Genomic DNA, 51,759 nt, shown 5'->3' with positions numbered 1-51,759 from the left:
TCTGCTCAAAACGCAGACTGGACGCCATCGCAAAAACCGTCAATCAAATCGCCAAAACCCAGAAATTACCGGCCAAGCACATCAATCAAGGGTTCTTCGATCCCTCCACCTACATGCCCGCTCCCCTTCTTGCCTGCATGCTTGCCGCCGCCATCCGTTACGACATACCGCCACGAGTGCTTCCCGCAATATGGGAAGTTGAACGAGGAGCGATCGGCCTCGTCCACCGTAACGCCAACGGCACGGATGATCTCGGACTCATGCAAATTAACACGCAATGGATCACCACAATTTCCCAGATCACACATATGCCCGCCGTGCAGACAGCAGCACGCCTCGTGTCAGACGGCTGTTTCAATATCGCTGCTTCGGCGATGATCCTACGGACCTATATGAATGAGACGCATGGTGACCTGATGCAGGCAATCGGCAATTATCATTCTCATACGCCGAGTCTGAACAATGCTTACCAGAAGCAAGTTACTCGAAAAGCTATGCAGTTATTTTCCGGAATATCTACTACGAAATAGCGTATATTAAATGAAAATTCCATAATTTCTAAAATTATTATTTTATTTATACATATTTAATATTATATTATACAATCATAATTCCCACTCACAACTATAGTATAAAAAATAAAGCTGCTCAAAATCATCAAGAAGAACCTTGATTTCCATTGAATATCATTCAAAACTTTCTTTAAACAACTTAATAGTATTTAATGCAAAAATATAACTTTTGCATTTTTGTATCCCCATATTTCCTTCAATTTTTTCATGTGCTCATTAACTTTTTTATCTGGAATATATTTGTACAAAATCGCCTCGGCTTCTGAAAGTCGACCATTAGCAACCAATACCGCAGCATAATCTTCCTGCACTTTTGACGTGGCATCTTGTGCCATTGCATATGGTTTAATGACAGAAAGTCCTGTTTTTGCATCCCCAGACAGTGCAAGAGATAGAGCCAAATTAATTTCTGGAGATATTTGCGTCGGATCTAACGAAATAGCTTTTCGATAAACCTCCTGCGCTTCGGAACATTTTCCGTTCAAATCTAATGAAATACCATAATCATTCATAACGTGCACGTCGTTAGGATAAAACGCAGTTATTTTTTCTAGAATCTTCTGCGATCTGGACGGATCTTTGTTTATGTAAATACGAGCTAATCCCACCCATGCTTCTTTCGATTCGGGACGAATAGATAACGCTTCTTTATAAAGAGAAATTGCCGCATCTTGCCGTTGCAGCATTGAATTCGCAGCAGCCTCACGCATAATTATTTCATAATTTCTCGGGTAGCGATGATATAAGTCATTCAACTCATACATCGCATTCTCCGTTGCCCCACTGGCCAACTGAGCATCAATCACGTCTAAATCTTTTTCTGAGAAGTCCTGCTGCGCAGAACATCCAGAAATCAACACAGAAATCACCATAAAAAGTATATAAAAAAACAAATCACACCACCTTATTTTTTTAAAATACTCATTACATTCACAATAGCTGGACCTGCAACAATAATAAACATACATGGTAAAAGAAAGATTATCATAGGAAATGTTAAGATGACAGAAAGCTTAGCAGCTCTTGCTTCAAAATTTGTTAGCTTTTCTTCTCGTATTTCAGAAACCAAAATCCTTAGAACCGACGCGAGAGGTGTTCCCGTTTCCAAACTTTGGGAGAGAGCAGCGCTTAGTCGTTCCAATGCCGGGATTCCTGTTCGTTTTCCCAATGCTTCAATCGCCTGCATCTGATCGGAATTAACCCTCATTTCATCAACTGTTTTACGAAATTCTTTAGCTACATTTGGATTTAAGGATTTCATTTCTGAAGAAACGCGCTCCATGCTGGGTTCCATGGCCAAACCAGACTCTGCACAGACTAAAAAAATATCCAATGCATCACCCATCCCCATTTCCACAGATCTTAAATAAATAGCGTAACGTTGATCTAAATAAATATTTGGAACAATAAAACCAAACCACAGGAATACCGCAGTAAATATCTTCTCAAAAATATAATTACTGGTTATATTTTGTGAAAATAATAAACTAAACAAAAAAAATGAAACTGAACACCCGAACTTACTACCAACTAAAATCCTTACATCAACATCATACTTATAAATATCTTTCTTTTTAATACCATAAATAATATCTTTCGGAAACAAATGGAAATTTATAATATACTCACCAATAAATAAAAACGTATTTAAAATTACACCGCTTTTTACAGAATCAGATGCAGAAACATCAACATCAAATCGATAAAAACTCAACACTCTATTCTTTATATTATTTCTTTTTTTAATATTTGCGCAAACATTATGGACAGAAATAAATATTAAAACTAAAAAAACAACAACAAAAATGTACATATTCATCTCAACAAAACCTTTATTATGATAAGCATCGAGCCAACACCAAGGAAAAATAAAATAACAGCTACCATAAATATAAATAATCCACTACCAGTATCAAAAAAAACGCTTAAATAGGATTTATCGACAAAGTAAAGCATAATCATCATAAAAATGGGCATACCCATCAAAACATAACAACTCAATCGAGCTTCCGATGCCAACGCAATCGCCTTCTTTCTGGCCATCAATTTTTTTCTAACATTTCCGGCAAAACTATCGAGCACTTCCGACAATCCACCTCCGGTACGAGATTGCAATCCAACAATTATTGAAAAAAATCTATATTCATTTACATTAGACGCTCTTGACATCCCATCCAACGATTCCGATAAGTCTTTGCCTACAGAAATACTATCCACAACAGAATCAAATAAATTTTTTGTTGGTTGAGGTGCTTGACGCGCAACAATTTCTAAACTCCTTGGCAATGAAATGCCAATTTTTAAACTTCTAGACATCATAAACACAGCATCAGGCAATTGCTCTATTAATTTAGATTTATAAATACCATATTTTCTCATTAAAAGAATCTTCAATAAAATAGAATAAATAAACAAAGAAAACAAAAAATACTTTAATGTGAAAACATATACTGCGACAAATCTCACAACAACCACTAGACCAAAAAAAGCAGCGAAAGAAATTGTAAAAAATTTTCTTATATATCCCTCCCTAAATTCGTATGCATTAAATTTTACTCCAATAATAATTTCAAATAAATTATAAATAAATTCATATTTATTAACTTTGTTAATTACCAAACTATCTTTTTCTAACTTTATATCATCACTAAAATTATTATAAATTATACTTTTAATTCTCTTTGTTTTTTTTATATTTTTATTATTATTTTTGACCACAAAAAACAAAGAGATAGCGAAAAACATCAAAGAGAAAAATGTTATCTCGATATATACAATCAAATAATTACTCATTTAACGTATTGTTCCACGCTTTATCTAACTGATATCCTACCAATGATTCATAAAAACTTGGTCTTGATTTTGATACATTATAATGACCTTGTATTTTTCCATCATATCCTTCCCCATCCATACTAAAGCTAATCACGTCATTCAATGTTACCACGTCACCTTCAATACCAGAAACATCAGTTATTTGTACTATTCTTCTTACTCCATCTCTCTGACGCTCTATCTGAACAATCAAATCGACTGCACCTACAATCTGTGTCCTAATAGCACCAGCAGAAAGTCCAAAATTTCCCATTTGTACCATATTTTCTATTCTCGTAAGAGCATCTCTGGTCGTATTAGCATGAATAGTTGACATACTTCCATCATGTCCCGTATTCATAGCTTGAAGCATATCAAATGCTTCAGCTCCACGCACCTCACCAATAATAATTCTATCAGGACGCATCCGCAAAGCATTCCTTACCAAATCTCTTTGTGTAATCTCACCATTACCTTCAATAGAAGGAGGTCGAGTTTCCAACCTAACAACATGAGGTTGCTGAAATTGTAACTCAGCGGCATCCTCTACAGTAATTATTCTTTCTCCTGGGTCTATTAAACGCGACATAGCATTCATTAGTGTTGTCTTTCCAGACCCTGTACCACCAGAAATAATAACATTTAATCGTATCCTAGATGCTATTTCAAGTAATTTCGCTACTTTTACAGAACAGCTACCATTTTCAACTAACTGTTTAAAATCTATCTTTCTTCTAGAAAATTTTCTAATTGAAAGATAAGGACCATCTAATGCTAAAGGAGGAAAAACGATATTTACTCGTGAACCATCTTCTAATCTAGCGTCAACGGTTGGGCTAGATTCATCAACTCTACGCCCAACACCAGACGCTATCCTCTGACTAACTGCAATCAAATGACGTCTATCTCTGAATTTTATTCCAGAATCCGCTAACTTTCCGTATTTTTCTATAAAATTTTTATACGGTCCATTTACCATAATATCGGTAATTTTATCATCATCAAGCAAGGGCTGAATTGGGCCCAAACCATTAATATCATTAACCAACTCATTGGCTAAAAGCTTTTGCTCTCTCGCGTTAAGCTGAACTCTTTTTTCGTTCGCTATTTCATTAACAACACGCTCAATCTCAGGGATAAGCCTCTCAGATGAAAGTTTTGAAACCGCAATAGGATCCAGTCGCTCCAAACACAAACCATGCAACTCAGTCCACTGCACAATCATTTCTTTATGTGCCGGATGTACTATGTCGCTATCAAAATGTATATCAGGCCTATTTGACGTTTTTTTTCCAAACGACGGGGAAATAGTCATGGCCGAAACCTCGCAACAATCTGATTCAAGCACGATTTAAAAAACGATTTCTCTTCTAGACCATCCGGCATCATAACAGAAGCAGCCTCTTGGGAGAGATTCCCAATAGACGACCTAAAATTACCTTTTAAACTTGCTGCTGGACATCCAGATATTTCAGATTCATTCAATATTTTAGGTGTAAACGGGATAATTACATCTGGGGGACGCCCAAAACCATCTGAAATCTCCTTAAGTGAAAGAGAGCCTGGTATGCCAAATTTATTGAGAACAATAAGAGGTCGAGACATTTTAGATTGAGACTTAATGCTTGCAACAAACCGCAAAGCATCTCGCAAAGCTGATAATGTTGGATCCATCACCAGCACATTTTGTTCGCATAACTCCAGCATTTTCCTAGAAATCTCATCATCGAGTCCAGGCATATCGATAGCTATATAATTGTATTTTTTTTTGACAACATCGATAAGGTGAAAAGGCGCTCTCTCATCTACAATCAAAGTATCAGTTAAATTAATTTGCGATCCCAAAACGTCACATCGGGCTCCTACACGCTGCGCACTACGCTCAATAAACAATTCATCAACACGCTGCGGAGCTTCGAAAGCTGTCTTTAAACCTCCATCTACACGTGTTCCAAGAAGAATAGACACTGACCCAGTATAGAGATCGCCATCGATGATTAATGTATGTCTTCTAGCTACTTCTCCCAAATACCACGCGAAATTAGAAGCAATCGTTGTTGTTCCAACACCGCCCCTCACGCCCAAAAACCCAATTACCCTTCCTCCTCGGGCAGCATGAAGCTCGAAATCACCATCCGCCAGAAACGGACCGAAAAATCGTGTTACCATCGCACGGTTAAGCGGTTTATATAAATATTCAGCTACACCCAACCCCCGTGTAAGCTGTCTATAAAAATTGGCATCCTGTCGATCACCGATTACTAGCACTTTTACATCTGGTTCAATAACATTCGCAAGTTCGCCCAGCGCAGTGAGAGGCTGATCTTCTCCAGAAACATCAATGATGAGAATTTTAGGCGTTGCCCCCTTCCTCAATTTTGAGGTGGCTACCGAACACGATTGACATGCAATTGAGTAATTTCCTGGCTGAAATTCATCCAGAATTTCACGCAAAATATTCTCACTTGCGACATCTGCCACAAAAGCTTGGACGACAACCTGTCGAGAGGATTTTGATTTGGCGCCTTCAAAACTCTGCCCTAAATCCAGCATCCGGAACTGGCTCATTGTCCAGTGCCTCCATTCGACTGGCTATTCGCCACATTTGTAACCTGCAAACGCTCAATCGTTTTTGTTTTTCCATCACGGAAACGATGTACGGCATCCGTCACCTGCTTAGCATCGTAATCCACATCATGCCTTCCATTAAAAATATCAGAAGGTGATGCTACTTGTAAAACAAGATTACGCTGATTGGAATTCGGGGAGTTCCATCGTCCCTGCATATAAGGAGGATCGATTTCCGCACATCCTCCAAAGAATAAAAGAGGGACAACTAAGAAAGTTCGCATCGACATCAGACTTATCATCCTATTCTACCATAAATCCGACATCTAATGGTTCTTTTGGGGACGACTCTCCTTGCTTCCCTGACCCTTTTCGGGAAGAAGCCACTCCACTCTGCCTCAACCGCAACACACGGTTATAATCGTCAGGCGGTGTCCAATTATCATCTGGCCGAGACAAAAGATCAGGATTTTGCACAGGGCGAACAATATATGGCGTTACTATAATAACCAATTCACTTTGATTATGCTGAAAACTATCGGATCGAAACAACGCACCAAGAATTGGAATATCTCCCAATCCTGGCAAACCCAAGCCTGCTACTGTTGCACTATCTTGAAACAACCCTGCTATAGCAAAACTCTGACCGCTCCCCAATTCTACTGTTGTATCAGCTCGGCTTACTGTGAGAGCCGGAATACTAATGCTATTATTTCCCTCACCAAACGAAACAGCACCAGTACTCGTCAACTGACTGACCTCAGGGCGCACATGCAAACTAATACGACCAGATGTCAAAACAGTCGGAACAAAAGAAAGAGCCACACCGTACTGCTTAAATTGAACCGAAACAGTGTTGCCATAAGACGAAATCGGTATCGGAAATTCGCCACCGACAAGAAAGCTTGCTGGCTCACCACTCAAAGTTGTCAGATTAGGTTCCGCCAACGTGTGAACCAACTGATCTTGTGCCAAGACATCAATGATCGTTTCAAGGGTAGTCGGATGACCTGCAACACGAAATCTAGACAAAAACGAAAAGCTGCTTTGACTCGTAGCCATTGCCGCTAGTGGATTTTTGGTGGCCACTCCAATAACTGCGCTTGTTCCCAGCGCATTCATGCTCTCCCATTCCACACCAATCTCTCGAACCAATTGCCGAGACATCTCAACAATCCGCACCTGCAAATTAACCTGCGCCGATTCCTTCATTCTCAAATGATTATAAACCGGACTATCACCGGCTTCATCACGAGCAGCTTCTTCCACTCGCGCAGCGCGCTCAGGGGTAGCCGCCATTCCTTCCAAAGTCATGCCCTTCTCACCGAAACGAGAATGCACTTTGGTTGACGCTTCCTGCTCGCTTAACCGAGTGGTGCGTGAAGCAGCATACTGCTGCGGAAGGACAGCAATGTCATATTGTCCAACAGGATGCCCCTCCTGATCCGCCGCCGAAATTGTGGTGCGACCTGGCCCTGTACCAAAAACGAATAACGTCGTGGAACTTGCCGGCCTAACCTCTGCCACTTTCGGATTTGCAGCGAATGCGCTGGCAGCTCCAGTTTTCAATTCAATTAATTTACCGGTGCCAACCTCAAGCGTAATGGCCGAGGAGACTGGCGCAGCTTGCGCTGATGACGGAACGTTACCTGCTGCGACCACCACAAAGGCTGTCGAAAGGCATAACCACCCTATCATTGCAATTAAATCAATGCGCATTACTTGAAACTTCCGCCAGACCGTTAAACACTCGAAGCGATGTCGAGGTCACAGGAACAGTAGGCTCAACTTCTTTTTTTTCCCTGAATTCGGGCTGAAAAACATCTTCATTCCAGACCGTTCCCGCGGCATCCGGATCAGACGGAAGCCGCATGAGAGAACGCAGAGTAAGGATTATCCGCCCCATTTTTTGCGCAAGAGCCAGCTTCTGAGCATCGGCTGGTGACAACTCAAGAACAGCTGTTCTTGCATTACTCTGATTAGCGGGATTCGGGCTGACGCCGCGTATCAACCGCTGATCGATAGCCACGACTCTGACATTACGCAGGATGGTTTCCGCAGCCTGGGAATGCTCACCTGCTGCGCTGTTCGCAGTATTTATTGTTGGCACCAAAAGCACATCGACATGATCACCTGGCCAGATAAGCCCTCCCACAGCATTGCCGGGATCAATCGAGATCGCGATTCCTCGCTGCCCGGGCATCAGAAGGGCCGCAAGAAAACTTCCATCCCCAGAGTGCACAACATCGTCTGTTCGGATTGCCCCCCCTTTGGGCACCGATACCCGCAGCAGAGCCCCGACCATTCTCTGACGAACGGTGGCTGACGCAGGCATCGTCCCAGGAGACATGAAGGCTTTAGGAACCGAGGCCTCACCCATCTCTTCGGCACTCAGCACTTCACCCGCGTGCAGATCCTGCTTGGCCGTGAGAATGGCTACACGAGGTTCAGGTTTGGCCAATTGGACGACAGGATGCGGAGCTTCCTTCCGCTGTGTCTGCTGGTACATAAGGTAGCCACACAGACAACTCAGAATCATGATGCAGATATAAGGCCAGTTTCTGTACATGCCGGCGAGTCTGCCTTAGAAATGATAGAGATTTATGAATGTTCCGGCGGCAATCGCCACTCCATAGGGAACGGTCTGATCTCCGATATCACCCCGCCCTGTCACTAACTTTATCCAACGCCAGGCAAGGCACGCACCTGCAACGATACTTCCGGCAACAGCGATGGAGAGAAATAACGATAGCAAGCCGGCAACCGGAACGACCGGAACCAATCCGATCATCAGCTTCACATCACCTCCACCAAAAAGATGACAGCGCCACAGGACATAAAGAACAGGAACCAGACCGACTGCGACCAGAAGACAACACAAAGCGTCTCCTCTCAGGACCGCCAGACCCAACGACATGAGAAATATGACTAGAACAGTCCAATTATAAATGGACCTTCTATAAATATCTGTAACAACCACACAAATAAGAGAAAGAGATATCAGCACAATAATGAAATTGTACAATATCTCTCTCCATTAGACTATTTAATAGGTGCAATAATCAGGTTGTACCAGGCGCGCTGCCAACCGTATCGCTAATGCTTCCGTATACAGTCTTCAGGCTGCTTCCCAGCCCCTTCGCGGCTGCCAGCACGATGACCGCCAGAACACCGGCAAGTAGCGCGTATTCAATAGCCGTCACGCCCTTGCGGTCAACGAGCAGCTCGCGCATGCGCGTGGCCATGCGCGAATTCATGGCCTTGATGAGAAGAAGATTTGTCATGTGCATCGTCCTGTCATGACGTTGAAACCAGTCCTGCCGGAACGATTGAAGAAAATGTTCGCACGCACGGCTTGGATTACGTTTCTCTCAAATTACTTAAACAGAGATTAACGCCGACATTTCAAAACCACGTCCGCACACCGAACGTCACATTCAGATCATGCACCACCTGTTGATCTCTCCGCGCCATATCCGCTGCCTGACCGAAAGTTCCTGCGTATGTCACAGCAATATAGGGCGCAAGCTTGCGGTACCATTCATAACGCAGGCGTAAGCCAGCATCAATGTCCGATGCGCCGCGCCCTACTCCACGTGCCCGATCCGCATTCGAATAGAGATTCAATTCGACCTGCGGCTGAAGAATCAATCGATTCGTCAGAAAAATATCGTAAGATCCTTCAATACGTCCCGCTGCTCCACGATCACTGAAATAGGCCGTGGCCGACAGTTCGAAGAAATAAAGAGCCAGCCCCTGTACGCCCACCGCACCCCACGCTCGCGTCGGCCCATGGTCAATGTCCAGACGCACTCCTGTCTGAAAATCGAAATACCTTGAGATGGCGCGATCATAGAGGGCCTCGTGGTCTCCTCCACCAAATTGGCCCCGAGTACTCACCGTGCCTTCGGATTTGATCCACAGCTTGTCGTAATCCGTCCCGTACCAAGCCTGTCCGTCATAACGGAACTCTCCGCCGCGGCCGCTATAACGTGCCTCAAACTGCTCAAGAATGGCATGGAGATAGAGCCTGCGATCCATCGTGGGCATGATGCCGTTCACATAACGCACCGACGTTACAGGAACCGTCGAAACTGTGCTGACATGCTGCGCATGCGCCGCCACAACACCCTGCAAGAGCACTACCGCAACTCCTATGGGATATCTCATGACACCACCACAGTGCGGAACATGCCCGTATCCATGTGGTAAAGCAGATGGCAATGAAACGCCCACAGACCCGGAGTATCGGCCGACACCAAATAGCTCAGGCGCTCGCCCGGCTTGACCGTGATGGTGTGCTTGTAAGGACGATACTCTCCCTGCCCGTTTTCCAGTTCACTCCACAGCCCATGTAGATGAATGGGATGCTCCATCATCGTGTCGTTGATGAGCACCAGCCGAAGCCTCTCTCCCAGCATCATCCGTATCGGCTCGGCTTCGGAAAATTTCTTGCCGTCAAACCCCCAGATGAAACGCTCCATATTGCCGGTCAGATGGAGCGTCATCTCACGCGAGGGCGGACGGCGATCTTCGCCCAGCCGCACAGAACGCAAATCGGCATAGGTCAGCACCCGCCGCCCGTTGTGCTCCAGTCCTGCTCCCGGTTCCGCCAATCGATTGATCGACGTCACGGCAATGCTCTGCACTTCCACACCGGGATGAAGAGGAACAGGAGGCTCCTTTTTCAATGGCGCCGCTGCGACAGATGCGGGCTTCTCGTCGCTCATATCCATGTCTCCCATGTCGTCATCCGACATATTCATGGGAGCCGATTTTTCGTGCGGACTTTTATGTTCCGGCATCTTCATGCCGGGCATCTCCCCCCTCTCTGAGGACGCATGGCCGCCGGACGGCATGTCCATGCCCGCCATTCCGCCATGCCCATCGCCAGCCATGCCCATATCCGTCATGGTGCGCAAAGGGCGCGGATCCATCGGTGGAACAGGCCCCAACACGCCATCCCTCACCGCCAACGTGCCGCGCGCAAATCCCGTGCGATCCTCCGACTGCACGAAGACAGTGTACGGCCCCTCCTCCCTTGGATGGACAATCACATCGTATGTCTCGGCGGGTGAGATACGGAACTCATCCACACTCACCGGCTCCACATCGTTTCCGTCTGCACCGACCACCTGCATGGTCAGTCCCGGAATACGCACGTCGAACAACGTCATCGAAGCTGCATTGATGAAACGCAGCCGTATCCGTTCCCCGGGCGCAAACAGCCCCGTCCATCCCGTCCCCGGGGGCTGACCGTTCATGAGATAGGTGTAGATGATCCCCGACACATCCGAGATGTCGGTGGGGGCCATGTTCATGCCTCCCCATGTCAGACGATCGCGAATGGTCGCCCCAAGTCCGTCCCTGCGCGCATCCTGTACAAACGTGCCCACCGTACGCTGACGGAAATTGTAATAGTCGCTGTCGAATTTGAGATTGGAGACGATGTCCATCGGATCGGCATCGGTCCAGTCCGACAGGAGCACCACATAATCCCTGTCCACCCGATGGCGCGACGCCTCCGCCGGATCGATGACCAGCGCCCCCACCATCCCCATCTGTTCCTGACCGCCGGAATGGCTGTGATACCAGTAGGTTCCGCTCTGACGGACGGGAAAGCGATAGGTGAATGTCTCACCCGGCTTGATGCCGCCGAAGCTCAGTCCCGGAACCCCATCCATATCGGCCGGCAGACGGATGCCGTGCCAATGCAGGGATGTGTCCTCACGCAGCCGATTGGTGACATGGATCTGCACCTCATCCCCCTGCCGCCAGTGCAGGATCGGCATGGGGGTCGTGCCATTAATGCCGGTCGCCATGACCGACATTCCCCCCAAAGGAGCCGGAACACGCTCTACGGAAAGATCGAAAACCGATGCGGCCGAAGGAATGAGACCCGTTGCGGGCCGGGGCGGCTCGACCGCCTCCAAATTGCGAGGGCAGGCAAGCGCCGCCCCCAGCAGCCCCGCGCCCGTGACGAAACGACGACGGGTCAACGACGCCGTTTGGCGCTCATGAAGCGATGACATGACAGATCATCCTGGAAAATGTGTACGGCACAGACATTCATACGTCTGTCGCTAGAGGGACTTTGTCCCCGACGTCACACCAGGAATCTGGGAGGAGGAGAATCCGGCGCAGGCGTGCGTCCATCCCGCGGCACCGTATGAAAAACACCATACCGTGCGAGAGCCGCCAGACGCGGCACAATCCATTTAGGGCCGACTCTTTCCGGCAAAGGCGACAGAACACACGTCCCCGTCAGACAACAGGCCTCCGTCGCAGAATGATGCCGGACCTGTATCTTCGGGTCCGCACAGGCCGTCTGCGTCTTCCCGCACTCCGTCATGATCATGTCGTGATGGGCATGATGCATCGGTGCAGGCTGCTGCGGGACATCGTACATCGCCAGAGCGCGCACCGGAGCAAAAACGGACAGAACCAGAGCCGCCTGCACAAGCAGGCACGCCAGCATCCATCCCCCCTGTCTCCAGCGCCTGCACTGCACGCCGCTCTTCTCCCGAAGTCTTTGTCTGCAACCTTAAACGGAGAGAGACGGAACCGCCACTCTCATCTGCTTTATTGCCGCCGTGTTCCCGCTCCAATTCCAAACATCGTGTCATGCAGACGCTCAAACGCATCCTGCAGCGAGTCATGCGCGCGATGGCCCTTGCTGCCCACGACCGTGACCGTCGCTGTCATGCCCGCCGCCATCGTCACACTGTCCGGCACATGATCAATCTGCACCCGCACCGGAATACGCTGGGCAAGACGGACCCAGGTATAGACGGGATCCACCGTGGGCAGCCCTTGCACACCCGTGTTGGCATTGGGGGTCGCGATACCCCGTGTGATGCTGACCACATGGCCTGACAGCGGCTCATGAAAACCCATCAGATCGATACGCACCGGATCGCCGATATTGATGGAGCCAATCTTGGTTTCCTCGAAATAACCATCCACCCAGTACGAACTCTGATCGATCACCGTGATGTTGGTCTTGCCCGCCGTGGCAAAATCACCCACCCGCATGATGAGATTGTTAACCGGCCCGGTCACGGTGCTACGCACATGTGTACGCTCAAGATTGATCTTGGCCTGCGACAGATTGGCCAACGCCTGCGCGTATTGCGCACGCGAGACAGCCGCCGTCGCCTCATAGACCTGTTTTTCTTCGCGAGAAGCCGCGGCATCTGTCAGACGGTCGCGCCGTCCCTGCTGGGCGGCCTTGAGTTCCATGTCCGCTCGCCGTTGGTCCGCCACAGCCTGCGCCACAGCCACCGCAACCCGGAAATCGAAGGGATCAATGTCATAAAGCACATCGCCCGCATGTACGAACTGGTTGTCATGCACATGCAAAGCGAGAATCTGCCCCGTCACACGCGGCGCGATGTTGACGGTCTGCACACGGACCTGCCCGTTCCGGGTCCACGGGGCCGCCGTATAATAATCCCACAGCACAAACGCGACGATCGCGGCGATGATGAGAATAACGCCCGTCGTGGTGAACTGGAGAACGCGCCGCGCCTTTTCAAACACGTACTGTCCTCCTGTTCATGACACGTCCAACCGGCATGGCGTCTGCCTGACGTCCGGCAAAGGGTGCGTGTCGTTTCATGAACCTCGGTTCCTTTCTCCCCGCTCAGGCATCAGGCCCCGCGCGGTCCGCGTGTCAGAGCAGGATCGTGTAGACCCCGGTGAAAATGATGAGCATCCCGAATTCGGCCAGCGGCACGTCCCACAGGAACCGGTCCAACCGCGACCACGTCAGGAAAGGCTTGACGAAAAGCATGGTGATGAGCGCCAGCCCCACATGAACCAGAAACGACGACATCAGCAGGCCGCCGACATTGATGACCGGAAGAAGCTCGAACCTCACAGCGCTCTCCACTGCATCTTCGGGACGGGCAACAGGTCATAAAGCTCAATGGCGGAGCGGTTCTGCTCCAAAAGCCGGATCGCGCCCGCCATGCCGGAAACGGCGCCCAGCACCGTCGCCATCTCGCCATGTGGCAGGTTGATGGACAGTTCCAGCAGGCGGCGTCCATGAAGCGACATGCGGCTGACGGCGGAATTGACATTATAGACGATGGACGCCCGGAGCGCCGCCTCCGCTTCCGCCCTCACCTCCGGAATGGTGGCCGCACGCTCCAGATGCCGCCGGGCACGCGCGAGCGCCGCCCCCATGTCGTCCAGACTGGCCAGCCGCGCAAACACCCGATCCCGTGCCTTGTTGGCGGCAAGATAGCTGTTCCACAGGCGTACCTTGGTCAGGCGATCATAGTGACGGCTGATAAGTGCTGAACCCGCCTGCTCTCCGTGCCCCTCGAACTGGCGACGCAGATCGTGGCCAATGGCCATCGCCACGCGAAAGCGTCGCGTGCGGGCGGAAGGCGGCATGAGCAGCGTGAGCGAGATAAAGATCAATATTCCCGCGAAGAGATACTGCTCATCACGGTTGATGAAGACGACCGGATCGTAGCTCTGCTCGTTCGCCACACCCAGAATGACGAAAAAGAACACACCCGCGTTGAAGCCTACGGCCGCCGTCTTGGGGTTGAGCAGCAGCAGGCAGCCACCGAAGATCACCGGCAGCACCATCACGGAATAAAACACCATGTCCGAGCCGTGCGGCAGAATACCGAAATTCAGGATTGCGGCCGTGATGATAGCCAGCGGCAGGCCAATCAGCGCTCCCATTCCGAAGGCCCGCACATTGTAGGTCGTGGCGGCCAGTGTCAGCACAATGGCTGTCTGCGAAAGAGCGGAAAAGCTCTGGGGCAGCCCCGAAAGGATGCACAGACCCGCCGTCATCGAAAAACCGATCAACACGCGCAACCCGTTCAGCAGAGCGAGGATGATGTCCTGATGGGCCACGATGCGCATCTCGGGTGCCTGCGTGCGCGCATGGCCACCATTGTGAACGCAGTCGAGGCCGTCCTGCGTCCAGCGCCAGTAAGACAGTAGCGCCATGGTGCGCTCCACAAACCACGCCTCTTCCAGCGTAAGGCGCGTGTCATTGCCCGCCGCGTCCTTATGGGTCTCACGGGCAAGCTGCTCCAGATCCTCGACCGCCTCTTTCGGCGTATCGGCCGTGCCAGCACCGAACGCCTTACGAGCGCGTTGCACCACTTCATCGGAAATGAGTCCGCGTTCCAGCGCCATGGCAATGGCGCGGCTGCAATTGAGCATTTCCAGCATGGCCACCATGGCCGAGCGCACGCCTGTCATGCGGAGATGACCGTCCGCAATCTCCGTTCGTGCAAACGACACCTGTGAAGTCAGCGCCATGATCTGCCCGGCAATGCCCGCACAGGCCGCCGCATCCGGAACCGAATGTCCCGCCACAGCATCGCGCGCAATCCGCGCCACCATCTCCGAAACCGTGTCGAGACCCGCGCACAGACGCGCCCATGCCGTGGGAGAGCCGAACACATCATTCACCGCCGCTGTAGCCGCAATGCCGATGATAATGGCCGAGACACGATTGACGGTAACATCATAGGCCGTCTCGGGAGCGTCGATGCAGCCGATGGCGATCAGGGCGACGGTGTAGCCCGCCAGCATCGCGGCATAAGCGCGGAAATCGCGCTCGAGCGTGCCCATGATGCAGCACAGCGACAGCCACAGCGCGACGCCGCCCAGCAGCATCGCCCGATCCTGACTGAAGCAGGAGACAAGAAAGAGCGCCACAAAAGCGCCGACAAACGTTCCCGCCAGACGATACAGCGCCTTGGAGAGCATCTGTCCGCGCAAAGGCTGGGCGAGGATCATGACGGTCACCGCAGCCGATCCGGGCGAGGAAATCTGGAGCCAGAAGGCCGCGAACAAAGCGATGACCACCGCCATCCATGTCCGCATGCAGAACATGAACCAGCCCGGCGGGAAAAAACCGCCTTTGAAGCGAGGCATCCAGATCAGTTTGCGAAACGACCACCCTGCCTGTGCCGATGTGCTGTCGCCCGCTCCCACTCCGCTGCCCGATCCTGATTGTTCGCAACGCCGCTGCAGTCATATCCAATCGGCCGAAAAGCCCCGGATTTCAAATAACAAAGCGTGGCGAACCATGCAGGGAAACGACATGAGACATGCCCTGCGGACACGTCATGAAAACGTGTTCCCTCGACGAATCGGGCCTCAGAGTTCGCGCGAATAGACCCGGTGGCGCTTGCAGGGTTCCGGCACGATACGCTCGATCAGACGGCGCATCGGCAGGTTGGTCTCCAGAACCCACCCCAGTTCGATCTGGCGATAGGGCAGTTCATGCCCCCGGTTCATCAACTCGCGGATGAGTAACGCCGGCAGCAATGCCCCAAGAGCCGTGCCCGCCAGTTTGCGGCTCACACCCAGCAGGATCACGCGGGCCGAGTGAAACTCGTGGCGCAAGAGCCGCACGCCCAGTTTTCCCCAGCCAAGAAGCGATGGCGCACCACCGAGGTCACCCGCCACATCGAAGACGTTTGGCACCACAAGCGCTACACCAGCAGGTGCGCCTTCCTGCTCGACCAGCACGAAATGTTCGGCTTTCAGAATGGGGCGGATATCACGGATCATGCCTGCCATTTCTTCATGGGTGTAGGGAATGAAACCCCAGGTGTCCTGCCACGTACCGTTATAGAGAGACCGCAGAATCTCTCCATCCCGTTCGACATTGCGCGGATCGAGTTTACGAACCGACAGCGCCCCCAGCCGGCCTTCCCCCACCTGCAACGTGCGCGGAACGATATGCGCAGCTTCCGCCTCTGGCCCCATCTCCATCTGGTAGGAAAGAACGTCCATGGTCTTTCCCAGATCGGCCGCCTCCACAGCCGCCCCGAGATAGGGCGGATGCCACGGCATCATCACCATGGGCAGCGCCTGCTGCCCCTCGATCATGATGCCGTATTCTCCATTGCTGTTGAGGGTCCACGGACCCAGCATCTTCGTCATGCCACGGCTTTTCAGCCACGCCGCCGCCGTGTCGAGCAGGGGCTTCACAACCGATGGATCGACCGCATCGAGCGCACCGAAAAAGCCGGTGGTCGGCGTTAGCCCCGTCGCGGGAGAGGTTTTCTCGATCAGCCTGTCCACCTGCGCGGAGACACGCCCCACCGGTCGGCCATCGCGCATCGCCAGAAAATACTGCCCCTCGCCATGACTGTAGAATCCGGAGTGCTTCGGATCGAGCAGCGCACGCTGTTCCATGTCGAGAGGCGGCATATAGCCCGCCATCCCCGCATAAAGGCGACGCGGCAGCCGGATGAAGTCCGAAAGCTGACGAAACCCGTTCACCGGGGTAATGACAAGGCGCGCTGGCTGGGTCATGAACACTCCCTTAACAACGCGCGGCCGCGCACGCGAAACACTGACCGCTCCGGGCGGTCCGGGATGGACATACCGTTGAACGACACCGCTGCCAACGTGAACAGGAACGTATCCCGACCTCCGCCCCCTCCCCGTCATGCAGCCGGCGTTACTCCGGCCTGCGTGCTCATCACGGGAGCATCGGGGGGAATCGGACACGAACTGGCCGTGCGCTATGCCCGCCCCGGCTGCACTCTGATACTCTGGGGACGTGACAAGAGTCGGCTTCAGGCAACGGCTGCGGCCTGCGAAGCACGAGGAGCACGCACTCATCTGCGAGCACTCGATCTTTCCGATGGAGAAGCCGCAATTACCGCTTTCCGGGAGGACGACACTTCGACACCTTTTGACACAGTTATTCTTTGTGCCGGTCTGTCGGACATGAAGCGTCAGGCCGATCGTACAGAAAGGGCCGAAGACGTGCTGCGCCTCGCGCTGGTCAATTACGCAACGCCCGCCGCCCTCACCATGGCTGCCGCCGAGCGGATGCAGGCACGGAACGGCGGTGCGATCTGTCTTATCGGCTCGGTTGCGGCCTTTCATGACCTTCCCTTCGCCGCAGGCTATGGCGGCTCGAAAGCCGGTCTGGCGCGGTTCGCCAGTTCAGCGCGCATCGCCCTTGCTCCACTCGGTGTGCGCGTTACCCTTGTCGCGCCCGGCTTCGTGGACACCCCCATGAGCCAGCGAATCATCGGACCGCGCCCTTTTCTGGTCTCCCCCGCCCGCGCCGCACGCCACATCATGGCCGCCATTGCGCGCAATCAGGGGGAATGTGTCTTCCCATGGCCGTTCCGCGTTCTGCGGCTTATCGACCGCCTGACACCACGCCCCCTGCGGGACCGCATCATGGCGCGGATCGACGCCGACCAGAAACCGACCGCCTGACACGGACAATCGGAGAACAGGACCCATGCAGGAGATCATCGCCGCAGATATCGGCGGAACCCATGCCCGTTTTACCCTTGCCCGTGTCGGAAACGGCTGCGTGCATCAACTCGATACCCCCTTCACCGTCGCTGTGGCAGATCATGAGACGTTGCAGGATGCCTGGACGGCCTTCGCACGTCACATCGGAAAACCTCTGCCGCACCGGGCCTCGATTGCGCTGGCCTGCCCGGCGCGTGGCGAAGTGCTCATCATGGCCAACAATCCATGGAGCCTTGTGCGGGCCGAACTTCCGGGCCAGCTCGACATCGATCCTCCGCTCCTGCTGAACGATTTCGAAGCCGTCGCCCACGCCGTAGCCGGTCTCGACACCGATCATCTGCCACCTCTTTGCGGACCCGATCGCCCCCTCCCCATGGTGGGAACCATTCTTGTCATTGGACCGGGCACCGGTCTGGGTACAGCCGCAATCGTGCGGCAGGAAAACGGTCCGACCCTGATCTGCGGAGCGGAGGGAGGACATATTGGTTTTGCACCCTGCGACACGTTTGAAGATCGGCTGCTGGAGCGTCTGCGCGCGGTTCATGGCCGCGTTTCCGCAGAGCGGGTCATTTCAGGACCGGGAATCATTCCCATCTGCGCGCAGATTTCCGACGACATGGGTGAAACCCCACGTAGCCTCTCGGACAAGCAGATATGGACCATGGCGCTGGAAGGCCACGACCGGATCGCGGTTCATGGGATGGAACGTTTCTGTCAGGCTCTGGGCTCGTTTGCAGGCGACATGGCTCTGGCGCATGGTGCAACAGGACTGGTCGTCGCCGGAGGCTTAGGAAAACGCCTGACCAGTATCCTGCCAACCTCCGATTTCGGTGCCCGCTTCGTCGCGAAGGGCCGCTTCGAATCCATGATGCGCCGCATACCGGTGCGCATGATCGATCACCCCGAACCGGGCCTGTTCGGCGCGGCATCGGCACTTGCGGTCAAGTTGTCACAGGAAAACTGATCGGAGATTTCCGGCCTATAAAGGCCAGATTGGAGGTCCGGGCGGGAATCGAACCCACGTACGCGGATTTGCAGTCCGCTGCATCACCATTCTGCCACCGGACCTCATCCGGAGTGGGCGTCATATCGCCTGCCTTTTCTTTCAGGTCAAGCCACCGCTCGCGCAACTCTTATCGATCCACAGGTTGACGCTTTTCCTCAAGCTGCGATCCTGTCCGCCGAACCTCTCGCGTCCCTTCCGGCGATGCGGCTTCACCAGCTATGCGGACCCAGACGATGCCCCAGACCAATTCCCTCTCCGTTCCCACTTCCGCCGATTTCGCGGAGGCCCGGCAGATCATGGTCGATGACCAGATCCGCCCTGTCGAAGTGAACGATCCACGCATCGTCGCCGCCATGCGTGAACTCCCACGCGAACTCGCGGTGCCGGAAGACCAACGCCGCTTTGCCTATGCTGATCGTTCACTTCCACTGGGAAATGGCCGTTTTCTTCTCCAGCCCATGGTTCTCGCCCGACTGACGCAGATGGCTCATATCGAACCGGGAGAACGTGTGCTGATTGTAGGCGCGGGCATGGGCTATCTCGCTTCTCTGGTGGCCGCGCTGGAAGCGCAGGTCACCGCTCTGGAATCCGATCCGCTGCTTGCTGCCGCCGGCCAACTCTACACTGCCCACGCCGCTCCAGCCGTCGCGTGGCGTCAGGGCTCGCTTACAGAGGGAGCCCCCGGCGAGGCTCCGTTCGATCTTATTTTCTTTGAGGGCGCCGTCCCTGACATTCCCGCTTTCTGCGCTGCGCAACTTGCTCCGCAAGGCCGCGTAGCAGGTGTATTGCAGCCGGAAGATGGCACGTCGTCCGCTTTTCTTGCCCATCATGACAAGGAAGACGGATGGGCAATACGTCGCTTCTTTGATGCCGCAGCCCCGGTTCTACCCGCTTTTGCTCCGGCTCCCGCCTTTGTTTTTTAAGACCGGCACATGAGAGGTTTGAAACCTTCCGTTAACGTGAATGGTGGAAAAACCACAAAACGCATGGCATAAGCCCTACCGACTGTGTTCCGTGTCCTGCGGAGCCGAGCAGCGACTGAGAGAATTTCCATGAAATATTCCTGTGGTCTGGGGCTGGGGCTTGCAGCCGCGCTGTACAGCTCGACAGCGCTGGCCCAGAAATATGACGGTAGCGGCGAGCCGAGTTTCATTCCTCACACGTTGCAGGAAGCCCTCTCCGCTGCCTATCTCACAAATCCCACGCTCCAGCAGGAACGTGCCACTCTCCGCGCAACGGATGAGAATGTGCCGACTGCGCTGGCGGGCTGGCATCCGACCATTCAGGGTCAGTTCGATCCCAGTTATTATAAGGGCTACAACAACTACGAAGGTGAGACCGATCCGACCAGCGGCAAGAAAGTCGGATATAATCGCAAATACAGTACCTTCGGTTACGACGCGATGGTCTCCATCACCCAGCCGATTTACAGCGGCGGCAAGACAACGGCCAAGACACATCAGGCCGTCAATCAGGTGATGGCCGAACGCGCCAAGCTGGTCTCGACGGAACAGCAGGTGTTCATGGATGTCGTGAATGCCTATGTCGGTGTGATCGAGGACGAGCAGCTTCTCCAGCTCAACATCAACAACGAGCATGTGCTTGAGCAGCAGCTCAAAGCCACCAATGAGCGCTTCCATGTAGGCGAAATTACGCGCACGGACGTGGCACAGGCCGAAGCGGCCTATGCCAGCGCCAAGGCCACACGCCAGCAGTCAGAAGGAACGCTTCAGACCGCGCAGGCCACCTACATGCAGATTGTCGGCATGGCGCCTCCGCCCAATCTGGTGCCGCCTCAACCCTTGGTGCTTCCGGTCAAGTCCCAGACGGAAGCCGTCGCTCTGGCCGTAAAAAACAACCCTGACGTCATCAGCGCGCTTTTCACCGAAGCTTCGCAGAAAGATGCCGTCGCCGTCGCCATGGCAGCACTTATGCCGACCCTGTCCGCGACAGCGGCCTATTCCCGCGCCATCAACCAGCAGTTGAACGATCAGCAGGACGTCAACAAATACGCCACGCTGAATCTGAGCGTGCCCATCTATCAGGGTGGCTCCGAATATTCTGGCGTCCGGCAGGCGAAACAGCAGGCCATGGCCGCACGACGGGCCGTCGATGTTCAGCGTCGCACCGCAGCGCAGGCCGCTGCCTCGAACTGGCAGCGTCTGGTGTCCTATCGCGCCGCTATTGCCAGTAACCGCGCCGCCATCCAGGCGGGCATGGTCGCTCTTGACGGTGTGGAGCGACAGGCCATCGTGGGCACAAGCACCACACTGGAAGTTCTGCAGCAGCAGAGCACCCTGCTTCAGGCGCAGGTGGCGCTTGTGCAGAGCCTGAGCAACATGGTCACCGCTTCCTATAATGTGGCGTCGGCCATCGGTCGCCTCACGGCTCTCGATCTTCATCTCAATGTGCCGCTGTACAATGAGAAGGCCTACTATGAAGCCGTCAAGGACAGGCTGTGGGGCCTCAACGATTATGCACTCGATCAGCCCGGCCGCTAAAGGCATGGCATACGTGACAAGACAAAGGGGTGTTGCATGACAGAAAGCCACGGCGAGACAGGGGAAAACGGATCGGTCGAATCGGTCCTCTCGTCCATCCGTCGCATCCTGCAGGAAGGTAAAGACGCCCAGCCGATTGAAGAAACGGCAGCCGAAGCGCATCCTGAACTCCCATCGGCGCACGAGGAAGAGGACGACAGCGTTCTGGTTCTCGATTCGTCCATGCTGGCTGACGACTCCGCTCCCCATCATGTGCCGGACACGCATACGCCGACACCACAGGAAGAACCGTCTCACAGCCAGGCCCCGACTGAGCCAGCGCCTGTTGAAACACCTGCGCCAGCCGAATCGACTGGGCCCGTGGCGGTTGAGGAAACCCCATCACCAGCCGCCGAAGCACACTCCGAGCCGGAACAGGCTCCCGCAGAAGAGGCTCATGAAGAACCGATACCTGCCATGGAGTCACCTTCCGTCGAACCGGCTTCCACCCCAGAGCCCGAGCATGTGGAGCCTGTCGCGGTTGAGTCCTCTTCTGAGCCCGCTCCTGTAGAGCCGGAGCCGGAGCCAGCATCTGAAGAAGCTCACCCCATCGAATCGCATGAGGAAACCCCTCCTCCGGCCAAGGTCGAGCAGCCCACTTCTTCCGAAGAAGCGGTTGCACACCCCCCTGTCTCTCCGGCAGAACAGCCACAACACGCAACGACCACGCGATCGGAACTGATGATGAGCGAAGACAGCAATCTGCCGGACACAACGACCGAAGCCCCCGAGCCTGTTCAGATTCCTCTGGACAAACAGACCGTGGGCGCTACGGAACATTCTTTTGGCGCACTCCAGCAGATCCTGCGCCGTAAACACGCTGTTGAACACAGGGAGAGACGAGTGGCTATCACGCGCGGTGGAAACCTGACGATCGAGGATATTGTCCGTGACGAAGTCCGGGCATTCCTCAAGGAATGGCTTGACCAGCACCTGTCGAGCATTGTCCAGCAGGCAGTTCAGAAGGAAATCGAGCGTCTGAGCGACCGCTAAGGTCATCAGGAGCAACCTGCCCACCATCTCGCATGCTGGGCAGGCTGCCCCGTTCCCAGACCAGAGCCTTCAGGAAGACGCAGCGCAAACCCGCGCTGCGTCTTTCGTTTGTTCCCCACGCAGAATCATTCGGTGAAGAGACCATGCTCAGCAAGACGTTTCAGCCCCAAGAGGTCGAGACCCAGCTTTACGAAACATGGGAAAACGAAGGCCGGTTCGCTGCCGATCCGCAGTCCGGCGGCACGCCCTTCACCATCATGATTCCGCCCCCCAACGTCACCGGCACGCTCCATATGGGGCACGCGCTTACCATGACGTTGCAGGACACCCTGATCCGCTGGCGGCGGATGCAGGGGCGTGACACGCTGTGGCAGCCGGGCACCGATCATGCCGGTATCGCGACCCAGCTCGTGGTGGAACGTCAGCTTGCCGGCGAAAACACCAGCCGCAAGGAGTTGGGCCGCGAAGCTTTTCTTGAGCGCGTGTGGAAATGGAAGGCGGAGTCCGGCAACGGCATCACCCGCCAGCTCCGCCGCCTCGGCGCGTCTCTCGACTGGTCCCGCGAACGCTTCACGATGGATGATGGCCTGTCCAAAGCCGTCCGCGAAGTTTTCGTCACGCTTTACCGCGAAAAGTTGATCTACCGTGATCGACGTCTCGTAAACTGGGACCCGCATTTCCGTACCGCCATCTCGGATCTTGAGGTGGAGAACAAGGAAACGCGCGGCCATATGTGGCACATCCGCTACCCGGTGGAAGGCGAAGGCAACCTCACGCTGACTGTCGCCACGACCCGACCGGAGACCATGCTGGGCGACACGGCCGTCGCCGTGCATCCCGACGATGAGCGTTACAAGGCGCTGGTGGGGCGCAACATCATCCTGCCCCTGACCGGGCGCCGCATTCCCATCGTGGCCGATACCTATTCCGATCCCGAAAAAGGCACAGGCGCGGTCAAGATCACGCCAGCGCATGATTTCAACGACTTTGAGGTCGGCAAGCGGCACAATCTGCCCATGCTCTCCATTCTGGATGAAGCCGCCGCCGTCACGCTCGAAGAGATCGCAGACGATCTGCACACCGTCGAAGGTCTGGCCGATCCAGCCTTTGTCCGTTCCCTCGAAGGTCTGTCACGCGAGGACGCCCGCAAGGCCATCGTGGCCGAACTGGAACGCCTCGAAATCCTCGAAAAGATCGAGCCGCATACACTTCAGGTGCCGCATGCCGAGCGCGGTGGTGCCGTGGTCGAGCCGCGCCTGACCACACAGTGGTATTGCGACGCCGCCACGCTGGCCGGGCCGGCTATCGAAGCTGTGGAGAAGGGTGACGTCACCTTCGTTCCCAAGCAGTGGGAGAACACCTTCTTCGCATGGATGCGCAACATCCAGCCGTGGTGCATCTCCCGTCAGCTCTGGTGGGGGCACCGTATCCCGGCATGGTATGGCCCGGACGGCACCGTCTTCGTCGGCAAGGACGAGAATGACGTCACCGCGCAGGCCACCGCCCATTACGGCAAGGCCGTGGATCTGACACAGGACGAGGACGTGCTCGACACGTGGTTCTCCTCCGCATTGTGGCCGTTCTCCACCCTTGGATGGCCGGACAAGACACCTGAACTCGCCCGCTATTATCCGACTGACGTGCTGGTGACAGGCTTCGACATCATCTTCTTCTGGGTTGCCCGGATGATGATGATGGGCCTGCACTTCATGAAAAAGGTGCCGTTCCGCACCGTCTTCATCCACGGTCTCGTCCGTGATGAGCGCGGCCAGAAGATGTCCAAGAGCAAGGGCAACGGCATCGACCCGCTCGACCTGCTCGACAAATATGGCGCGGACGCTGCCCGCTTCACCATCTGCGCGCTGACCGGCGTGGGCCGCGACCTCAAGTTCGGGGCCAAGCGCGTGGAAGATTACCGCGCCTTCGTCACCAAACTGTGGAATGCCGCACGCTTCTGCGAAATGAACGGCGTGAAGGCCACGCCCGACTTCGATCCTTCGAAAGTGACCTCCCCTCTGGGGCGCTGGATCATCTTTGAGACCTCGAAAGCCATCGACGACGCCACTCAGGCGCTGGAGAACTTCCGCTTCGATGAGTATGCGGGGACCTGCTACCGCTTTGTGTGGAATCGTTTCTGCGACTGGTATCTCGAACTGGTCAAACCCGTCTTCTCGGGTGAAGACGCAGCCGCTGCCGCTGAGATGCGCGGTGTCACGGCATGGGTGCTGGAGACTATCCTGCGCTTGCTCCAGCCCGTCATGCCTTTCGTCACCGATACACTCTGGCACGAATTCGGCTTCGGTGCGGAAGGCACGCTGATCAACGCTGCATGGCCGAAACCCGTCTCCGTGCCCGGAGCGGAGGCCGCCATCAGCGAGATCGACTGGCTGACGCGCTTCATCTCCGAAATCCGCACCGTGCGTTCGGAAATGAACGTACCGCCCTCCCGTCTCTCGCCCGTGCTGCTCAAGGATGCGTCTCCCGTCACAGTGGAACGCGCCAAGAACTGGCAGGAGACGATCGGTCGCATGGCACGCGTGTCCGAAATCGATGCTCTGACCGGTGAAGTGCCGCGTGGATCGGCGCAGACCGTTGTGGATGAAGCCACGCTGGTGCTGCCATTGGCCGATCTGATCGACCTCGATGTGGAACGTGCGCGTCTGACGAAAGAACTGGCCAAGGCCGAAGGTGAAATCACGAAAACCGAGCGCAAACTCGGTAATCCGGACTTCATCGCCCGAGGCAAGCCGGACGTGGTGGAAGAAACGCGTGAGCGCCTTGTGACACAGCAGGGTGAACGCGACCGTCTTCAGGCCGCTCTCGCTCGGCTGTCCTGATCAACACTGCGCGGGAAGGCTGTTGTCTTCCCGCACCGGCCTTCCCATGATGCGTTCATGTCCTGAACACATTTCATCAGGGAAGGCCCCACTTATGACCTCATCCGAAACCATTGTGCTGGGCGGCGGCTGCTTCTGGTGCGTCGAAGCCGTCTATCGCAGCCTGCGCGGCGTGTTGTCAGTCCGCTCGGGCTACGCGGGCGGCACCACAGCCCGTCCCACCTATGAACAGGTCTGCTCCGGCCAGACCGGTCATGCGGAGGTCGTGGAAGTCGTCTTCGACCCGGCTGTCATAACCTGCCGCCAGATCCTTCAGGTGTTCTTCACACTGCACGATCCCACCACGCTGAACCGGCAGGGCAACGATGTGGGCACACAATATCGCTCGGTCATCTTCACGACATCGCCCGAACAGGAAAGTATCGCTGAGGCCGTGCGTGACGAGTTCACGCAGGCCGATGTCTGGGGCGCTCCACTGGTGACACAGATCGAACCGCTGCCGGTCTTCTGGCCTGCCGAAGCCAAACATGAGGACTATTACGCCCGCAATCCTGACACGGGATATTGTCAGGCCGTGGTCGGTCCGAAGGTCGCCAAGATGCGCAAACTGTTTGCCGACCTCCAGAAACCCTGACGTCTTCAGCCTTGCGCGACATCCACCCATGTCGCGCCGACCAGTTCGGCCAACCGCGCAGGCGGCAATTTCACGGATGCCGTGCGGGAACCCGCAGCGGGCCATACGTCTTCGAACTGTCTGAGCGACAGGTCACAATAAACCGGCACAGAACCGGGCAGCCCGAACGGGCAAACGCCCCCAACGGGGTGACTCGTCAATTCCAAAGCATCTTCCGCCGAGAGCATATGGGGACGCGCGCCAAACGCTTCCTTCGTCTTGCGGTTATCGAGCCGCGCATCGCCAGCCATCACCACCAGCACGCGCTCATCCCCAACACGAATGGCGAGCGTCTTGGCGATCTGCCCCTCCTGCACGCCGAGTGTTTCGGCAGCCTCCGCCACAGTGGCCGTGCTCGCTCCCTGCTCGATGATCAGCACGTCCGGCGCATGTTCGCGCAACCACGCCTCGACTGACTCGCGGCTCATCTTTCTTTTCTCCTCATATCTGCGAAATCGAGCGCGCCATGGCCTCCAGCATCCGGGCAATCGCCTCCGCTCCGGGGTCCGGCACATCCGCCAGACGCTCGCCCGGCACGTAGGACGCACGTCCCGCCCGGGCTTCGCCCATGCTGCGTGTCGCATCCGCTCCCTTGCGGGCCGCCCCCGCTGCATCTCCCAGCGAACCACCCTTTGCGAAAGCATCAAGAGCCGGAACCAGAGCGTCCACCATCGTCCGATCCCCCGGATTGGCGCCCCCGTGCCGCCGCATGGCATCCAGCCCCTCCACCAAGGCCTGCCCCCACGGCTTGTCGCTACGCCCAGCCGCCGACAGCATGATGGACAGCAGCACGCCACTGGAGCCACCCGCATGACGCGCCAGCACCGCTCCCAACGTGGTGCAGAGTTCTTTCGGCACTGCCAGCGGCAAACGCGGTAGAGCCGCGAGGATCTCCCGCGCGGCTTCGGCAAAGGTCGAACCTGCGTCACCATCGCCAATCTGCGCATCCAGCTTGTTCAGGCTGTCGGCATTGGCGATCAGCGTCTCGGCACCCACACGGATCAGCGCTTCAAGCTGCGGTTGTGAGGATGGCGGATAGGGAAATGTCTCCGGCATGGCGGGCAGCGGACGGACATCCGGTTCGGCAAAGCATGCTGTGCCCGGCCAGGCCCGCGGCTCCACAGGCGATTCCAGCGCAACCCGCAACTCGTTGGTGAGTGCCAGAAGCGTAAGTGAGAAACCGTTCATGTCCAGCGCCGTCATCATGGGGGCCGGACCGATCACCAGATCGACTTTCTGCGCCAGTGTCGTACGAGAAAATGATTCGAGCAGCAGCGTCTGCTCAATGGGAGGCACCGCTCCCAGCATGTTCAGAAGCAGGGCATATCGCGCACCACCACTGAGAGGCAGCGCGGTTTCCAGCGTATCCGCCGCCTGCTGCATCAGCACATCCGCACCCGCCACATTGATCCGACGCGCACCCGGCTCGCCATGAATGCCCAGCCCCAGTTCGCCTTCGTCATCGGCCAGTCGCGTGGTCCCGTGTGGGTCGTAGGCACAGCAATCCGTCAGTGAGAGACCGATGGAGGCCAACTGCTTTGCCGCGTCCCGTGCCTGCCGCGCCACCTCAGCCAGAGACGCGCCGCTGCGGGCCGCATGACCCGCGACCTTCTGGACAAGAACCGTTCCCGCCAGCCCACGCGGATAGCGCGCGTCCGGCAGCGCCGTGTCATCGCCCACTACAACCGTCTCAACCGCCAGACCCATGCCCCGCGCCTGCTCGGCCGCCAACGCGAAGTTCAGCCGGTCTCCAGTGTAGCTCTTGATGACAAGCAGGCAGCCCGCCTCCCCTGTAACAGCAAGGATACCGGCCAGAATCGCGTCCACACCCGGAGAGGCAAAGATCGACCCACAGACGGCAGCATCCAGCATGCCCTCGCCCACGAATCCTGCATGGGCCGGTTCATGCCCGCACCCACCACCCGACACCACGGCCACCCGGGATGGATCGCGCTCGCGTCGCAGAACCACCTTGATCTCGGGATAGCCGTCCAGACGGCACAGGTGACGCCCCATGGACGAACGCAACAATCCATCAAGGGAGTCTGTGACCACGGTCTCGCGCGTGTTGAAGAAACGTTTCAAATCGCCTGTTCCCTGTCCGTCATCGGTTCACCGTTTCGTGGGCCGCAACACTCTCCCGCGCAAGTCATGCGCTGCACAAGTTTTCGCGGGCAACCTGCCATGCCGCGCGAGATCAGGCTTGTTCCTTTCCGTCAGGAAAGGGGCGCTGTATGGTGCCCGCCCCTGCATCTCAGCGGAGACTGTTCATCCCATGGACCCGGCGGCCCCTCGCCCTGACGGCAAACCTCTCTCGTTTCAGGATCTGATCCTGACCCTTCATCGCTTCTGGTCGGCCCAAGGGTGCGCCATCCTCCAGCCCTACGATCTGGAAATCGGCGCGGGCACGCTCTCTCCGCACACCACCCTGCGCGCGCTGGGCGACACGCCGTGGAAGGCCGCCTATGTGCAGCCATCCCGCCGCCCCGCCGATGGCCGCTATGGCGAAAACCCCAATCGCCTGCAGCACTATTACCAGTATCAGGTGCTGCTGAAGCCAACGCCGGAAGAAAGCCAGCAACTCCTTCTGGAAAGCTACCGCGCAATCGGCATCGACCCCGATCTGCACGACATCCGTTTCGTGGAAGATGACTGGGAAAATCCCACCATCGGCGCATGGGGTCTTGGCTGGGAAGTCTGGTGCGACGGCATGGAGGTGACGCAGTTCACCTACTTCCAGCAGGTCGGCGGCATCCCCGTGTCTATGCCCTCCACCGAACTGACCTACGGTCTTGAGCGGCTGGCGATGTATGTGCAGGGCGTCGAGAACGTCTATGACCTTGCCTTCAATGACGCAGGCCTGACCTATGGCGACGTGTTCCTGCGCGCCGAACAGGATTACTCACGGCACAATTTCGAGCTGGCCAACACCGATATGCTGCTCCGTCACTTCACGGACGCCGAGCGTGAGTCCGTGGCTCTGGCCGAAGCCGGCGTGGCGCAGCCTGCGTATGATCAGTGTCTGAAAGCCAGCCATCTCTTCAATCTGCTGGATGCGCGTGGCGTCATCAGCGTGAGCGAGCGCGCCTCCTATATCGGCCGCGTCCGCACACTGGCCAAGCTGTGCTGCGAAACATGGCTGGCCGGCGAAACCACCGCGAAGAAGGCGAAGGGCTGATCCATGGCCGACCTGCTGATCGAACTCTTGTCCGAAGAAATCCCGGCCCGGATGCAGGAAGCCGCAGGGGAAGACCTTGCCCGCCTGCTCCTCAAGGCGCTTGCGCCGCTTGATCCGCGCGATGTGAAAACCTTCACCGGTCCCCGCCGCATCGCCCTGACCTGTGGCGTCAATGATGAAGTCCCGGCCGCCACCATTGAGGAACGCGGTCCGCGTGAAAGCGCACCGGAAAAAGCCCTCGAAGGCTTCATGCGCAAGCATGGCGCGACACGCGACGAGCTGACGCTCAAGAACGGCTTCTGGGTGCTGGAGCGCAAAACGCCTGCCATCTCGGCGACCGTGCGCATTGCCGAAATCATGCCCGCTTTGCTGCGCGGTTTTCCGTGGCCGAAATCCATGCGCTGGGGCGTGGGGAGCGCTTTCACATGGGTGCGCCCGCTGCGCCGTATTCTCTGCCTGCTTGACAGCAGCGTGGTGCCCTTCTCCCTTGCCACCGAAGAAGGCGGCGTTCCAGACAATGGACATGGGCTGGCCAGTGGCAATCTGACCGAGGGACATCGCTTCTTCCCAGCCGGCAACACCTGCGCCGAGCCGTTCGCCGTGAAGGACTTCGATACCTGGCGGGATGGCTTGCGCGAACGCCGCGTGATGATCGACGCCGCCGAGCGCCGCCAGACCATCGTGCACGGTATCGACAGCATGGCCCGCGAGGAAGGGCTGAGCATCGTCACCGATCCGGGGCTGGTGGAGGAAGTCGCGGGTCTCGTGGAATGGCCCGTTCCCATGCTGGGCCGCATTGATGAGCGGTTCATGGAACTCCCTGCGGAAGTGATGCAGGTGTCCATGCGCGTGAACCAGCGCTACTTCGCGCTGCGCAACAGCGACGGAACCGCAGCGCCGCGTTTTGCCTTCGTGGCCAATATCGACCCCACCGATGGTGGTGTTCAGGTGATCGCGGGCAATGAGCGCGTGCTCCGCGCCCGCTTCGAAGATGCCCGCCACTTCTGGGATCTCGACCGCAAGCGCACGCTGGAATCCCGCGTGGCCGATCTCGACCGCGTGATCTTCCACGCCGATCTCGGCACGCAGGGCGAGCGTGTGCGCCGCATCGTGCGGATGGCCGAAATCCTCGCCCCGATGGTCGGCGCTGATCCGACGCACGCCGCACGCGCGGCTCTTCTGGCAAAGGCCGATCTCTCCACCGGCATGGTGGGAGAGTTCCCCGAGCTTCAGGGTGTCATGGGCGGCTACTATGCCCGTCACGACCGAGAGGCTGAGGACGTCAGCATCGCCATTGCCGAGCAGTATCAGCCCAAAGGACCGTCCGACACGGTGCCAACGGCCCCCACCTCCGTGGCGCTGGCTCTGGCGGACCGCTTCGACATGCTGACGGCGTTCTTCGCCATCGGTGCAAAACCAAGCGGGTCCGGCGATCCCTATGGCCTGCGCCGCGCGGCTCTGGGCATCATCAACATCATCCGCAAAAACGGATTGCGGCTGGATCTGGTGGCTCTGTTCGTCAAAGCGTCCGAAGCATTGCCCGAGGCTCTGCGTAATGCGCCGGATCTCGACCTTCTGCCCGCCTTCATCGCTGAACGTCTGCGCGTGCAGCTTCGCAGCGAAGGCGCACGTCATGACGTGCTGGCCGCCGTGTCCGTTGGCAACACCGACAGCGACATCGTGCGCCTGCTGGCCCGCACGGATGCCTTGGCCGAGATGCTGGCGACCGAAGACGGCAAAAACCTTCTCGCCGCCACGAAGCGTGCTGCCAACATCCTTCGGATCGAGGACAAGAAAGACGGTCCGCACGAAGGTACACCCGATCCGGCACTCTACACACAGCCGGAAGAAGTGGCTCTGGCGGAAGCCCTGAACCGCGTCATTCCGCAGGTTGAGGCCGCGTTTGCTGGCGAACGCTTTGTCGATGCCATGAAAGAAGCCGCCAGCCTCCGTCCCGTGCTGGATACGTTCTTTGAGAAAGTGACGGTAAACGCAGACGACAGCGCCGTGCGCGCCAATCGTCTGAAGCTGTTGTCCGAACTGGTGCGTATGACACGCCTGATTGCCGACTTCAGCCAGATCGACGGCTGATCCACAAAAAGAGGCGCTTGCCCGACCGCAAGCGCCTCTTTTCAAAATTCACCAGAAAAAAGGCCCGGTCTCGCAAGAGAGCCGGGCCTTTTTGGTTTCTATTCGTCTTCGTGGTCGTCCAGATCACGCTGGACCTCAGGACGCTTGAGCAGCGCATCCACTTCCATTGCGTAATCCAGTGCCGTATCGGGCTGGAAATGCAGTTCTGGAGCCACCCGCAGGCGCAAAGTATGCGCCAGTTGGGTGCGCAGCCATGGCGCCACCCGCTTGAGCGCGGGAAGCAGGCTTTCCACATCCGTCCGTCCCAGACAGGCGACAAAGGCCGTCGCATGCTTGAGATCGGGAGAGATGCGCACTTCCGTCACGGTGATGGACACGCCCGCCAGTTCCGGGTCACGAAAGTCCGCGCGCGCGAATACTTCCGCCAGAACACGCCGCACTTCTTCCGCTACGCGCAACTGGCGCTGTGACGGTCCGCCTGTGGAAAGGCCGGCGAGTCGCCCCGCCGGCCCCTTTCCATCTTTCCGGTGTGAGCCGCGACTCATGCCGGGATGACTTCCATCTCGAAGCACTCGACCACGTCACCTTCTCGCAGGTCATTGTAGCCTGCGAAGGAGAGACCGCACTCATAACCGCGCGCCACTTCCTTGACGTCGTCCTTGAAGCGCTTGAGCTGGCTGAGTTCACCCTCATGAATGACCACGCCGTCACGCAGCAGACGCACGCCACAGCCACGCTTGACCACGCCTTCGGTGACGTAACAGCCCGCGACCTTGCCGACCTTCGTAATGTTGAAGACCTGCCGGATCTCGGCGTAACCGAGGAACTTCTCGCGATGCTTCGGCGCGATCTTGCCCTTGACCAGTTGCTCCACATCATCCGCCACCTGGTAGATGATTGAGTAGTAGCGGATCTCGACACCGTCACGCTGCGCCATCGCCCGGGCCTGCGCCGTGGCGCGGACATTAAAGGCGATGATGAGCCCGTCGGATGCCTTGGCAAGCTGCACATCACTTTCCGTGATCTGACCCACCGAAGCGTTGAGCACCCGAACCGCCACTTCCTCATGGGAGAGCTTCTCGACTGTCGCCTTGATCGCCTCGGCCGATCCCTGCACGTCCGCCTTGATAAGGACCGCAACCTGCTTCTGCTCACCCGCCTGAATACGGGCCAGCATCTGGTCAAGCGTGCCACGCGCGGCTGTCTGGCCGGCCGCCGTGTGCTCCTTGATCTTGCGCTGACGGAATTCCGAGATCTCGCGAGCGCGGTTCTCGTTTTCCACCACCACGAAGGACGAACCCGCCTCCGGCACTCCACCGATACCGAGCACCTCGACCGGGGTGGACGGCAGCGCCTCCGAAAGCTGACGATTGCGATCATCGACCAGTGCACGGACACGGCCCCACTCGGCGCCGGCGACAACGATGTCGCCTTTACGGAGCGTGCCCTTCTGGACCAGCACCGTGGACACAGCGCCACGACCACGATCCAGTCGGCCCTCGATAACAGCACCTTCCGCCGGACGATCGGGATTCGCCTTGAGATCCAGAATCTCGGCCTGCAGAAGAATAGCCTCTTCCAGCTTGTCGAGATTCGTCTTCTTCAGGGCGGACACTTCCACATCCTGAACATCGCCACCCATCGACTCGACCACGATTTCGTGGCTCAGAAGATCCTGACGCACACGATCCGGATTTGCTCCCGGCTTGTCGATCTTGTTGATCGCCACAATGATCGGCGCATTGGCCGCCTTGGCGTGCTTGATGGCTTCAGCCGTCTGCGGCATCACGCCGTCATCGGCCGCAACGACCAGCACCACCACGTCGGTCATGGACGCACCGCGGGCACGCATGGCCGTAAAGGCTTCATGGCCCGGTGTGTCGATGAAGGTGATCTTCGCACCAGACGCCAGCGTCACCTGATAGGCGCCGATATGCTGGGTGATGCCACCGGCCTCACCCGTTGCCACGTCCGTAGTACGCAGAGCATCGAGCAGCGAGGTCTTGCCGTGATCGACGTGACCCATGACGGTCACGACCGGCGGACGCGACCGCAGATCCTCTTCCTTGTCCTCGACACCTTCGATGCCGATTTCCACGTCGCTTTCCGCAACGCGGCGCACGCGGTGACCGAACTCCTCAACCACCAGTTCCGCCGTATCGGCGTCGATCGTCTGGGTTACGGTCGCCATCACACCCATTTTCATGAGCGCCTTGATGACCTCTCCCTGGCGGGCCGCCATACGATTGGCCAGTTCCTGAACGGTGATGCTCTCAGGCAGCACGACATCGCGCACGACACGCACCTGATCGGTCCGCAGACGCTCAAGCTCGGCCTGACGACGCTCACGTTCACGCTGACGGCGCACCGAAGCGAGAGAACGTGTCTTATCGTCATCCCCCTCAATCGCGGCCTGCACGTCAATGCGACCGGAACGACGGTTCTGATCCTTCTTCACACCGCCCGGCGTACGACGCGGCTGCGCTGGCGCGCCACGACGTGGCGGACGACGCTCTTCCTCGCCGCCTTCACGTCCACCGCGCAGACGAAGGGTTTCCCCCGCCGCAGGCGTAGCTGCGGCAGCCGGTGCCGGACGCGTCTGCACCAGCGGCTTCGTGGGCATGATCGCACGTTCCGCCAGCGGACGCAGGCGACCCGGAGGCGGTGCAAGCGTGACCGTGCCGGGAATCGGCTTATCGGACACAACCGGCCCACGCTCTTCCACCTTGGGAGCAGCTGGCTTCAGCGGGGGCTGCTCCTCGGCCTTGCGGGCACGGGCTTCCGCCTCGGCGCGCTCAGCCTCCTCGGCGGCACGACGCTCTTCCTCTTCCTTGCGACGGGCTTCTTCAGCCGCCGAAAGAATACGGATATTCTCCTGCTCGATGCGCTGCGCTTCACGCAGGGCCGCTTCCTTGCGCTGCTGCTCCAGAACGCGCTGACGAACCGCGATTTCCGCATCCGTCAATCCACGCTTGGCGCCACGCGGGCCGCGCGCCCCACCCGGCACGCCAGCCTTGGGCGCACTCGGACCCGGCCGTCGATTCTTGCGGACCTCGACCTGGACCACCTTCGAACGACCATGGCTGAAGCTCTGACGCACGGAGCCAGCATCGACCGTGTGTCCTACCTCCGAACGGCCTGCTGGCCGCAGGGACAGCCGCCCCTTACCCTGATCCTGATCGTTGCCTTCGCTCATCTATCCGCCTGTTCAACCCGATCACCGGAAAACCCCGGCGTCCGCAGGGCAGACACGTCGGTCATCCCCGCAAAACGTTTACTTTCATGCCACAGCCGCGAGGCCAGAGCCCCGGACCGCAACGCCGCATGCACACATCGCTCGCGACCGAATACTTCGCCCAGCGCCTCCGCCATCAGCGGGGAGACCACCGGGATGTCCCTTGCACCGGACAAAAGACGCCGACACTCGTCCGCGCTTCCATCCGATGCCTGCACGACTAGACCGGCTTTCCCAGCCACAATCCACTCACGCACCTTGGCATACCCACACACAACCTGTCCGGCGCGACGCGCCAGCCCCAGAGTCTCCCGCACACGGCGCAGAAGTCCGGTTTCAATCAGATGTGCCAGATCTGGAGGGATGACCACCTGTCCACGGGCAGCCCGTGCAAAGGCTCCACGTGTCCGAGCGGTTTCTAGCACATCTCGCCGTGCACTCAACCATATTCCCCGTCCGGGCAGACGCGCATCCAGATCAGGGACGACCTGCCGGTCTGGCGCTACGACAAAACGCAGCATCCTTTCCGGCCGATCGTGCTCGCGCGTCACCACGCAACGCCGCAACGGCCCCTTCTCGTCCGCCTCCTCCGCTTCTCCAACATCGGGCAAGGTCTTTCCAACCTCACCTTCGTCGGACAGGGGTGATATCAGCTGCTCATCCGGCGTCATGCTCAGGAGTTACCTCCCCGACTTCATCCGGTGCGGACTGCTCGTCCTCACCCTCGAACCAATGCGCACGGGCCGCCATGATGATTTCGTTGGCCGTTTCCTCGTCGATGGCTTCCTCACCGAGAATCTCGACCAGTTCGTCACCCGCCAGATCGGCCAGATCGTCGAGCGTTTTGACGCCCTTCTCACCCAGCGTCACCAGCATCTGGTTGGTGAAAGCCTCCAGCGCCACGATCTCATCTGTGACCCCAAGCTCTTTACGCTTGGCATCCAGCTCTTCCTCGCGACGCACGAGGAAGCCCTCGGCACGACGCTGAAGTTCCTCCACGACCGACTCGTCAAAACCTTCGATGCCCACCAGTTCATCCGGCTCGGCATAGGCCAGTTCCTCGATCGTATCGAAACCTTCTGTCACCAGAAGACCCGCGATCACATCATCGACATCCAGCGCCTCGACAAACAACGCCGTACGACGACGGAATTCTTCCTGACGACGCTCCGATTCCTCGGCTTCCGTCAGAATATCGATATCCCAGCGTGTCAGCTGGCTGGCCAGCCGCACATTCTGGCCACGACGTCCAATAGCGAGACTCAACTGCTCGTCCGGCACAACGACTTCCACGCGCCCGGCGTCCTCGTCCATGACGACCTTGGACACTTCGGCTGGCGCCAGCGCGTTGACCACGAAGGTCGCCGCCTGCGGGCTCCACGGGATGATGTCGATCTTCTCACCCTGCAATTCGGCCACAACGGCCTGCACGCGAGAACCACGCATACCCACACAGGCACCGACCGGGTCGATGGACGCATCCTTGGAAATCACGGCCATCTTGGCGCGTGAGCCGGGATCGCGAGCCACGGCCTTGATCTCAATGATGCCGTCATAGATTTCCGGCACTTCCTGCGCGAACAGCTTGGCGAGAAACGCCGGGTGCGTGCGGGAGAGGAAAATCTGCGGCCCACGCGGCTCGTCGCGCACATCATAAATATAGGCACGCACACGATCGGAATTGCGGAACGTCTCGCGGGGGATCAACTCGTCCCGACGCAGCAGCGCCTCGGCAGAACCGATCTCAACCATGAGGTTGCCGTATTCCGTGCGCTTGACCGTACCGTTGACGATCTCACCCACGCGGTCCTTGAACTCGTCATACTGACGCTTGCGCTCATATTCCCGCACACGCTGCACAATCACCTGCTTGGCCGTCTGCGCAGCGATACGCCCGAAATCGATGGGCGGCAGCGGATCGATCAGATGCTCGCCAAGCTGAATATCGGGCTTGAACTTGCGCGCGATGTGCAGCGGAATCTGTGTGTCCTCATTCTCAACCGTTTCCACGGCCTCGGTCCAGCGGGACAGCCGAACCTCACCCGTGCGCCGATCGATAGTCGCGCGGATATCCTTCTCATGACCGTATTTGGCGCGACCAGCCTTCTGGATGGCCTGTTCCATCGCTTCCAGGACTTCATCCCGGTCGATCATCTTTTCCCGCGCTACGGCATCCGCCACCAAAAGCAGCTCGGGACGTGCAACAGACGTATCCATACTCATCAGAACTCCACGACAGACCACACGCTGATATCGTGCACCAGCCAGACCCGACAGACCGGCACCCGACGCAAATTCACGCCGCACGCACAATCTGGACAAGAATATGGGGACATCGGAGCGCTTGCACTACCCCGCCCCCGATCAATGACGCCGCGAAGGAGCCTTACGGCCCTTTCCAGCAGGCTTACTCGCCACCCCGCCGTCCTCAGCAGTTCCCTCACCCTCGACCGCCTCAGCCTCAGCCTCAGGCACCATAAGCGCCCGCGTGGCTGCGATCAGTTCGTCGGTGAGAATCAGGCGCGCCTTACGCAGTTCACGGAAGGGCAGAACCACCTCCGAACCATCGTCCAGCCGAAGACGCCCGCCCTCTTCCGTAGCCCCAAGAACGATGCCCGAAAAGCGACGTCGTCCGTTCACCGGCACCATCACTTCCGCTTTCGCCAGATGACCGGCAAAACGCTCCCAGTCCTTGGGACGGGTGAGCGGACGATCGATTCCGGCGGAAGACACCTCAAGCGTCCAGTTTCCGGGAATGGGATCTTCCACGTCCAGCACCGCGCCGACTGCGTGGCTGATACGCTCACAGTCCTCAACGGTGATAAGGGAACCATCGGCACGATCGGCCATGATCTGCACCGTCGGCACCTCGCGCCCGAGAACGGCCAGACGCACCAGTTCGAATCCGAGATCCTCCAACGTGGGAGAAATCATCGCGGCGATCCTGGCTTCAAGGCCCGAAGCACTTGAGAAATCTTCGTCCAAAACAAAAAAGGCGGCCGTTATGGCCACCCCCCAAAACAAGCGGAAGATGAAAGGAATTGGTGTTTTTCTACGGCATCGTCACACCAACCGCAAGTCTGAAAAAAGACCTGCCTTTTGTAACAGATATTCACATGCTGGAAACCGATCCTCACAGTCGGCGTATCCCTCTTGCCACACGCGACGCGCCTATGTCTGATGGACAGAAGATGACAGCGTATCGCCCCGATTTGCAGCAGCAGCCCGAACCCGGCCCCGGTGGCTCTGGGCCACGTCTCGCCATGATCGCCATGGCTGGGCTGCTTGTGCTCGGCGGTGGGGCGTCGTGGCTCACCAACCATCGTGCTTCCCCCGAGACCTCTCCTGTCACACATTCAGCTTCGCAGCAGCCCATGACAGGCGGTGGCGTCTCGGCGGCAGGACAGTTTACCCTGATCTCTCCCGATAATGCCGCCCGCGCCTTGCAAAAGGCGGGCTACTCCACGGATGAACAGACGAAAATACTCGCAGGGATCAATCGCAGGGATTACCGACTGGTGGTCATGCCCATCTTTGACGCCAGTGGCGCAGGCGGGACAGTCAGCGTCCAGTCCGGCCCGATTACACGTGTCGTCACTCTCACTCCCGAACCGCAGGAGATTGTCCTGCCAATCGTCGTGAGCGGGGATGTCACGTTTACTCCTCTTTCCAACCCCGGCGTCCACGGTATTCAGGTTGGAGGGATCATGGTGTCGGGGCCGGAAGCGTTTCCCGTCATTCATCAGGACGAATCTCTTACAGTCACGGTGATCGCCCAGTGATGCGTGCTTTTTCTCTTCACCTCTCGTCCATCACATGAAGGGCCTGATTCCCACGCTCAACCGGCTCATGCCGGTGATGATGGTGATCTTTCTGATCCTCGCGAGCATTCAGGCTGCGGCCAGCTTGCATCTTTCGCTCGCGAGCGTGGATCAGTTCATGGAATGGTGTGCTCCGCTGTGGCCGGTTCTGGCCGGAGTCGGTGCGTTTTTCACATTGGCCGGGCTCCTGTTCGAGACCCGTGCCGAACGACTTGCCCGCAAGGGACTGCTGCGCAGAAGGGGATGGATGATGGACGTGCTGGCGCGACTCACGAACCGGCAGGCGCTGGAAGAAATGCTCGCCCGCGAGCAGCGCGACGCCGCCATCGACGCCGAAGAACTCGCGGCGAACCTGCGCGCGCGCGTGATCGGACAGGATCAGGTGTGTGAGGACATCTCCGCCCAACTCCGCCGTCGTCTCGCCCTGCATGTGCGCGGCAAACCCGTGGGTATCTTCCTGCTTGCCGGCCCGCCGGGCACAGGCAAGACCTATCTGGCCAAGCAACTCGCCCGGCAGCTTGAACGCCCGCTGCTGCATTTCGACATGACGCAGATGAGCAGCCCACACGCCGCGACACAGCTTTTCGGTTCCCCCAAGGGCTATGTCGGATCGGATACCTACGGCAAGCTGACCGGCGGACTGAAGGAAAAGCCCGATGCCGTGGTTCTGCTCGATGAGATCGAGAAAGCGCACCCTGACGTCTTCAAACAGTTCCTGATTGCGTGGAACGACGGTTATGTGACCGAAGCGTCCACGGGCGCGCATGTCTCCACCACGCAGGCGATCTTTATCCTGACATCCAACATCGCCACGGAAGCTCTGACCGACATCGCCGACCGACTGGCCAGTGATCCCGACCGTATGCGCGCCGAATCGGTCGAGGCGCTGCGTCAGGCTGGTTTCGCGCCCGAGGTACTCAACCGCCTCGACCGGATCTTCGTGTTCCGCCCGCTACGTGGCCTCGATATCGCGCGCGTTTCAGCGCTGGAAATCGAGGCCATGATCGAAAGCTACGGACTGACCATCGAACCGGGCGGAATCGATCCCACTATCCTTATGGATGTCATGCGCCGTCAGAACCGTCTCGGAGACGGCGCCTCCGCCCGTGACCTTGCCCGTTCGATCGAGGACATGATCAGCGAATCGCTCATCACGGCACGCCAGCAGGGCGCCAAAATGGTGCGGATTACGCATGGCGAAGACGGAATTGGCGCCGAAGTGGTGAACGAACCGCTCTCGCCCACCCGCCCTCACATGACGCCCTGATTCCACATCATGTCCGCTTTCTCGCGTCTCTGGCACCGCGCGCCGCTCTGGCGTCTTTCCTTCTTCGGCATGATCGCCTTCTCCGGCCTGACGGTGCTGTATCCACCGCACTGGCTGCTCAAACTCTACCCTCCGCTGAACAAGCTGGCGCATCACGTCGCGGCTCCGCCCGCAGACGAAACCACCGGGCCCCCTTCAGGCGACACCGGGAAAGGAGCCCCCACTGGTGGCGATTCGGTGCAGGCCGCAGCCCCTCCCATCGACGCCACGCTGACGGACATTCTCCCTTTCGCTGGCCATCAACTGCCGCTTCCCGCTGGTGTATGGCACCCGGTCCTCACCGATCAGGCCGGTCCACATGGAGAGATCAACAGCAATGTGCTGGTGCGCACCGATCGCGGTGTGGTGACAGGCGTCATCATTGCCCGCTCGACCAATGCCAGCATCTCCGCGACCGAAGCGGACAACATCGCGGCTCCCTGTCACGATGACCGCTACACCTTCCGCCGTCAGCTCGCAGCGCCACCGGGCAGCGCGCAATGCGTGGCGACAGACGTGGTGTATGTCGATCATGATGAGGTCAGTGCCGCCTCCGACGTCAACTGGGCGTTCCGCCGCCTCAAGGTGCTGGGCTTTCCCATGCCCTTCGTGCTGGCGCAGGCGCTGTGGGTCCATATGGTTCGCGCAACAGATGGCGGCATCAATTTCGAGGCTGTGTCCATTGCCCTCAGTCCTGCCGAGCCCGGCAGCGCGAAACTCAACACCACACCAGCCGACTGGACCCCTCAGGGAATCGGACAATCGCCCTTCGCCGGGCGCTTCATGAACAGTGTGAACAACTGGATTCTGAGCTGGGCGCCCGTGCTGCTTGCAGGCCATGAAGGTCGTCTGCAACCCATGGCTGACGGTCAACTGCGTCCGGGAGCCGTCGATCCAGCCTGGCACGGCTCAGCCGGGCGCATCCCGTAAAGACGCGGCTCAGTCCGCACCGACAAGTTCGGTCGAGATTTCCACCAGAAAATCCAGCACGGTGCGGGTACGCAGCGGCAGGGTCCGTGGTCCCGTATGCACGGCATAGAGCGGCATGGGAGGCACCTTCCACGCTGGCAGCACCTCGCTCAATTCACCCGAAGCCAGCAGATCGCGCACCTGAAAGCCCGGCAAGAGCCCTACACCCACTCCTGCCTGAATGGCGTGCAGAGCGGCCTCGCTGCTGTTGGCGCGAAAGACCGCACCCGGCGCCACCACGCTTTCCTCACCTTCTTTGTTGAAAAAATGCCAGTCTTGACGGCCGCCGCCATAAGCGAACACCACGCAAGGCTCTTCCGTCAGTTCCCGTGGATGTTCGAGACGGCTTTTCGGTGTGAAGTGCTTCGGAGACATCACAAGCGTGCGCTGCACAGCCCCCAGCTTGCGGGCGATCAATGAGCCTTCCGCGATCTCGCCCACGCGGATGGCCAGATCCAGACCTTCCTCCACAAGATCACCGAAACCATCCCGCATGATGACTTCGACCGACAGATCGGGATGCTGGCCCAGCAGTTCATTGATCCGGGACGTAAGCTGCAACCCGAACGCCGTGGTGACGCCCAGCCGCACAAGACCGGACACAGACGCGCGTCTGCGCCCCAGGACGGTCTCCGCCGTCTCAAGGATTTCCAGAACCTCATAGGCATGGGGAAGCAGGCTTCGCCCGTCTTCCGTCATCATCAGGCTGCGGGTCGTGCGCGCAAACAGCGTGGTGCCGTAATGCGCCTCAAGCAGCGCGATATGGCGCGAGATAGTGGGCTGGCTCGTCCCGGTTTCACGTGACACGGCGGAAAAGGAGCCGGTCGCGGCCACGCGAACGAAACTGTGCAAAGCAGCAAGGAGGTCCATCAGGTCAATCGCGCAGGAGGAAACTCACGCGATGATGACCGAGGGACGATTTATGCACAATCGGGTGAAAACGGAGGGAGCCATACCGAAATGTCATTGATCGGCAGGACTCCCTCCTTAATCTCAGTGGTGAGCGCCGCTCCGGCGTTCACTCACTGCAAGACGGCGCTCGGCCATACGGGCCAGCCGCACGAAGGGCAGACCGAGCAGCAGATAGGCACCGCCCACCATCAGACCGGTCCCGAAATAGTCGAAATAGGTCGAGGACAGCCGGACATAAGTCTGGCTAAGTTCCGTCAGAGTGATGATGCTGACCAGTGACGAGTCCTTGAGCAGCGAGATGAAGTCGTTGGTCATCACCGGCACGACCACACGGAAGGCCTGCGGCACCACGACGTAACGCAGAGCCTGCGTGTGCGTCATGTTGAGCGCCGTCGCTGCTTCCATCTGGCCACGGGCCACGGATTGCAGACCCGCGCGGTAGTTCTCGGCTTCATAAGCCGCGTAGTTCAGGCCCAGCCCGATCACACCCGCCACGAAAGGCGAGAGCCGGATGCCAAGCCCCGGCAGACCGTAGAAAATGAACAGGATCTGGATCAGAAGCGGCGTTCCACGCACGATCTCGATATAGAACGTCGCCAGCATGGCCACCCATGTCGGGCCATAACGCCGCGCCAGCGCCAGAACCAGACCGAGTCCCACTGCCAGCACCATCGCGCAGGCCGAAACGGCCAGCGTCATCACGGCACCCTTGCCGATCAGCGGCAGGAAGCTGACATAACGCTTCAGCCGGGCACGCCAGCCCTGCGTGGGCATGGTGGCTGCGATGTAGCGCTGCCATTCCGTCGGCGCGACACCCGGCTCGGAATAATCGCCCGTCCAGGCCGCCATCTCGGGTGTCCAGAGATTCCACCGCGCAAGAATACGGTGCAGCGTACCGTCCGCCACCATCGCCTTCAGCGCCGCGTCCACCTGATGCCGCAGTTCGATATTCGCACCTTTGGCAAACGCGATACCGTAGGACAGGTGCCCCACCGGCGGCCCGACGATACGGAAATCCGGATCGGCTTCTCCATAAAAGAGGGCAATGGGACCATCGATCAGGATCGCGTCGAGCCGCTTGTTGCGAAGGTCCGCGAACATGTTGGACTCTTCGTCGTAACCGCGCACGGTGATGTCGTGCCGCTCACCCATCATGCGCTCGGCCAGCGTGTCCTTCACCGTGCCGATGACATGGCCACCCAGACGCTCATAGGAATCCAGCCCGGCCTGATCGCGCCGGACAACGATGCGTTCGGACGTCATGTAATAGGGCTGGCTGAAATCGACGGCATCCATATGCTCGGGCGTCATTTCGATGCCGCAGATAACCATCTCGTAGAAATTGCGCTGAAGACCGGGAATCAACCCGTCCCAGTCGTTCTGAACGAACTGCGATTCACGGCCCAGCCTGCGGCCGATCTCCTCCATGATGTCGTATTCGAAACCGCTCATGCGATTTTCGTCCGACGGATCATGGAATGTATAAGGCACATTCGAGGTGCCGTCCGCACCCCATTTCAGGACTGTGGCGGAAGCAGGCGATGCCACCGGCTGAACCGGGGGCGACTCCGGTTCCTGCGCGAGGGCGGCCGCCCCTTGCAGGAACAGCCCCACCATCGCGAGCGCGAGGGCTCGCAACACAAGCGCCTTCATACCGAGGCTCCAAGAAAACGCCGCGTCCGGGGGTCGCGCGGATTGTCACACATCTCGTCCGGATCACCGATCTCGATGATCTGCCCACCATCCATGAACACGATGCGATCAGACGCCGCACGGGCAAAGCGCAGGTCATGGGTCACGACGATCTGCGTCATGCCTTCACGGTCCAATGCCCGCATTACCTCCAGCACCTCTTCCGCCACACGCGGATCGAGCGCTGAGGTCGGCTCGTCATAAAGCATCACGTCGGGCCGCATCGCGAGCGCGCGCGCGATGGCCGCGCGCTGCTGCTGGCCGCCCGATAACGTGGCGGGATACCGCAGGGCGGCAGCTTCAAGCCCGACCTTGGCGAGAAGCTCCCGCGCCTCCGCCTCGATCACGGCGGGCGCGACATGCTTCACCACACGAGGGGCCAACATGACGTTGTCCAGCACGGTGCGGTGCGGAAAGAGATTGAAGGATTGGAACACCATCCCGACATGCGCGCGCAGCCGGTGCGCCAGCGCCTCATCGGATGATTTCCACGGACCGCCTGCCCGCCGGATACTGTCATCGGCGATGGTGACGGTCCCCTCATCGGGGATTTCCAGAAAATTCAGGCAGCGCAGGAAGGTGGACTTCCCACAGCCCGACGGCCCAATGATGGATACGAGTTCGCCCCGCTCGACCGTAAGCGAGACATCGTCAAGCACCTTGTTCGAATCGAATGATTTGCTGATCGATTCGGCACAAAGCACCGTTTCAACGCAAAAAGCCGGCTCGGGATTACCCGAACCGGCCAATTTGCTGTCGTCAGGAGACGAAGGAGTGTCAGGCAGCTTTCAGCATCCCACGCAGAACGTAATGAAGAATGCCACCATGACGGTAATATTCCACCTCGTCCAGCGTATCGATGCGGCAGAGCAGCGGCACCTCTTCCTTTTTCCCGTCAGCACGGGTGATGACCAGCGTCACATCCATACGCGGCGTGATCTTTTCAAGACCGATGATGTCAAACACCTCATCGCCCTTGAGATCCAGCGTCTTGCGCGTCGTGCCTTCCTTGAACAGCAGCGGCAGCACGCCCATGCCCACAAGGTTGGAACGGTGGATGCGCTCGAAGCTCTCCGCGATCACCGCCTTCACGCCCAGAAGCAGGGTGCCTTTGGCCGCCCAGTCACGCGAGGAACCCATGCCGTATTCCTTGCCGCCGATGACGACGAGGGGCGTGTGCTCCTTCTTGTACTCCATGGCCACATCGTAGATGAAACCCTGCTTGCCGTCCGGATAGTGCTTGGAGAAGCCACCTTCCGTTCCGGGGCACATCTCGTTCTTGATGCGGATGTTGGCGAACGTGCCACGCACCATGATCCGGTCGTTGCCGCGACGTGAACCGTAGGAGTTGAAGTCCTTCGGCTCGACACCGTGCTCCATCAGATACTTGCCAGCCGGCGAGTCCTTCTTGATGGCGCCAGCGGGCGAGATGTGGTCGGTCGTGATGTTGTCGCCCAGCAGAGCCAGAAGACGCGCGCCCTTGATGTTGCTGGTCGTGGCCGACGGCTCGACCGGCATGTCCTTGAAGTACGGCGGGTCCTGCACGTAGGTGGACTTCGGATCCCACTTGTAGGTCTCCGACCCCGTGGCGATCTTGAGATCCTGCCACTCCTTCGTGCCTTTCGACACCGTGGCGTAGCGCTTGATGAACTCGTCACGATTGATGGAAGACCCCATCAGCGCGGCGATTTCATGGTTCGAAGGCCAGATATCCTTCAGGTAGACCGGCTTGCCGTCCTTGGACGTGCCCAGCGGCTCCTTCGTGATGTCCTTGCGCATCGTGCCAAGCAGCGAATACGCCACCACCAGCGGCGGGCTGGCGAGGTAGTTGGCGCGCACGTTCGGGGAGATACGTCCCTCGAAGTTACGGTTGCCCGAAAGCACCGACACCGCCACCAGCTTGTTGCTCTCAATGGCGTCAACGATGTTGTCGGCCAGCGGTCCCGAGTTGCCGATGCAGGTCGTGCAGCCATAACCGACCGTATTGAAGCCCAGCGCGTCGAGGTCTTCGCTCAGATTGGCGCGGTTGAGGTAGTCGGTCACCACCTGCGAACCCGGTGCCAGCGAGGTCTTCACCCATGGCTTGGGCTTCAGGCCCAGCGCACGTGCCTTGCGGGCAACGAGGCCAGCCGCGATCAGCACAGCCGGGTTGGACGTGTTGGTGCACGACGTGATCGCAGCGATCACCACGTCACCGTTGCCCAGCTCATAATTGGTGCCAGCAACCTTGACCTTCTTGTTCGCGTCATTGGCGGGCACGCCAAGGCTCGAGGTCAGCTCCTTCTCGAACGCCGAGGTGGCGTCGGTCAGCACGACGCGGTCCTGCGGACGCTTCGGGCCAGAGATGGAGGGAACGACTGTGGAGAGGTCGAGCTCCAGCGTGTCGGTGAACACCGGCTCCGGGGTTTCCGCCGTGCGGAACATGCCCTGCGCCTTGTAGTATTCCTCAACCAGCTTGATGCGATGCGCATCGCGGCCCGTCTCGTGCAGATAGTCCAGCGTTAGCTTATCGACCGGGAAGAAGCCGCAGGTTGCGCCATATTCCGGAGCCATGTTGGCGATGGTCGCGCGGTCCGCCACCGGCAGGTGGTCAAGGGCCGGGCCGAAGAACTCGACAAACTTGCCGACGACGCCCTTCTTGCGGAGCATCTGCGTGACGGTCAGCACCAGATCGGTGGCCGTGGCCCCCTCAGGCAGCTTGCCCGTCAGACGGAAACCGATGACGTCGGGGATCAGCATGGCGATCGGCTGGCCCAGCATGGCCGCTTCCGCCTCGATGCCGCCCACGCCCCAGCCCAGAACGCCCAGACCGTTGACCATGGTCGTGTGGGAGTCGGTGCCATACAGCGTATCGGGGTAGACGTATTCCTTGCCGTCCACGGCTGCCGTCCAAGCCACCTGCGCGATGTATTCCAGGTTCACCTGATGGCAGATGCCGGTGTCGGGCGGCACGACCGAGAAGTTCTCGAACGCTTCCTGACCCCAGCGCAGGAACGCATACCGCTCGCCGTTACGGTCGAACTCGATGGTGATGTTCTTCTGCAGCGCGTCCGGCGTGCCGTAGACATCCACCATCACCGAGTGATCGATGACGAGATTGACCGGCACCAGCGGGTTCACCTTCTCGGGGTTGCCCTTGAGCTGCACGATGCCATCGCGCATCGCGGCCAGATCGACCACGCCCGGAACGCCCGTGAAGTCCTGCATCAGGATGCGCGACGGCTTGAAGGGCACTTCCTTCGTGCTGCGTGCGTCCTTGAGCCAGCCGGCAATCGCCTTCGCGTCGTCAGCCGTATAGGAGCGACCGTCCTCGAAGCGCAGCACATTTTCGAGCAGCACCTTGAGGCTCACCGGCAGACGGTCCACCTTGCCGATGGTCTTCTCGGCCTCGGGGATCGAGAAGTAGTGGTAGGTTTTTCCGTCGACCTTGAGCTCACGCCCGGTCTTGAGGGAATCGTGCCCAACCGATTTCATAAAATATTCCTCCGCGACAACAGCATCCCGCTGGTTTGTCGAACCGGCAACTTCCACCACATTCGTGATGGCTGCCCTGCCCGGTTTCCCGGGCCGCCGGGTTGATCTCTGATCGGCGCTAGAACATACCGGCAGGCGGTCCGGGCACAAGGCACACCGTGACCACGAGAACGCGAGCAACCGGGAAACCGGCCCTTGCCGAGGTCACAAATAAGGGATCGACCGCCTTGCCCCCCTCTTCTGCCTCACCCATCCTTCTGGTGGAGGACCTCTCCGTCTTCCGGGGTGAACGACTCGTTCTCGACGGCGTCGACCTGACGATGGACGCAGGTGACGCCCTGTTGCTCACAGGCCCGAACGGGGCAGGCAAATCCACCCTGCTCCGTATCCTCGCCGGACTGGGACGCATGGATTCGGGCCGGATGCTATGGAAAGGCGAGGACATTCTCGCCGATCGCACCGCGCATGCGGAACACATCGCCTATCTCGGCCATCACGACGCTCTCAAGCCCGGCCTGACCCTCAAGGAAAACCTCGCTCTCTTTGCACGCGGTCGCCCAATCGACGCGGCGTTGGACGCCTTCGATCTGGACCATCTGCGCGATGTGCCCGCCCGCCTCTTCTCCGCAGGGCAGAAGCGCCGCGCCGCCCTTGCGCGCGTTCTTCTGGCCAACGCATCGCTCTGGCTGCTGGACGAGCCAAGTCTGGGGCTGGATGCACGGTCGGTGGAACGGCTGGGCACAGTGCTGCGCCACCATCGTGAACAAGGCGGCATGGTGATCGCCACCACCCACGTTCCATTGCCGTTGGAAAATTCCCGCAACCTCGCTCTTCCGGGTGCACCCGTCGAAGACGACACGCTTGTGGAACTGGCCCACACATGAACACGCGCAGTCTCTTCGTGGCCATCGTGATGCGGGATCTGCGTCTGGCCATCCGACACGGCGCGGACACGCTCGGCGCCGTGCTGTTTTTCATTCTGGCCGCCGCCCTGTTTCCTCTGGCGCTTGGTCCCTCTCCCGCCCTCCTCAGCCGCATGGGACCGGGCGTGGTGTGGGTCTGCGCCCTGCTGGCGGCTCTTCTGCCGCTGGACCGGCTGTTCGGCACGGAACTGGAAGACGGATCTCTCGACCAGCTTCTGTTGTTGGGTCTGCCACCCTCTCTCATCGCGCTGGCGAAAATGACGGCTCACTGGCTTACGACCGGCCTTCCGCTGCTGATCGCAGCCATTCCCATGGCCGTGATGCTCGGTCAGTCCAACCACACCCTGCCCGCGCTCATGGCGGGACTGGTGCCCGGCACACTCATCCTGTCACTGGTGGGCGGTATGGCGGCCTCCATCGTGCTGGGTGCACGTCGTGGAGGAGTGCTGCTGCCGTTGCTGGTGTTGCCTTTGGTCACACCAGCGTTGATCTTCGGCGCGGCCGCAGTGGAATCGGCGCGAACCGGGTTGCCGGTTGCCGCCGATCTTGAGTTGCTTCTGGCCTTTCTCGCTGGCGCCCTTCCCCTCTGCCCACTGGCGGCAGGAGCCGGACTTCGCGCCGCCGTCGAGTAAGGGCGCGGTCAGTTCTCGGCCAGCGTTTGACGGCTGGCCCGCACGCGCGTCACACGGCGACCTTCCATCTCCAGAACCTCGAACAGCCACCCGTCGAACACCACCTTGTCTCCCACAGCGGGAACACGACGCAGCAGCGCCAGAAGCAGGCCACCCAGCGTGTGATAACTCCCTTCCGCGGGGAGTGCGCCCAGATGCAGCCGATCACGCACCTCATCAGCGGAATCCGAACCTTCCAGCATCGCCACATCGCCCACCTTCACGGGCAGAAGCGTGTGGGGGCCATGCTCATGCACCTCGCCCACAATGGCGTCGAACAGATCAGACGCGGTCACGATACCTTCGAACGAGCCGTATTCATCCACCACCAGCGCAATGCCGAGCGGAATCGAACGCATACGCTCAAGCATATCCAGCGCCGAGATGGTGTCAGGCACCACCACCGGTTGCCGCAGCCCCGCCTCCACCGAGACCGGCATGCCGTCGAGAAGGCGGTCAAGCATATCGCTGGCGAGAATGACTCCCACCGGATTGTCCAGCCCCCCTTCGCACACAACCAGACGGGAGAACGTGGTGGTCCGCAGCGTGGAGATCAGTTCATCGCGAGGCGCGTGCCGCTCGACCCAGCAGATCTCGTTGCGCGGAGTCATGATCGCCCGCACAGGACGGTCCGCCAGACGCAGAAGCCGCTCGATCATGGTGCGCTCTTCATGTTCCAGCACGCCAGTCTGCGCACCTTCGAGCAGAACTGCGCGGAGTTCCTCTTCGGTCAGGGTCTGACGGTCGGTTTCCGACACGCGCAGAAGACGCAGCACAATGGCCGAGGATTTGCGCAGAACCCACACGATGGGCCGAGTCACGGTAGCCAGAAGGTCCAGCGGCACAGCCAGACGAGCGGCAATCTGCTCGGGCTGTTGGAGCGCCATCTGCTTGGGCACGAGTTCACCCAGCACCAGCATGAGAACGGTGATGCACACCACCACCACCACCATCGACACCTGCTCGGCAATGGGGCGAATGGCCGGAAACTGCTCAAGCCACGGCGTAAGAGCGGCCTCGATCTTCACGCCACCGAATGTGCCTTCGAGAATCGAGACCAGTGTCATCCCGATCTGGACGGTCGGCAGAAAGCTCTTGGGGTCATCCGCCAGCTTGAGCGCCCGCTCCGCGCCGCGCACCTTCTGCCCCACAAGTATGACAAGGCGCGGTCTCTTTACGGAAATCAGCGCAAGTTCACCCATTGCGAAAACGCCATTGAGCACAATGAGCAACAGGATAATGAAAATGGAAACGATCATGACATCCGTAAAGAACAGAGAAAGGGCAGAACCCGGAAGGTTCTGCCCTTTCTGTTAATGCAGTATGACGGTTGGCCGGAAGATGCGAAAATCAGTCGGCAGCATCCACCGGAACGGCTTCTTCCTTCGCCTGCACGGCACCACCGACAACCTTGGTGACACGGGGCGCCTTGGCGGGCTTTTTGCGGGCCGCGATGTCCTTCAACTGCTCGTCAACCTGCTCCGCATAGTTGTACTGCGCGGGACGCTGATTCACGAGAGAGATTTCCGGAGCCATCGGCTTCTCGGTTTCGGGACCGAAGAGAGCCACCTTGGCGATGTGCCAGGGACGACGCACCGCATCCATGACCGCCGTGGATTCATAACCCGAATGAACCATGCAATCGGCGCACTTTTCATAGTTGCCGGTGCCGTAATCGTCCCACTTGGTGTCGCTCATCAGTTCGTCGAACGACTTCGCATATCCCTCACCCAGCAGGTAGCACGGACGCTGCCAGCCAAACACGTTACGGAGCGGCTTACCCCATGGCGTGCAGTGATAGGTCTCATTGCCTGCAAGGAAGTTGAGGAACAGTGGTGACTGTGTGAAGCGCCACTTGTGCCCTTTTCCCATACGGAAGATCTCGCGGAAGAGCCGCTTGGTCTTCTGACGGTTGAGGAAGTGCTCCTGATCCGGCGCACGCTCATACGCATAACCCGGCGCGGTCATGATGCCGTCCACGCCCATCGCCATCACTTCATCGAAGAAGGCAGCGACACGCTTGGGATCGGCACCATCGAACAGGGTGCAGTTGATGGACACACGGAAACCACGCGCCTTGGCCTTTTTGATGGCTGCGACAGCCCGCTCATACACGCCTTCCTGGCAGACGGACGAATCGTGCATCGTCTTGTCGCCATCCAGATGCACGTCCCACGAGAAGAACGGACTCGGCTCGTAATCGTCCATCTTCTTTTCCAGAAGAAGGCCGTTCGTGCAGAGATAGACATACTTCTTGCGTGCGATCAGACCGCGCACGATGTCGGGCATCTCCTTGTGCAGGAGCGGCTCTCCACCGGCGATTGCGATCACGGGCGCGCCCGCTTCCGCATCAGCATCCAGACACTCCTGAAGAGTCAGGCGCTGGTTGAGGATGGCCGCGGGATAATCGATCTTGCCGCAGCCGGCGCAGGCAAGGTTGCAGCGGAAAAGCGGCTCCAGCATGAGTACAAGAGGATAACGCGCCCGCCGGGTGACATGTTGCTTGACAACATACGCGCCGACCCGGACGGCCTGCATCAAGGGTACCGCCATTACGATCTGCTCCTCAGTCGGTCGGGCGACCGACGCCCGTCAAGTTCTGCGGACACATATAGGGTCATGTCCGAGAGAGAAAATAGGAATGCCTTGTGGTCCAGGCCTGCGGGCAAGTCATGGCCCGCGTGCGAATATACGGCACCACGATTCCTGAATGTGTCGGCTATAGGATAACCCGCTTCAGGCACTCAAGTGCTGATTGCACAATTGTTGCAATAAGACCACACTGATCGGCCATTCGGAAAACGAAGCTTGTCAGAAGGACCGAAACATCATCAAGCAGGGCCAGCATTTTCGAATTGACCCTGCTCTATCCGCTGCGGCGAGAACTGTCCTTTCATGTTCGTTCTTCCGTACCTGTTGCCGTAAGGCAGGACGAATTTCGATGACCGGCAACTGACGTGACCCGCTCCGCGTTTTCACGTGTGGCAGACGCTCCGCGCGACGATGGGCGGTCACGGCCCCAGACGACGGAAGTGACATGATGGCCCACACCCCGACCGATTCTGCATCTTCTTCTTTCCAAACCGGAAAAGAAGGCGCTCCCACACGCGGCCGTTTTCCTGAGCTGGACCGGGTTGGCCTGCCTGTTGATCTGAGGAACCTGTCGATTGACCAGCTCAGGCAGGTGGCGGACGAGTTGCGGTCGGAGACG

Annotated in this window: 46 protein-coding genes and 1 tRNA gene; 16 read left to right on the top strand and 31 right to left on the bottom strand. The window is 58.0% G+C overall.

Annotation, left to right across the window (positions count from 1 at the left end; translation table 11 throughout):
- Window positions 1–530, top strand: a 530-nt coding sequence (locus GOB87_RS10355) for a lytic transglycosylase domain-containing protein (protein ID WP_408737132.1), incomplete at its 5' end; no start/stop codon positions are given.
- A gap of 191 nt (window positions 531–721) precedes the next feature.
- On the opposite strand, the gene GOB87_RS10350 is transcribed toward GOB87_RS10355, so the two are convergent.
- The 16 genes from GOB87_RS10350 to GOB87_RS10275 all read right to left on the bottom strand — a co-directional run bounded on the left by GOB87_RS10350 (window position 722) and on the right by GOB87_RS10275 (window position 15,827).
- Complete coding sequence (locus GOB87_RS10350) at window positions 722–1,432, bottom strand: tetratricopeptide repeat protein (protein ID WP_166316248.1); 711 nt, start codon at window positions 1,430–1,432, stop codon at window positions 722–724.
- Window positions 1,433–1,476: 44 nt separating this feature from the next.
- Window positions 1,477–2,391, bottom strand: coding sequence for a type II secretion system F family protein (locus GOB87_RS10345; protein WP_166316245.1), 915 nt, complete (start codon window positions 2,389–2,391; stop codon window positions 1,477–1,479).
- Window positions 2,388–3,365 (bottom strand): type II secretion system F family protein, encoded by a 978-nt coding sequence (locus GOB87_RS10340; protein WP_166316242.1) that lies wholly within the window; start codon window positions 3,363–3,365, stop codon window positions 2,388–2,390. The genes GOB87_RS10345 and GOB87_RS10340 overlap by 4 nt, the downstream gene beginning before the upstream one ends.
- The gene (locus GOB87_RS10335) at window positions 3,358–4,701 is read right to left on the bottom strand and encodes a CpaF family protein (RefSeq protein WP_166316239.1); all 1,344 of its coding nucleotides are present in this window, start codon (window positions 4,699–4,701) and stop codon (window positions 3,358–3,360) included. The genes GOB87_RS10340 and GOB87_RS10335 overlap by 8 nt, the downstream gene beginning before the upstream one ends.
- Entirely contained in the window at window positions 4,698–5,954 is a 1,257-nt protein-coding gene (locus GOB87_RS10330; protein ID WP_166316236.1) for an AAA family ATPase, read from the bottom strand. The genes GOB87_RS10335 and GOB87_RS10330 overlap by 4 nt, the downstream gene beginning before the upstream one ends.
- On the bottom strand, window positions 5,951–6,244 hold the full coding sequence (locus GOB87_RS10325) for a hypothetical protein (RefSeq protein ID WP_166316233.1): 294 nt from the start codon (window positions 6,242–6,244) through the stop codon (window positions 5,951–5,953). The genes GOB87_RS10330 and GOB87_RS10325 overlap by 4 nt, the downstream gene beginning before the upstream one ends.
- A 13-nt stretch (window positions 6,245–6,257) precedes the next feature.
- The gene (locus tag GOB87_RS10320; RefSeq protein ID WP_166316230.1) at window positions 6,258–7,673 is read right to left on the bottom strand and encodes a type II and III secretion system protein family protein; all 1,416 of its coding nucleotides are present in this window, start codon (window positions 7,671–7,673) and stop codon (window positions 6,258–6,260) included.
- The gene (gene cpaB / locus GOB87_RS10315; protein ID WP_166316227.1) at window positions 7,663–8,523 is read right to left on the bottom strand and encodes a Flp pilus assembly protein CpaB; all 861 of its coding nucleotides are present in this window, start codon (window positions 8,521–8,523) and stop codon (window positions 7,663–7,665) included. Before cpaB ends, GOB87_RS10320 begins: the two co-directional genes overlap by 11 nt.
- Window positions 8,524–8,538: 15 nt before the next feature.
- Window positions 8,539–8,979, bottom strand: coding sequence for an A24 family peptidase (locus GOB87_RS10310; RefSeq protein WP_166316224.1), 441 nt, complete (start codon window positions 8,977–8,979; stop codon window positions 8,539–8,541).
- A 37-nt stretch (window positions 8,980–9,016) separates the two neighbouring features.
- Window positions 9,017–9,238 carry a Flp family type IVb pilin gene (locus GOB87_RS10305; protein ID WP_166316221.1) on the bottom strand — a complete coding sequence of 74 codons (222 nt, stop codon included), beginning with the start codon at window positions 9,236–9,238 and terminating at the stop codon, window positions 9,017–9,019.
- Window positions 9,239–9,359: 121 nt separating this feature from the next.
- On the bottom strand, window positions 9,360–10,124 hold the full coding sequence (locus tag GOB87_RS10300; RefSeq protein ID WP_166316218.1) for a copper resistance protein B: 765 nt from the start codon (window positions 10,122–10,124) through the stop codon (window positions 9,360–9,362).
- Complete coding sequence (locus tag GOB87_RS10295) at window positions 10,121–11,986, bottom strand: copper resistance system multicopper oxidase (RefSeq protein WP_166316215.1); 1,866 nt, start codon at window positions 11,984–11,986, stop codon at window positions 10,121–10,123. Before GOB87_RS10295 ends, GOB87_RS10300 begins: the two co-directional genes overlap by 4 nt.
- Window positions 11,987–12,060: 74 nt before the next feature.
- Entirely contained in the window at window positions 12,061–12,465 is a 405-nt protein-coding gene (locus tag GOB87_RS10290; protein WP_166316212.1) for a hypothetical protein, read from the bottom strand.
- Between the two features lie 71 nt (window positions 12,466–12,536).
- The gene (locus tag GOB87_RS10285) at window positions 12,537–13,496 is read right to left on the bottom strand and encodes an HlyD family efflux transporter periplasmic adaptor subunit (protein ID WP_166316209.1); all 960 of its coding nucleotides are present in this window, start codon (window positions 13,494–13,496) and stop codon (window positions 12,537–12,539) included.
- Between the two features lie 133 nt (window positions 13,497–13,629).
- Window positions 13,630–13,836 carry a DUF1656 domain-containing protein gene (locus tag GOB87_RS10280; RefSeq protein WP_166316206.1) on the bottom strand — a complete coding sequence of 69 codons (207 nt, stop codon included), beginning with the start codon at window positions 13,834–13,836 and terminating at the stop codon, window positions 13,630–13,632.
- Window positions 13,833–15,827 carry an FUSC family protein gene (locus tag GOB87_RS10275; RefSeq protein ID WP_194303317.1) on the bottom strand — a complete coding sequence of 665 codons (1,995 nt, stop codon included), beginning with the start codon at window positions 15,825–15,827 and terminating at the stop codon, window positions 13,833–13,835. Before GOB87_RS10275 ends, GOB87_RS10280 begins: the two co-directional genes overlap by 4 nt.
- Here GOB87_RS10275 and GOB87_RS16570 point away from each other — a divergent pair.
- The gene (locus GOB87_RS16570) at window positions 15,730–16,113 is read left to right on the top strand and encodes a hypothetical protein (RefSeq protein WP_194303319.1); all 384 of its coding nucleotides are present in this window, start codon (window positions 15,730–15,732) and stop codon (window positions 16,111–16,113) included. The genes GOB87_RS10275 and GOB87_RS16570 overlap by 98 nt on opposite strands.
- Here GOB87_RS16570 and GOB87_RS10270 read toward each other — a convergent pair.
- Window positions 16,095–17,261, bottom strand: coding sequence for a hypothetical protein (locus GOB87_RS10270; protein ID WP_166316203.1), 1,167 nt, complete (start codon window positions 17,259–17,261; stop codon window positions 16,095–16,097). The two genes, GOB87_RS16570 and GOB87_RS10270, sit on opposite strands and share 19 nt — an antisense overlap.
- 162 nt (window positions 17,262–17,423) lie before the next feature.
- Between GOB87_RS10270 and GOB87_RS10265 the strand changes: the two genes are divergently transcribed.
- Window positions 17,424–18,185 (top strand): SDR family NAD(P)-dependent oxidoreductase, encoded by a 762-nt coding sequence (locus tag GOB87_RS10265; RefSeq protein ID WP_264805187.1) that lies wholly within the window; start codon window positions 17,424–17,426, stop codon window positions 18,183–18,185.
- A gap of 25 nt (window positions 18,186–18,210) precedes the next feature.
- Window positions 18,211–19,191, top strand: a complete 981-nt coding sequence (locus GOB87_RS10260; RefSeq protein ID WP_166316197.1) for a glucokinase — start codon at window positions 18,211–18,213, stop codon at window positions 19,189–19,191.
- Between the two features lie 30 nt (window positions 19,192–19,221).
- Here the strand turns inward: GOB87_RS10260 and GOB87_RS10255 are convergent.
- Window positions 19,222–19,295, bottom strand: a tRNA-Cys gene (locus GOB87_RS10255).
- Between the two features lie 171 nt (window positions 19,296–19,466).
- Between GOB87_RS10255 and GOB87_RS10250 the strand changes: the two genes are divergently transcribed.
- The 5 genes from GOB87_RS10250 (at window position 19,467) to msrA (ending at window position 26,237) form a co-directional block, all read left to right on the top strand.
- Window positions 19,467–20,156 (top strand): protein-L-isoaspartate O-methyltransferase family protein, encoded by a 690-nt coding sequence (locus GOB87_RS10250; protein WP_242006300.1) that lies wholly within the window; start codon window positions 19,467–19,469, stop codon window positions 20,154–20,156.
- A 129-nt stretch (window positions 20,157–20,285) separates the two neighbouring features.
- Complete coding sequence (locus tag GOB87_RS10245) at window positions 20,286–21,734, top strand: TolC family outer membrane protein (protein ID WP_166316192.1); 1,449 nt, start codon at window positions 20,286–20,288, stop codon at window positions 21,732–21,734.
- Window positions 21,735–21,770: 36 nt separating this feature from the next.
- Window positions 21,771–22,766 (top strand): DUF2497 domain-containing protein, encoded by a 996-nt coding sequence (locus GOB87_RS16825; RefSeq protein ID WP_242006299.1) that lies wholly within the window; start codon window positions 21,771–21,773, stop codon window positions 22,764–22,766.
- A 143-nt stretch (window positions 22,767–22,909) separates the two neighbouring features.
- Complete coding sequence (locus GOB87_RS10235) at window positions 22,910–25,603, top strand: valine--tRNA ligase (protein WP_166316189.1); 2,694 nt, start codon at window positions 22,910–22,912, stop codon at window positions 25,601–25,603.
- Window positions 25,604–25,697: 94 nt separating this feature from the next.
- Window positions 25,698–26,237 carry a peptide-methionine (S)-S-oxide reductase MsrA gene (gene msrA / locus GOB87_RS10230; protein ID WP_166316186.1) on the top strand — a complete coding sequence of 180 codons (540 nt, stop codon included), beginning with the start codon at window positions 25,698–25,700 and terminating at the stop codon, window positions 26,235–26,237.
- A 5-nt stretch (window positions 26,238–26,242) separates the two neighbouring features.
- Here msrA and GOB87_RS10225 read toward each other — a convergent pair whose 3' ends face one another.
- A complete protein-coding gene (locus GOB87_RS10225; protein ID WP_166316183.1) occupies window positions 26,243–26,704 on the bottom strand; it encodes a YbaK/EbsC family protein in 462 nt (153 codons plus the stop codon).
- 13 nt (window positions 26,705–26,717) lie between these two features.
- Window positions 26,718–28,361 (bottom strand): dihydroxyacetone kinase subunit DhaK, encoded by a 1,644-nt coding sequence (locus GOB87_RS10220; protein ID WP_194303316.1) that lies wholly within the window; start codon window positions 28,359–28,361, stop codon window positions 26,718–26,720.
- A gap of 190 nt (window positions 28,362–28,551) precedes the next feature.
- On the opposite strand from GOB87_RS10220, the gene GOB87_RS10215 reads away from it, so the two are divergent.
- Window positions 28,552–29,454: a glycine--tRNA ligase subunit alpha gene (locus tag GOB87_RS10215; RefSeq protein WP_166316180.1), complete on the top strand. Its 903-nt coding sequence runs from the start codon at window positions 28,552–28,554 to the stop codon at window positions 29,452–29,454.
- 3 nt (window positions 29,455–29,457) lie between these two features.
- Window positions 29,458–31,545, top strand: a complete 2,088-nt coding sequence (gene glyS / locus GOB87_RS10210) for a glycine--tRNA ligase subunit beta (protein WP_166316177.1) — start codon at window positions 29,458–29,460, stop codon at window positions 31,543–31,545.
- 98 nt (window positions 31,546–31,643) lie between these two features.
- Here the strand turns inward: glyS and rbfA are convergent, their stop codons facing one another.
- The 5 genes from rbfA to rimP form a co-directional block, all read right to left on the bottom strand.
- On the bottom strand, window positions 31,644–32,090 hold the full coding sequence (gene rbfA, locus GOB87_RS10205) for a 30S ribosome-binding factor RbfA (protein WP_166316174.1): 447 nt from the start codon (window positions 32,088–32,090) through the stop codon (window positions 31,644–31,646).
- Window positions 32,087–34,741 carry a translation initiation factor IF-2 gene (infB, locus tag GOB87_RS10200; protein WP_166316171.1) on the bottom strand — a complete coding sequence of 885 codons (2,655 nt, stop codon included), beginning with the start codon at window positions 34,739–34,741 and terminating at the stop codon, window positions 32,087–32,089. The genes rbfA and infB overlap by 4 nt, the downstream gene beginning before the upstream one ends.
- Complete coding sequence (locus GOB87_RS10195; RefSeq protein WP_242006298.1) at window positions 34,738–35,391, bottom strand: RNA-binding protein; 654 nt, start codon at window positions 35,389–35,391, stop codon at window positions 34,738–34,740. The genes infB and GOB87_RS10195 overlap by 4 nt, the downstream gene beginning before the upstream one ends.
- A gap of 46 nt (window positions 35,392–35,437) precedes the next feature.
- Window positions 35,438–36,997, bottom strand: a complete 1,560-nt coding sequence (gene nusA / locus GOB87_RS10190) for a transcription termination factor NusA (RefSeq protein ID WP_166316254.1) — start codon at window positions 36,995–36,997, stop codon at window positions 35,438–35,440.
- A 147-nt stretch (window positions 36,998–37,144) separates the two neighbouring features.
- Entirely contained in the window at window positions 37,145–37,792 is a 648-nt protein-coding gene (gene rimP / locus GOB87_RS10185; RefSeq protein WP_166316163.1) for a ribosome maturation factor RimP, read from the bottom strand.
- 29 nt (window positions 37,793–37,821) lie between these two features.
- Between rimP and GOB87_RS10180 the strand changes: the two genes are divergently transcribed.
- From GOB87_RS10180 to GOB87_RS10170, 3 genes are read left to right on the top strand one after another with little or no spacing between them, the layout of a single operon-like run.
- Complete coding sequence (locus tag GOB87_RS10180; protein ID WP_166316160.1) at window positions 37,822–38,562, top strand: hypothetical protein; 741 nt, start codon at window positions 37,822–37,824, stop codon at window positions 38,560–38,562.
- 34 nt (window positions 38,563–38,596) lie between these two features.
- A complete protein-coding gene (locus GOB87_RS10175) occupies window positions 38,597–39,868 on the top strand; it encodes an AAA family ATPase (RefSeq protein ID WP_166316157.1) in 1,272 nt (423 codons plus the stop codon).
- A 9-nt stretch (window positions 39,869–39,877) separates the two neighbouring features.
- On the top strand, window positions 39,878–40,837 hold the full coding sequence (locus GOB87_RS10170; protein ID WP_166316154.1) for a hypothetical protein: 960 nt from the start codon (window positions 39,878–39,880) through the stop codon (window positions 40,835–40,837).
- 9 nt (window positions 40,838–40,846) lie between these two features.
- Here GOB87_RS10170 and GOB87_RS10165 read toward each other — a convergent pair whose 3' ends face one another.
- From GOB87_RS10165 to acnA, 4 genes are all read right to left on the bottom strand, one after another.
- Complete coding sequence (locus GOB87_RS10165) at window positions 40,847–41,746, bottom strand: LysR family transcriptional regulator (protein WP_166316151.1); 900 nt, start codon at window positions 41,744–41,746, stop codon at window positions 40,847–40,849.
- Between the two features lie 123 nt (window positions 41,747–41,869).
- Window positions 41,870–43,441 carry an ABC transporter substrate-binding protein/permease gene (locus tag GOB87_RS10160; protein ID WP_166316148.1) on the bottom strand — a complete coding sequence of 524 codons (1,572 nt, stop codon included), beginning with the start codon at window positions 43,439–43,441 and terminating at the stop codon, window positions 41,870–41,872.
- Window positions 43,438–44,229, bottom strand: a complete 792-nt coding sequence (locus tag GOB87_RS10155; RefSeq protein WP_166316145.1) for an amino acid ABC transporter ATP-binding protein — start codon at window positions 44,227–44,229, stop codon at window positions 43,438–43,440. Before GOB87_RS10155 ends, GOB87_RS10160 begins: the two co-directional genes overlap by 4 nt.
- Before the next feature lie 28 nt (window positions 44,230–44,257).
- Window positions 44,258–46,954 (bottom strand): aconitate hydratase AcnA, encoded by a 2,697-nt coding sequence (gene acnA, locus GOB87_RS10150; RefSeq protein ID WP_166316142.1) that lies wholly within the window; start codon window positions 46,952–46,954, stop codon window positions 44,258–44,260.
- 158 nt (window positions 46,955–47,112) lie between these two features.
- Between acnA and ccmA the strand changes: the two genes are divergently transcribed.
- Both ccmA and ccmB read left to right on the top strand, forming a co-directional pair.
- A complete protein-coding gene (gene ccmA, locus GOB87_RS10145) occupies window positions 47,113–47,838 on the top strand; it encodes a heme ABC exporter ATP-binding protein CcmA (RefSeq protein ID WP_456304277.1) in 726 nt (241 codons plus the stop codon).
- Window positions 47,835–48,509: a heme exporter protein CcmB gene (ccmB, locus tag GOB87_RS10140; RefSeq protein ID WP_166316139.1), complete on the top strand. Its 675-nt coding sequence runs from the start codon at window positions 47,835–47,837 to the stop codon at window positions 48,507–48,509. The genes ccmA and ccmB overlap by 4 nt, the downstream gene beginning before the upstream one ends.
- Before the next feature lie 8 nt (window positions 48,510–48,517).
- Here ccmB and GOB87_RS10135 read toward each other — a convergent pair whose 3' ends face one another.
- Both GOB87_RS10135 and hpnH read right to left on the bottom strand, forming a co-directional pair.
- A complete protein-coding gene (locus GOB87_RS10135) occupies window positions 48,518–49,807 on the bottom strand; it encodes a hemolysin family protein (protein WP_166316136.1) in 1,290 nt (429 codons plus the stop codon).
- A gap of 91 nt (window positions 49,808–49,898) precedes the next feature.
- A complete protein-coding gene (gene hpnH / locus GOB87_RS10130; RefSeq protein WP_166316133.1) occupies window positions 49,899–51,101 on the bottom strand; it encodes an adenosyl-hopene transferase HpnH in 1,203 nt (400 codons plus the stop codon).
- Between the last annotated feature and the right edge of the window lie 658 nt (window positions 51,102–51,759).

Origin of the sequence: Acetobacter estunensis, from assembly GCF_011516945.1 — a bacterium.
Taxonomy (GTDB): domain Bacteria; phylum Pseudomonadota; class Alphaproteobacteria; order Acetobacterales; family Acetobacteraceae; genus Acetobacter; species Acetobacter estunensis.
Note: the sequence above shows the minus strand (reverse complement) of the source record. Positions and strands in the feature narration are given on the sequence as shown.

Bases quoted from the DNA above. Each gene is read 5' to 3' on its own strand.
- GOB87_RS10345 (WP_166316245.1), bottom strand. From the start codon at position 2,391: ATGAATATGTACATTTTTGTTGTTGTTTTTTTAGTTTTAATATTTATT.
- GOB87_RS10340 (WP_166316242.1), bottom strand. From the start codon at position 3,365: ATGAGTAATTATTTGATTGTATATATCGAGATAACATTTTTCTCTTTG.
- GOB87_RS10335 (WP_166316239.1), bottom strand. From the start codon at position 4,701: ATGACTATTTCCCCGTCGTTTGGAAAAAAAACGTCAAATAGGCCTGAT.
- GOB87_RS10330 (WP_166316236.1), bottom strand. From the start codon at position 5,954: ATGAGCCAGTTCCGGATGCTGGATTTAGGGCAGAGTTTTGAAGGCGCC.
- GOB87_RS10325 (WP_166316233.1), bottom strand. From the start codon at position 6,244: ATGTCGATGCGAACTTTCTTAGTTGTCCCTCTTTTATTCTTTGGAGGA.
- GOB87_RS10320 (WP_166316230.1), bottom strand. From the start codon at position 7,673: ATGCGCATTGATTTAATTGCAATGATAGGGTGGTTATGCCTTTCGACA.
- cpaB (WP_166316227.1), bottom strand. From the start codon at position 8,523: ATGTACAGAAACTGGCCTTATATCTGCATCATGATTCTGAGTTGTCTG.
- GOB87_RS10305 (WP_166316221.1), bottom strand. From the start codon at position 9,238: ATGACAAATCTTCTTCTCATCAAGGCCATGAATTCGCGCATGGCCACG.
- GOB87_RS10300 (WP_166316218.1), bottom strand. From the start codon at position 10,124: ATGAGATATCCCATAGGAGTTGCGGTAGTGCTCTTGCAGGGTGTTGTG.
- GOB87_RS10295 (WP_166316215.1), bottom strand. From the start codon at position 11,986: ATGTCATCGCTTCATGAGCGCCAAACGGCGTCGTTGACCCGTCGTCGT.
- GOB87_RS16570 (WP_194303319.1), top strand. From the start codon at position 15,730: ATGACGGTCACCGCAGCCGATCCGGGCGAGGAAATCTGGAGCCAGAAG.
- GOB87_RS10275 (WP_194303317.1), bottom strand. From the start codon at position 15,827: ATGTTCTGCATGCGGACATGGATGGCGGTGGTCATCGCTTTGTTCGCG.
- GOB87_RS10270 (WP_166316203.1), bottom strand. From the start codon at position 17,261: ATGACCCAGCCAGCGCGCCTTGTCATTACCCCGGTGAACGGGTTTCGT.
- GOB87_RS10260 (WP_166316197.1), top strand. From the start codon at position 18,211: ATGCAGGAGATCATCGCCGCAGATATCGGCGGAACCCATGCCCGTTTT.
- GOB87_RS10250 (WP_242006300.1), top strand. From the start codon at position 19,467: ATGCCCCAGACCAATTCCCTCTCCGTTCCCACTTCCGCCGATTTCGCG.
- GOB87_RS10245 (WP_166316192.1), top strand. From the start codon at position 20,286: ATGAAATATTCCTGTGGTCTGGGGCTGGGGCTTGCAGCCGCGCTGTAC.
- GOB87_RS16825 (WP_242006299.1), top strand. From the start codon at position 21,771: ATGACAGAAAGCCACGGCGAGACAGGGGAAAACGGATCGGTCGAATCG.
- GOB87_RS10235 (WP_166316189.1), top strand. From the start codon at position 22,910: ATGCTCAGCAAGACGTTTCAGCCCCAAGAGGTCGAGACCCAGCTTTAC.
- msrA (WP_166316186.1), top strand. From the start codon at position 25,698: ATGACCTCATCCGAAACCATTGTGCTGGGCGGCGGCTGCTTCTGGTGC.
- GOB87_RS10225 (WP_166316183.1), bottom strand. From the start codon at position 26,704: ATGAGCCGCGAGTCAGTCGAGGCGTGGTTGCGCGAACATGCGCCGGAC.
- GOB87_RS10215 (WP_166316180.1), top strand. From the start codon at position 28,552: ATGGACCCGGCGGCCCCTCGCCCTGACGGCAAACCTCTCTCGTTTCAG.
- glyS (WP_166316177.1), top strand. From the start codon at position 29,458: ATGGCCGACCTGCTGATCGAACTCTTGTCCGAAGAAATCCCGGCCCGG.
- rbfA (WP_166316174.1), bottom strand. From the start codon at position 32,090: ATGAGTCGCGGCTCACACCGGAAAGATGGAAAGGGGCCGGCGGGGCGA.
- infB (WP_166316171.1), bottom strand. From the start codon at position 34,741: ATGAGCGAAGGCAACGATCAGGATCAGGGTAAGGGGCGGCTGTCCCTG.
- nusA (WP_166316254.1), bottom strand. From the start codon at position 36,997: ATGGATACGTCTGTTGCACGTCCCGAGCTGCTTTTGGTGGCGGATGCC.
- GOB87_RS10175 (WP_166316157.1), top strand. From the start codon at position 38,597: ATGAAGGGCCTGATTCCCACGCTCAACCGGCTCATGCCGGTGATGATG.
- GOB87_RS10170 (WP_166316154.1), top strand. From the start codon at position 39,878: ATGTCCGCTTTCTCGCGTCTCTGGCACCGCGCGCCGCTCTGGCGTCTT.
- GOB87_RS10165 (WP_166316151.1), bottom strand. From the start codon at position 41,746: ATGGACCTCCTTGCTGCTTTGCACAGTTTCGTTCGCGTGGCCGCGACC.
- GOB87_RS10160 (WP_166316148.1), bottom strand. From the start codon at position 43,441: ATGAAGGCGCTTGTGTTGCGAGCCCTCGCGCTCGCGATGGTGGGGCTG.
- acnA (WP_166316142.1), bottom strand. From the start codon at position 46,954: ATGAAATCGGTTGGGCACGATTCCCTCAAGACCGGGCGTGAGCTCAAG.
- ccmB (WP_166316139.1), top strand. From the start codon at position 47,835: ATGAACACGCGCAGTCTCTTCGTGGCCATCGTGATGCGGGATCTGCGT.
- GOB87_RS10135 (WP_166316136.1), bottom strand. From the start codon at position 49,807: ATGATCGTTTCCATTTTCATTATCCTGTTGCTCATTGTGCTCAATGGC.
- hpnH (WP_166316133.1), bottom strand. From the start codon at position 51,101: ATGGCGGTACCCTTGATGCAGGCCGTCCGGGTCGGCGCGTATGTTGTC.